Raw genomic sequence first — 57,671 nt, 5'->3', positions numbered from 1 at the left:
TTTTCCATTGCCCTCTTCGTTTTACCCCGGCTGTTTCAGGCGCTGATTACTTCAATTTGTACCAGCGGAATTTACGCCCTCGCACGGCGCTTGCTGGGTAAATCGATTGCTGGGGTGGCAATAATTCTCCTCATCTTAGACCCCTTTTTCCTGGCTTACCAGCGCTTCCTCACCACCGATGCGCTGCAAGCAAACTTCATGGTTTTGGCGTTGCTGCTGCTGCTGCTGTATTTGCGAGGCAATGGCAAAACCCCCCATCCCACGTTTCGCGATCGCTGGAAATTGCTGGTTTCTGGGGTTTTGATGGGACTGGCGACGGCGGCGAAAATTCCCGCCCTTTTCGTCCTGCCGGCCGTCATCACCTGGATCGTTTGCATCGAACGAGGAATGTGGTCGCCGGTGTTTCGTCCCCGAGGTTGGATCTGGCAAATTATCGATTTTGTTCTGTGGCTGGCGATCGTTCCCGCGACGATTTACGGCATCTGGCCGGTGCTGTGGGTGGCGCCCGAAACGGCCCTCACGCGCCTCTATGGGGGACTGCTCGAAGAATCGCAACGGGGCTTTTTCTTCTTTTGGGGACAGCTCACCGACTCTCCCAACATCCTCTTCTATCCCGTGGTATTGCTGTACCGTCTCTCTCCGGCAATTTTGCTGGGGGCGATCGTTTACGCCATCGCGCGGCTGCGTCCTCGCATCTATCGCGGGTTAGGGAAAAATCTCCCCATGGGCAAAACTGGATTTGCTCAAATTAATACCCGACCGGAACTCAACGCCCTGATTGTCGTGGTGGTCTGGGTGTTGGCGATCCTCTCACTGCTCGATAGTAAAATCGATCGCTACACGATCCCGATGGTTCCCTTCCTGGCCATGCTAGCGGCCACGGGTTGGCTGCACGTCGGGTACTGGCTGCGAGAACGACTCCCGATGCTGGGGAAAAAAAGGAAAGCCCAATTCAATCCGGCAGGAGTTTGTGCGGTCTTCCTAATTGCGGCGCAGTTGGCGGTACTCGTGCCCCACTTCCCCTACTACATCAGCTATTTCAATCCCCTGCTGGGAGGATCGCGAGTTGCCCAACACCTGTTGATGGTGGGACAAGGGGAAGGACTCGATCGCGCCGGACGATGGCTCAACGAATCGCCAAATGCCGATCGCACCTTTGTTGCCAGCGCCTACAGCAAAGCCCTCGAACCCTACTTCCTCGGCGAAACCACCAACATCAGTCGCAATCCCCCTACCCCCGAACGACTCCGGCGGTGGGCGGGCGCCCATCGCATTGTTTTGTACGCAAACCAGTTCCAGCGTCAGGTTCCCGATCCGGACTTTCTGGACTACTTCCAGGGGCAAGACCCTTTATATACCGTTAATGTCGACGGTCTCGATTACGTGCGGGTTTATCCGGGGCCGACGCTGCTACCGGAAGATTTGAACGGGATTGAGGTTTCTGTGAATGCCACCTTCACTCCGACCATTCGCCTTTTGGGATTCGATCTGAGTCGCGATCGATGGACTCCCGAAAAACCTGGCAAAATGACCTTGTATTGGCAATTTATCGATCGCATTTCTCCCAATATTGAAGTTGCAATTTCTTTAGTCAATGCCACCGACGAGGTGCAGCAACAGTGGCAAGCGCCTCTAGTCAATGGATATCTGGGCAAAACTGAGGCGATCGAGCTAGGAACTCTGCTGCGAGACTTCCATCAATTACCTCTGAGTTCGGAATTCGTTCCCGGACGCTACAAAGTCCGAGTTAAACTCATTTTTCCCGATCTCGATGGACAAGCGAGTGGGAATTTTTTGACGTTAGGTGAGGTAGAAATTGGGAAGGATTGATGGGAGTTATCCTACACCTGTTAGGGGTGTAGGTTTTTTAGATGGTGGTGGATGTAAGCTGGGGAAGAACTAACCCTACGCCACATTAGCAAAGCGAATCTTCAAATAATCCTCCTCCATCTTCGCCCCCGACGGTTGCAGTGCCGCCAAAGCCTGGGGTAAGACCAAATTGCGGCGATGGTTGCCGATGCGAACGTTCAACTCGTCGCCGGTTTTACTCAGTTGGATTTGGTCTTTGGGGGTTCCGGGCAGGTAAAGTTCTAGAGTGTAGTCGCCTTTTTCTTGAACCACTCGCAGGGTCGTTTCTTTGTAATAAACTTGGCTGGGATCTTCGTCGGCGTAGAGGGTTTCTTTGAGCCGTTCGAGGGCGGCGAGTCCGCACATTTCTTCAGAATACAGGGGTACTTCCTTCACCGGTAGCGGGCGGAAATTCTCGTGAATTTCTTGCTTGTATTGCTGCTGGTTTTCCTTCCAACGTTGGAAAAACGGATCGGTGACTTCTTCAGGAATAATTCGATTGGCAACCACCATATCTGTCGCCACGTTATACAAGCTCAAATAAGAGTGTGCCCGCAGGGACTCTTTGAGCACCATTTTTTCGGGATTCGTTACTAACCGAACGGAGGTTTGAGTATTGTCGGTGAGCACCTTCTCCAACGCCTCAATTTGCTCGTAAAACTCGTAAGGCGCATCCATCACCGCTTTATCCGGTAGGGAGAATCCGGCAATGGGTTTGAATAGCGGTTCGACGAGGGGGCGCAGGGCAACGGAAATCCCCTGTAGCGGTTTGTAGAAGCGTCTCATGTACCAGCCGCCGACTTCCGGGAGACTCAGCAGGCGCAATGCCGTTCCGGTTGGAGCAGAATCGACGATGAGGACATCGTAGTCCCCGTCATCGTAGTGGCGTTTCATCCGCACCAGCCCGAAAATCTCGTCCATACCGGGGAGAATGGCGAGTTCTTCAGCTTGTACCCCTTCGAGTCCCCGCGCTTGCAACACCTGGGTAATATAGCGCTGTACGGAACCCCAGTTATCGGCAAGTTCGACGAGGGCATCGAGTTCCGCACCCCAGAGATTTTCCCGGACTTTGCGCGGTTCGTGTCCCAACTCCATATCGAAGCTGTCGGCGAGGGAGTGGGCGGGGTCGGTACTCAATACTAAAGTTTTGTGACCTAACTCAGCGCAACGCAGTCCCGTTGCTGCCGCCACGGAGGTCTTTCCGACCCCGCCTTTGCCCGTCATTAGGATAATCCGCATCGCCTCGCCCTTTCTTTAACAAAGTTCACATTTATTTACTTTAGCGGGTTTTTGGGAAAAAATGTTGCTTGAGAACATCGAGGCGAGAACAATCCCAGTAATCGATGTGGGAGACGATCGCCTCTTGGTCATTCACTTTCAGTTCGCTGCGACCGGGGATGGAGATGCGGGGATTCCACGGTAAGGGCGTATTCCAGCTTAACGTCCAGCGCGTTTCGATCGTATCTTCGGTACGGCGAAGATCGTGGAGATCGAGCTGAATATTTTTAAACCAAGTCTGCATAAATCCTATCATTTTTTGGTATCGATCGATACCCCGAAATTCCGTCATCGGGTCTTTGAAATAAACATCTTTGGCATAGATTTGATAGGATTGGTTTTGGGGAAATTGTTGGTAGTCTTGTTTGAGAATTTCGAGAACATTCATGAGTTTAGATTGCGAGGGATAGTCTTGTTATCATACCTCGCTTATTTAATACTTAATAGGGTCTATAGATCGAGATTTTATATCACCATCCCCATCTTTTTATTAACGCTGTATAGCCGTCGCTAGATTCGTTAGGAAAATTATTAGTGCGTTCGCAAAGCCTGTGCGTCAGCACAAACATCTTGCTCGCGTTGTTAGTCTGTAAATTATTACAATGACTCTATGTCTTAAAAATCGTGGCGACTGCTATCACTTGCGATATTTCTGCTACGTGGTTTTAAAATGGGAATCAGATAAAATTTATCGTTCATCCCAATAGCACAATCGATATCGAGAGATGAGGAGGAAAAGACCGTGAGTGAATTTTATCGAGGAGGACAGCGGGCTTGGTTTCACGATGAGGGATACCCCGCCGGATTTTTTCATACCTACGATGCCCTCAATGTGGGAGGAGAAGCACGCAAAATACACGTTTTCCTCCCGAGAAATTACGAAGAAACTAACGATCGCTATCCCGTTCTATACACGAATGATGGCGATACAACGTTTTTTCCCGGTGGGGCGATCGGGCTATCCTGGCACATGGGAGAAACCCTCAGTCAACTCGTTGCATCCGGACGAATTCAGCAGCCGATCGTCGTCGCTGTTTATACTGTCGATCGGGAACGGGAATATACCCATGCCCCCTCAAAACCGCGCGTTTTTGGCAACGGTTCCTGTTGCGGAGTCGAAGATTATACGAACTACCTTGCCGATAATTTAAAGCCTTTTATCGATACTTACTATCGGACGAATTCCGAGGCAGAAAATACGACGATTATGGGGGCATCTCACGGGGGACTCGCAGCATTTTACACCGCCTGTCGCCGTTGCGATCGCTTCGGCAATGGGGCAGCCCTTTCGCCCTCATTTTGGGTGGGATTGGATACGGGAACGAATACCCTAACCCCCCTGGCAAAGTCGAGTTTGCTAGAACTCACAGCAGCCAAGTTGAGCGATCGCAGTACTCATCCCCGGCTGTGGATCGATTGGGGATTGGTGCGAAGTGGGGGGTATCAAAACTGGTTTATTGAAGGAAATACCACTCGTCGCAGTCGAGAGATGGTGACACTGTTGGAGAAGGAGTTCGGTTACGTGCGCGATCGCGATTTATTTACCTATGAAGACCCCGAGGGAGAGCATTCAGAAGCATCTTGGGCGCGGCGATTGCCGATGGTTTTGGAAGCGTTATTTTGATATTCACCCTTTCACGCCGCTGCTAATATTGGTGTCGATAATATAACGCTGGAGAAAGAGAAAAAGTAGAAAAACTGGGACGATCGAAATCACAGAACCCGCCGCCACCAATCGCCAATCGAGGGAAAACGTACCTTCTAAGGCGGCAACTCCTAGGGGAAGGGTATAGTATTCTGGCTTATCGAGAATCATCAGCGGCCACAAAAAGTCACTCCAAGAACCGATAAAGACAAAGATAGCGAGGGTTACCAAGGCAGGACGAATGGAGGGTAGCATGACGAACCACCATAATCCCAATTCCGAACAACCATCCATCCGAGCAGATTCCTCGAGTTCTTTGGGAACTTCGGCAAAGGCTTGACGGAGGAGAAAGATACCGAACGCACTGGCGAGAAAGGGGAAAATAATTCCGAGATAGGTATTTCGCAATCCCAAATTGACCGTCAGAATATACAGCGGAATCATGATGATTTGAAAAGGAATTATGAGGGTTGCTAAAATTCCCGCAAAAATCACTTTGCGTCCTTTAAAATTGAGTCGCGCGAGGGGGTAGGCGGCAAGGGAACAAAAGAGTAAGTTTAAAAAGACGGTTAGGATGGCAACCCAAGTACTGTTGATAAAATAGCGTCCGAAAGTTTGAGCTTGCCAGACTTTGATAAAATTCTCAAAAGTAGGACGATCGGGTAAAAGTTGCGGGGGAAATTGAAATAAGTTTTCGTCAGCAGACTTAAACGCCGTACTCACCAGCCAAAGCAAAGGAAATAGCATGGCGATCGCGATCGCCCCCAGTAATGCGTAAATACCAATGGTTTTCCAAGTCGATCGATTCATGGTCGGTTAAATCGGCACGAATAAAATTGATGATGTCATAAAATTACTGAGATTGCGAGTTCAGTTGCATCGCGATTTTTCACAATCGGCGCAGCATATTGCGGTGATTTTTGAGGCGTACCGACTTGATTCTTAACTAAATTTTTGAGTAACGCTTGATGTGTAATAAATGCTCAAACCTTTACTTAATCGTTACTTCTTGTCACCTGTTCCCCATTCCCCATTCCCCATTCCCTTCAGGTATGAGTTTTAATTTTTAACCACTCTCAAACCAGCTTCCGTACACACCGTACCTAAGGGTTTATCCCAGGATTCGATCGGCAGTTGGGGAACATCAGCAAATTCAAAAACGATGCCGATGGTGGGTTTAGACGACCATTCCGGTGCAGCGAGGAGGCGATCGTAGTAGCCGCCACCGTATCCTAACCGGTAGCCCCGCGAGTCGCACGCCACTGCCGGCACTAGGATTAAGTCTACGACTTCTGGAGATAGTGTCGGTGCGTTGGGATGGGGTTCGTTGATGCCATATGCGCCAGTTTGTAGGGAATTGCCCGGTTGCCAGGAATGCCAGACGAGATGGTTGCCGACGCATCGGGGAAAACCCCAGTTGGGGGAGAATTCGGAAATGCCAGAGGTGAAGAGTGGGGAAAGATCGGGTTCTTGGCGAAAACTGAAGTAGGCGAGGATCGTTTTTGCGGTGGTAAAGCGGGGAGAAGATTGCAGGTGAGTGCAGAGGCGATCGCTTTTTTGCCGCCATTCTTGGGGGGTTAAGGCTTGGCGTTGTTGAAGTAGCGATCGTCGGAGTTTTGCTTTATCTGCAATCATGAAGTTCGAGAGGGTGTGGGGTGTAGGGTATGGGGTGTGGGGAAAGGGAGTTCCAAGTTGCGACCCCATACCGGGGTTGATTCTCCCCGGTGTTGTTCGACCTCTTTCAACCCATTCAGGAAAGGGTGGGGAAAGGGGTTGGAGGGAATGGAGTATTTTTCTCCCCAGCCAGGTATCGACTCCAAGCACTCATTATTCCCCCCAACTCTACCCCCTACACCCCACACCCTACACCCTACCCCCACCTAATACTTTTTATCCCAAACTGACGTTAGGTAATCACCGTCGGCTTCTCCCGGCCGGTGAGAGTGCGGATTTGGGCGATTTCGTCGGCGAGGGCAATCAAATCTCCCAAGGCTTCCTGAGTTTCGATATCGTGTTTGGCGGCGTCGGGTTCGTAGCTTTCGAGGTACACCCGCAGCGTGGCCCCCTGGGTTCCCGTTCCCGAGAGGCGGAAGACGATGCGCGAACCGTCGGTGAAGCCGATGCGAATGCCTTGCTTGCTGCTAACGCTGCTATCGACGGGGTCGGTATAGCTGAAATCATCGGCGTAGGCGACTTCGTACTTGCCGAATTGCTTGCCTTTCATTTGCGATAGACCCGATCGCAAATTATCCATTAAGGTATTGGCATTGCCGCTATCGACTTCTTCGTAATCGTGGCGGGAGTAGTAGTTGCGGCCGTAGGTTTGCCAGTGTTCCCGGACGATGTCTTCCACCGACTGCTGCCGTGCCGCGAGGACATTCAACCAAAACAGAACCGCCCAGAGTCCGTCTTTTTCCCGGACGTGGTTGGAACCGGTACCGAAGCTTTCCTCGCCGCAGAGGGTGGCTTTATCCGCATCGAGGAGGTTGCCGAAGAACTTCCAGCCGGTGGGGGTTTCGTAGCAGTCGAGACCTAATTTTTCCGCAACCCGATCGACCGCTGCACTGGTGGGCATCGATCGCGCGACTCCCGCCAAACCGTCTTTGTAGCCGGGAACCAGCTTGGCATTGGCCGCTAGTACTGCGAGGCTGTCGCTGGGGGTGACGAAGAACTTGCGACCTAAAATCATGTTGCGATCGCCGTCTCCATCGGATGCGGCCCCGAAATCCGGGGGATTGTCGCCGTAGAGGACTTCCACCAAATCGTGGGCGTACACCAGGTTGGGGTCGGGATGACCGCCGCCGAAGTCTTCGAGGGGTTCGCCGTTCTGGACGGTTCCAGCGGCCGCACCTAGGCGTTTTTCTAGGATATCGCGAGCGTAAGGTCCGGTGACAGCGTGGAGGGAATCCATGCACATCCGAAATCCCGAACTCAGGAGTTGGCGAATGCTGTCGAAATCGAACAGGGATTCCATCAACTCGGCGTAGTCGGCGACGGAATCAATGACTTCTACGGTCATATCCCCGAGGGTCGTGGTTCCGAGGCGATCGAGATCCACATCGGCGGCTTCGAGGATTTTATAGCCTTCGATGGTTTTGGTGCGGGCAAAGATGGCTTCGGTGACCTTTTCCGGGGCCGGACCGCCGTTGCTGATATTGTATTTGATGCCAAAGTCCGCATCGGGGCCGCCGGGGTTGTGGCTGGCGGAGAGGATAATGCCCCCGAAGGCTTGATTCTTGCGAATGATACAGGAGGCGGCTGGGGTGGAGAGGATGCCCCCCTGACCGACGAGAACGCGACCGACACCATTGGCTGCCGCCATTTTAAGGATAATTTGAATGGCTTGGCGGTTGTAGTAACGACCGTCTCCCCCAAGGACTAAGGTTCCGCCTTGGTAGTCTTCCAAGCTATCGAAGGTGGATTGGACGAAGTTTTCTAAGTAGTTGCGCTGTTGAAAGACGGGAACGCGCTTGCGAAGTCCGGAAGTACCCGGCTTTTGGTCGGTAAACGGCTGGGAGGCTACGGTATGAATATTCATTTTTTGGGGTCTTGAGATCGTTCTAGCTTAATTTGAACGGTTTTGAGGATAATATTTTGTTAATAAAACGATCGGGATCGGTCGATCGCCGTCCTTTATCCGATCCAATGGTAGAGGTTCGCGGTCTGCGTGTAAACTATGACTCGATTAAGATGGAGAATGTTCGATCGCCTTTGAATTGAGGGTTCGAGGGTTGCTTTTTCAGAGTTGATGGGTTGGTGGAAAATCAGTCGATCGATACATTTTTGAGTCTCTATATTTTGTGTTAGCGAGCAGAGAGAGTTACCCGAGTTCAGTTAACTTCAATACATAAATTTAGAAAGGCGATCGATATATCGATATCGATCGGTATCGTATTTTCGATTGAAAAGAAGACTCGATCGAACTTCAGTTTGCTCGATTGATTAGAGGAATTCGCCACAAAAAAAGACAGTACTCCATTCCCCTTTCCGAATTCCGAATTCTCCCCGTCACCGCCTCCTCTCTTGATGACATTCCCCTTGCACGAATGCCGGATTCGATAGAGTGACTTTTGAAGCTTCGGCAACTAACACCACATTGCCATTTTCATCGAGTACCCAACCCGTGGCTTCAATCAGTTGGGATGGTGAATCTTGAGATGATGAATCTTGGGATGGCGAATTTTGAGGAATCCGACGCAATAAAGGCGTTGACGTTTGCGCGCGAGAATTCCCATCTCGCGTCGTCCACTCCAAAACGTTCGGTTCGGAAGTAAGTACATCTCCCGGATTTGGCGGCAACCCCCCGCGTCCGGTAATCACAAACTCGCTACCTTCCCCCTGGGAACAGAGGTCTTCTCCCACCAACGCCGTCACATCCACCGGACTTTCCGACAGCGTCACCAATCCCGATGCATCCACTTCCGGAGAGTTAATCGCAATCGTACCGCCAAGGGAAGGATTCGTTTGGGAAATCGCGGTGATATCGTTCCTCGATGTCAGTTGTTCCCGAACTGCTAGGCCAAAAATGCCATCTCCATTGATGGTGATTTCTCCACCCGCGCCTTCAAAAGCATTGGCGGTAATATCGCTATTGCCAGAACCAATCAGAAACTGAGAATTGACCCGAATTTGACCGCCGCTTCCCGGTTCTCGTTCCGTACCGGCATTGGTGGCAAGGCGGCTGCGATTGCGAAGTTGCGCCAAGTCTCGGGTGGTGACGGCGATCGTTCCCCCATTTCCCCCACTGGAATTGGCTTCGAGGGTGCTGTCGTTCAAGTCCAAGGTTTGCGATACCACTTCGATATCTCCGGCAATTCCAGAACCGAAATTGGTGGTACTGACCGTTACGTCGTCTAAATTCACCGCATCGGAGAACGATCGAATTGCGATATTTCCGACGACATCAGAATTGAGATTATTATCGCTTCTACTGGTAATCCGACTATCGGAAATCTCGATGGTATTGGGAGCCACAATCGAAATTCCACCGGCAATTCCGCCATTGCCAGATTCCTGGGAATTAAACGTATCGCTCAATAAATTACTGTTGTCAGACAGGGTAATCCGATCGTCGGCGTTTAAAGTAATCGACCCGGCTTCTCCGAAATTGACGTTTGTCGTACTTAAACTCGTATTTCGGATGTCGATATTCTGCGGTTTGATGTCCGGACCAATTACAAGTTGTCCCAGGACACCGTTACTACTTAAAGTGCTATCATTAATCGCGACCTCATCTCGAGCATCGACAAAAATATTACCCGCAAATCCCGCCCCAAAATTCGTCGTGCTAATTTTATTTTGTGGATCGGAATTCTGAGAGTTGAGATTAATATTAACCGAGCCTTCTGATGCGGTAATACTAATATTACTCAATCCCAACTCGCGACGATTACTGGCGCTTTCGCTAGAAATGGTACTATTTAAAACTTCGACACCATTGGGAGCATAAATATCGATCGAACCCGCCGTTCCCTCACCGGCAAATGTTTCTCCGAACCTCGAATCGCTAAACAAGTTGCTCCCACTAGAAATGGTAATGCGATCGCCCGCATTAACGAGAATATTCCCCGCTGTTCCCGAGTTCTGATTGGTGGTACTCAAAGTCGCATTTTGAATATCGATCGTATTTGGCGTTAACTGACTCCCAATTAAAATCTGCCCGATTTCACCGTTGCTGTTAATCTGGCTATTCGAAATCTTAACCTCATCTCGAGCATCGATCGAAACATCTCCGGCAAATCCCAGCCCAAAATTGCTAGTTGTAATTTGATTCGGGGGATTGGAGGTTTCGGAATTCAGATCGATATTCACCGAACCCGTTTCAGCCAGGATGCGAATTAAGCCGAACTGAAGATTATCGTTGCTGGCACTATTACTGGCGATCGTACTATTCAAAATTTCCACCCCATTGGGAGCAATAATCTCGATCGACCCGGCCGCTCCTCCAGCGCCAAAATCTTCCCCCATCATCGAATCGCTAAACAAGTTACTATTCTCGGAAATGGTAATGCGATCGCGAGCATTGACAAAAATATTTCCCGCCGTTCCCAAGTTCCGATTGGTGGTACTTAAAGTGGTATTTTGAATCTCAATTGAATTCGGGGCTAACTCGCTGCCGATCGAAATTTCTCCGATTTCACCGTTGCTATCTAAACGGCTATTGGAAATTATCACATTATCCCGCGCATCGATAAAAATATCCCCAGCAAATCCAGAGCCAAAATTGGTGGTACTAATCCGTTTTGGGGGGTCTGAAGTGTCGGAATTTAGAGTCACATTGACCGAACCTTCCGATGCGATGAGACTAATATTACCAACTTGGAGATCGTCGTTACTTTGGCTATCACTGGTGAGGGTACTATCGGTAATTGTGACTCCCGTATTTCCCACGAGATCGATCGACCCGGCAATTCCAGATGCGATCGCGTTGGGATTGAAGGCATCGCTACTAATGACGCTATTTTCAGTTATCGAGAGCGACCCATTCGCAGCGATAAAAATCTCTCCCGAATTTCCATCTTCCGAATTTCCCACTCCCGACGATGCATCGCTAAAGATTCTCGAATTTTGGACGGTCACGTTTTCCGTCACTTCAACGAAAATATTCCCCGCATTTCCCATACCCAAAACCTCCGCATCCAGGTCTGCATTATTGGTTAAAGAGAGGGAATTTGCCGTAATGTCGATATCGCCGCCATCTCCGATGGCATTGGTAGAAATATTGTTGCGAATGCGACTCCCATCCAGGCTCACCGCACCGGTTGCATTCACCACGATATCCCCAGCCACCGCACCGGGGAATCCCAAATCTTCGGCAATTCCGGCCGACAGAGTACTTTGTTCCGACAGGGCAATATTTGCGCCGTGAAGGGTAATACTTCCATCCCCATCATTGGCAACATCCACCGAACTACGATTCGCCAACGAGAGATTGCCGCGAACGACACCATCGGGGAACGAGAATCCACCCGCTTCATCCAGCGCGATTTCCCCGACTCCCAGGAGTCCCCCCAACTCGATGCGACCTCCCGGCGCGGATAGGATGGCATTGTCTAACATCACGTTTCCCCCCGCCAGCGCTAGGGTTTCACCGGCTTCAACGGTCAATCGCGCGTTGTTGAGTTGAATGTCTGCGGCATTGGTGCCATACTGCAAGCCGATCGGGACGTTCACCGTCAGGAGGGGGTTTTGGGGGTTTGTAGCGCTAAATTCCGTGCCGTCGTCAAAGTTAATCCCGCTGGCGGTACTGCCGAAAAACGATCCGCCAATCTCCAGTCGCGCATTCGGTCCAAAAACGATGCCATTGGGATTGATGAGGAAGAAACTCGCCGTCCCGTTGGCTTGAATCAGACCGTCGAGATTGGAAAGGCTGCCGCCGGTGACTCGGGAAATGATATTGTCGATATCTGCCGCATTATTGAAAAAAGCAGCGCTGTTCGTCGGGATAGAAAACGCTTCAAAACTGTGAAATAAGTTCCCCCCAGCGGCAGTTCCCCCGGTAATTTCAAAAAAGTCGCCATTCACGTCCACCACGGTATTCTCGGGGAGAGTGGCATCGGGAAGGATTTGCGCAGAGGCAGAAACGGCGACACCGATCGATCCGAGGATAACCAAGCTGCATCGGATAGACGCGGGGAGGATGAGGGGATGGGTCGAATCTCGAAGAAATACCGCTCTCCAAAATCTCTGAACCGCGAGGAGGAGAGGCCGTTTTTCTGAAAAGTGGGTGTGGGGAAACTGACTGCGAGGGATCGTACTCATAAGCTCTGTGGAAATTGTTTATCCTATCAGACCGGGGTCAACGGTTTCCGGATATTTAGGATTTTTGACGTTATAGCAGTAAGCATTCAGCTATCAGCATTCAGCCATCAGTCAAAACCTTGCTATTTATAGCTTGTAGATTTTGTAGATGTCCTAACACATTTGCGAAGCGCTAGTTTATTTACACAAATCGAAGAAATAGGTATTTTCCATTCCCCGTTCCCCATTCCCCATTCCCCATGACTGAAAATTTGTAATGATACCGGCACGAACTGCTATAGAATCCAACCGGGGTCTTTCTCCCCCAGTTCCCACCGCGATTGCCTGCTCACCTTCAAAGATGCCTCATGAAATTAAAGCCAATTCCCGACTAATACAAAAGCCGACCAAAAATAGGGATGGGAAAACTCTTCGCTGTTGAGCACTGCTTTTTGCGCTAGACGCAGCACTTCCGCTTTGGTATGGGTTCCCTTGGCCAACTCGATATAAAGCTGACTCATGAGAATGGCAGTGGCGGCATCACTGATATACCACAACGAAGCGACGGTACTGCGCGCGCCGGCGCGAACGGCGACCCCCGCTAACCCCAAGGCGGCGCGTTCGTCTCCGGCGGCAGTGCGGCAGGCGCTCAATACCAACAGTTCGATCGCTTTACCCCGTTGCGTTTGACTGGTTAAAAAGTCTTTCAGTTCGTTGGCATTGATGCGTTCGTCCCAGGTGAGAACGAAGGTATCTTCGGAACTCGAACTAAACTCGCCGTGGGTGGCTAGATGAACGATCGGGAACGATGCCGCGTTCAGAAACTCTTGAACCTTGGCTTCGGTAAAATCTCGATCGAGTACCCATTGTGTTGGGACTTGCGCTCGAATTCGTTCGAGTTCGCTTTCGACTCCCGGCAGCGCGGAGAATCCCTGGCGCGCTTCGCTCAATCCTCCTGCAAATACCTGCAATGGGGTTTCGACGATGGGTTGCGATTTGAGTAACTGCAAACCTGGGGTAAGTGCTACAGCATATTGCTCGATTAAATATTGGTTGCCGTCGTGGAGGGAACTGATGGGGAAGCGGCGCAACAAGCCATCCAAGACGAAGACCAGCGTCTCCACGGAACTATTGGCCAAATCGGTTTCGATGGGACGAATCAGCCAATCGTAGAGTTGTTGGGAGGGTTGCAAAAAATTGTTGAGGTTGTTTCGTTGGCGGCGACTCGATAGCGCGCGTAATGCTTTGACAATCGTCTCATCCACCTCGGATTTGGGAAATGCGGCGCTGTAGTGTTGCAGGGGTTCTCCAGGAATGGCGGCGATGACTTCGAGGCGATCGCTCAGAATAATCGGGTAGAGGACGGCTGCCTTGGGATCGACGCGATCGATTTGTGCCGGTTCTGCATCCAAACAGGCATCGCGGAAAAAGTTGTCGAGTTCTGCGAGTTGCAAGGCCTCAATGGTTTGCCGCGCCAGTACCAAGTCGTTTTGCGTCACCGCCACCCCAGGTTGCAGCAGCAGCGAGACCAACTCCCGGTAGACAGGTTCGACGCTTTTGCGAAAGGAAAACTGCACGTCGGAACTGATGGCCACCAAGTCACTGCGAATGGCTTTCAAACTCTCCGTGGCTTGGGAGTAGGCGGCGATCGCACCGGCGCGATCGTTTTGGTTTCGTAACACCCGTCCCAATTGCCACTGCCACTGATAGGCGATATCGGTCGCGTTCGTTGCTTGTGCCAGCAGCAGGGCTTGTTCCGTCAGTTCTTGCGCTTCCTGCCATTGTTGCCGCCGTTCGTAGAGCTGACCTAAATTGCCCAAGCCATAGGATTCGGTGCGGCGATCGCCTAAGGTTCGTGCTTGCCCGATTGCGGTGGCGAGTAATTCGGCAGCACGGCGCTCTCCTGAACGTTCTCCAAGTTCGAGCAGGTTTTTCGCTAAGTTTATCTTAGCATAAATTGTTGATTTTGAAAGGGAAAGTTGCGATAAATTTGACTCAATCTGCCCGACAAACTCGGCGGCTTCCTCTAAATTTTCAGCTGCGATTAACAAACTCAATCGATTCAGTTGTGCTTGGATTTTAATGGGGGTTGAAACGGCGGTCAGAATTGCTTGTTGGTAGTAATCGAGTGCCGTTTCTAACTTCTCGGGATGCGATCGGGCTGTATTTCCCAAACCCAGAAAAATAGACGCAATTTCTCCCGAAGCCGAAAGTTGCAGCGCAATCGACAAGCTTTGCTGTAAAAGTTCCTCCGACTTATCCAAATCTCCCACCACCCGCAGCGCATCCCCTAAGCTTTGAAGAACCCGCACTTTCAGCAGCGTATCCGGTTGCGTTTGTAAGTGGGTATTGGCATCATTTAAAGTATCGATCGCCTGTCGGTACAGTCCAAGGGATTTCAACCCGCGCGCTAGGCTAATTTGAGTGCGAGTTAAGCCGCGAATGTCGTCGAGATTTTGATAGATCGATTTTGCCCGTTTCCAAGTCTCGATCGCCCTTTCCGAATTTCCCGAGGTTTGTTCGATTTGTCCTCGAACTTCCAAAGATTCCGCCAAAATTCGCGGCTTTTCTCCATTCGATTCTAGGGATTCGAGTAACTCCAAGGTTTGCGAAATCGCCGTCGTTGCTGCTGAAATATTTCCGGCTTCTCCATACACCAGTGCCAAATTTCGCCGGGCGATCGCCTCCCCAAGAATATCCCCCGTTTCCGCCGCCGTTGCCGACACTTCTCGCAATACAGAAATCGCCTCCTCAAACCGTCCTAATTCGTAGAGTTGTCGCGCTCGGGATTCTAGATTAGAAGGGAGATTTAAACCTGAATTCAACGGAGTGATTTGGGTCAGGAGTTCAAGCTCAGAATGGGTGACTTCAGAATGAGCGAAGCTGCGATCGCCAATCCAGAAACTGGCAACGGAAATGACCAGCAGTCCCCGGAAAATCAAAGTGGACGACCGCCAAGATGGAAAAGATTTCCCGAACCGCTGCATCGATATCTCTAAAACTCGATCGAACTGCCATCCTGTCATCACTTTCATCCCATTATTTTCAGCCGATATTCGATCTATAGCAGTTTGCACTGCGATCGTTACACATTTTCAGTCATGGGAAACAGAGAAAGGGGTTGGCGGCAATGGAAAAGACCGATTTCTTCGCTCGTCTAAATCAGGGAAACGATCTTGTCGATCTCGATCGCATTGTTGAAAAAAGCAGCGCTATTTGTGGGGATAAGCGATGTGGGAGAAATGAAGATAATCGAGGCTCGCGTCGTCAAATTTTAGCTCAGTACCGATCTCCCAAAAATTGAGGGTAGTGCCACAGACACTACCCTATCAAACCCAAGTTAGGTTGTTCATGAATTATCGCGTTTCGATCGCAATTTCAACAGATACTGAAAACGATATGTCGACTTAAGTCTCGCAAGGTGCTCGAGGAGAACTCTGTCACTTCTGAGCGTTGCATCTCAAAATCCGTGTCAATCTAATCCTCGCAGCCTGAGTCGGAAATCGAGCCATCAGGCATTGTCGCACCGCAAAGATTCAAGCTATCCATATCAAATTCATTTAGGGTGGCTCTGCGCAAGTTCGCACCACTTAAATTGGTTTTCCCCAAGTTCGTCCACTCTAAATTGACGCTGCTGAGATTTGCGCCGCTTAAATTGGCACCTTCTAAATTAGCCCATTCGAGAATTACGCCTTTTAAGTTTGCGCCTTGTAAATTGGTTGAGTCTAAATGAGCGTCGGTTAAGTTCGCTCCCGATAGATCTACATCCTGAAGGTTCGCTTGGTATAAATCTGACCCACCTAAATTCGCTCCGCGCAAGTCTACTCCACTGAGATCGGCTTCTGAGAGATCGCATCCGATGCAGAATCGGGTTTCAATCAATTGGCGAACGTGTTCGGGATTGGCGGCATCACTTGGAACAGCCCACCCAGTAGGGATGAGAAACATAGCGATCGCGAGAATATTGCGTTTCATTTTTCCTCCGATGTCCTGAACTATTGCTTCTACTCATCCCGCTTTTTTTATCAGGGCTGCTAAAACTCCCTATTTCATTATTACTCGCTCGCAATCGGACTGTCTTCAGATATTATGCTGAACTTTAATGGAGTTCGTTTTAAAGGAAAAGTAAATTTATCCGTGAATCTCGTAAAAAGTACGTAAATATTCTTGAGGATAAAAAAAACAGTGATTTTCGAGCATCAAAAATGCGAGCGTCAAAGATTGCTCGATTCTAAGCAGTCGGCGATTTACAGAGCCAAGAATATGACCCCATACTGGAGTTCAAAACCTGTGTGTTTTCTTACGTATTTTTACCTGTATTAAGGTTTCAGTGAAACGATTTAAGTGAGATCGAATTGGGTTAGTTCGATCTCCCCCTATTTTTCTTTTGAAGATCGTGGGGAATATAGGAAACTTGTAATGACACTTCTCAAGAAAATTTTCAGAATCTTCTTTCCGAACGCATTATTTTTCCTAACCAAAGTTTAAGTTTTGTTCACAGCTGCTTAAACGTAAGTGGTTCGCAGAATTTATGAATTCCCTGCTCGATCGCGTATATAGCAACCGGTGTCGCGAGAATTGCCGGACAGACCTTCTGAGTCACTAAGTGACTCACGACTGGTGCTAATTGACCTTGTGCCAAGCTGTCTTGAAATTCATCTTGACAAATGGCGACTCGACACCGTTTGGCTAAACCATCTAGCCAATCGCTACGATCGGGTTGTTGTCCAACTTGAATTCCGAGAGAAATTGCCGCATCTTCTAAATCTCCCTCGCAATCTTCAATCGTATCAAGTGCTGATAGTGCTCCGGGACATTCTGCTAATTCGGATCGGTACCGAGCAATATCTTGGCTAGTCAGAACGGTCATTTTTTGTTTTAATCTCAGAGAGGTTTGCTAATTGTTCGATCGAGAAAAAGTTGGCTGCAAAAAAATTAATGTTATAAATTGAAAATTTCGGTTTGAACTTGATACTAACGCAGCCTAAACCTCAGGGATAGAATGGAGTCTTCCGTCATAAAAGAGCGATGATTTTAAAATTTTAAGGTGGGTAAAATAACTCAAAAAATTTGAGTTGTGAGAGAAGAGTTCTCGTGAATTTTATCTTCGATCGTTGCTTATTTTTGTCGCTCTTGGAGCTTGCGATAGACCGAGCGCACGTCTACTTGATGATAGGCAAGCGCCACCAACGTATGATACATCAAGTCTGCAACCTCTGAGGCGATCGCATCGGCATCATCATCCTTACAAGCCATGACGACTTCTGCCGCTTCTTCACCAATTTTTTTGAGAATTTTGTTGTCTCCACCCTGAATTAACTGACAGGTATAAGATTCGGATTGTGGGTTATCTCGACGATCGCAAATCGTTCCAAAGAGTTCCGAAAGGGTATCTGCGGGCGGCGGTACGATGGTTCCATCAACTTGATGAAAACAACTGCGTTCTCCGGTGTGGCAAGCGATATCGCCGATCTGCTCGACTCCAACGAGTAAGGCATCGCTGTCGCAATCGTATCGCAGCGATCGCACTTTCTGCAGGTGTCCCGACGTTGCGCCTTTGTGCCAGAATTCCTGACGGGAACGACTCCAAAACCAAGTTTCCCCGGTTTCGAGGGTCTTTTTCAGGGATTCCTGATTCATCCACGCCATCATCAGTACCGTACCATCGAGGTAGTCTTGCACGATCGCCGGCACTAATCCCCGATCGTCGTAGCGAATTTTTTCGACGGGAATCGAGTAGTCTGGGGTGGGAACTCGGGTTGTTGACATCGTTGATTTGCAGACACTTTTGATTTGCACGGGTTCGGGTTTCAGCTTTAGGTTTTGGTGGCTTTCGAAAACAGAGCTTGAAACCGATCCTTCACACTGTTCGCCAGATACCCAATCGCGAACCAACAGGAGCGATCGCACTTAAAATCTCAAGCTTCTCAATATTAAGATTACGGCTTTGTAGATGCCTCGCTCTTTCGAGCGGGTTGAGCCGCAATTTTTACTGAAACTAAACCCTGACTGAAAATTGCTTGTAGATCCATCTTTAACCATACCATCTTTGGTCGATCGCTGCGGCGATTGGGACCCAATCAGAACTTTACCCATTCCACAGTCTGTAGCGGGCGAGTGCTCTGGCAAACGCCCGATTCTAGCTGATTCTCACTCGGTACTGGGAGGAGAAGATTTCAAGATGGAATGGAGGTCGTCTCCAAGAGCGCCGCACCCGGGGAAAATTTCCTTTGAAGATGGGAGATTGGAGGATGGGCGATCGGGCGGCAGGTTTACATTAATTAAGGATTCATCTGGGTTGAGGAGTCCCCTATTTCGACTAATATAGTATCTCTCGATGCATAACTTGTAAAACCCTTATTGACAGACAACTTAAGGAGAATATTTTGGTTTACGCGGCTCTCAAAACCAGTCAATCGGAAAAAATTTTTACAGAGGCTCAAAAGCTGATGCCGGGGGGTGTGAGTTCTCCCGTGCGGGCATTTAAATCCGTCGGCGGACAACCGATCGTGTTCGATCGCGTCAAAGGCGCATATATTTGGGATGTCGATGAGAATCAGTATATCGACTACGTCGGCACCTGGGGACCGGCCATTTGCGGTCACGCTCATCCCGAAGTTCTCCAAGCTCTCCACGAAGTGCTTGAAAAAGGAACCAGCTTTGGTGCTCCCTGCTACCTGGAAAACGTCTTAGCGCAGATGGTGATCGATGCGGTTCCCAGTATCGAAATGGTCCGCTTCGTCAATTCCGGAACAGAAGCCTGTATGGCAGTCCTGCGGCTGATGCGAGCTTTTACCGGACGGGATAAGGTGATTAAGTTTGAAGGTTGCTATCACGGTCACGCCGATATGTTCCTGGTGAAGGCAGGATCTGGGGTCGCCACCCTCGGTCTGCCCGACTCTCCCGGCGTGCCCAAATCGACCACCAGCAATACCCTCACCGCCCCCTACAACGATCTAGAAGCAGTCAAAGCCCTGTTTGCCGAAAATCCCGGCGAAATTTCGGGCGTCATCCTCGAACCAGTGGTGGGCAACTCTGGGTTTATCCTGCCTGAAGCGGGTTTCCTGGAAGGGTTGCGGGAACTCACCCAAGAGAATGGTGCCCTACTGGTGTTTGACGAAGTCATGACCGGTTTCCGGATTTCTTACGGTGGCGCGCAAGCTAAATTTGGGATTACCCCGGATTTGACCACCTTGGGTAAAGTGATCGGCGGAGGGCTACCGGTAGGAGCCTACGGCGGTCGGCAAGATATTATGTCGATGGTTGCCCCGGCAGGTCCGATGTATCAAGCGGGAACTCTCTCGGGAAATCCTCTGGCGATGACAGCCGGGATTAAGACTTTGGAATTGTTGCAAAAGCCGGGGGCTTACGAGCAGCTCGATAAAATCACGGCCAAACTCTCTCAAGGATTGCTTGAAGTGGCACGCGAAACCGGTCACGAAGTGTGTGGCGGTCAACTCAGTGCCATGTTTGGGATGTTCTTTACCGGGGGTCCCGTTCGCAACTACGACGATGCGAAAAAGGCGGACTTGGATAAGTTCGGAAAGTTCCATCGCGCAATGCTCGAACGGGGGATTTATTTAGCGCCTTCTCAGTTTGAAGCTGGGTTTACTTCCCTCGCCCACACCGATGAAGATATCGATCGCACCATTGCTGCTGCCCGCGAGGTTTTGTCGAGTTTGTAAGCTGCGAGAGCTCATTGAATTTCAACCGCAAAAGGTGAAAATTGCGTCTCCCAAATCACCTTTTGCGGTTTTTTATTGTGGGTGGAAATGGTCAGAGATTCTCCCTTGCCACAAATCTGGTAAAAACACGAATAACTTTTGGCAAATTGTTCTCCAGATTTATGAAGAAATCACCATAAACCTTGCCAATCTTCCCCAGAATTAACTATAATCTGGGACAGTACCAATTTATCTTTACAGTAACTTTGAACAAAAGCGGTGGTACTCTTCAAAGTCTGGTGGTAGACTCATGCTTAGCTGCGGAAAATAAGCTAAACAACCAAAGCCTATCAAACTACTTATTGTTTTGACTGCTTGGGTTACACTTGCTACTCGACGATCGCGCGAGGGGAGTCAACAAACTTTTAGATATTCGATCCAATGGTCGATCGCTCCAGCTCCGCAGTGTCCTTTCATATCTGAATCTTATTACGCCGTGTCAAGTAGAGCAATCTCCATGAAAACTAAACACCTACTACAACTGACCTCCGCCGCTGCTCTCACTGTCGCCATGGGTATGGCAGGTGCCGCTCAAGCTGCGAGTATCACTCAAAGCTTTACAATCGACGAGCAAAATACCGACTTTACCGAAACCTTCGATGTCGAGCAGTTCGATAGCAGCCTCGGTACGCTTCAAGAAATTGTCGTCTCTTTAGAAGGAACGATTGGGGGAACTGTGTTTGCAGAAAATACGGGTCCTTCTCCTGCCGACGTAACCTTGGGTCTAGAAGGTGAGTTCGGATTAATGCTTGGAGGTTTAGATGCTGGTGCAACCATTGCCCTCGCTTCCCAGGAAGAATCCCTTGCCAGTTTTGATGGCTCATTCCCTCCTGATTTTGATGGACCTTCGGGTGTGACGATCTCCGGTTTGTCAGGAACGGAATCAGATCAGAACATTTTTACAAGCGGCGATGCAATTTTCGATCTGCTCTCGAGCGGTCCGGGAACTGTCAGTGGTGAGTTTAACGCCACGGGAATGTCTGCCTTCAGCGGACCGGGTAACGTCTTTAACGGTGCGGAGACTCTGGCTTCGGGAATCGTGAACATCGAGTACGTCTTCGAGCCGGCTCCCACTCCCGTCCCCGAACCTGGGACTGCCATTGGCGTTGGACTCGCCGCAGCGGCTGGATGGGTGATGAAGAAGAAAAAAGGTCAGAACGCCTAGGATTCGCCACATCCTAGCATCATCGATCTCGTAAATTTTCGAGGGACGACCCACGGGTCGTCCCTTATTTCGTTTGGGAAGATTTTTGCAACTTTAGCAACATTTTTGTTGTTAAACCTCGATCTGAATGTAAAATTACTCTTAAGATTATTAAATTAATTCAAGCTATATTGCGAGAGGATAAGCATTTGAGTACCATCGATATCGCTCCCAACACCACCCTCCCCGCATTTTGCGAAGGAATCCAATTTTTCAGCCAAAGCTTACCCGAGTTTGCCCAATACGGAAAAGAAGCCGCTATTGCCGAGGGCAAAACCGCGATCGCCTCAACCACGGATAAATCCGCCGTTTACCAAACCCTCCTCGCGGCTGATGCCCTGCGCTACCTGACGCTGCAAATTACTTCGAGCAAGGCGTCCGGGCACCCCGGTGGCTTTGCCAGTATCGCCGACGGCATAGCGGCATTGGTGATGCTCGGTTACAAAAATATCATCACCGAAGTGGGTCACCACGCCCCCGGATTTTATAGCAATATGTTTCTCGATCGCTCCCTAGAAGACATGGGTATCGAGACGGTACAACAAATGCGCGATCGCTTCCGGGAAACCCACGGCCTCCTCGGACACCTCTCCGGACAAATTCCCGGACTCCTCAATCCCGCCGGGCCCCTCGGACAAGGACAGCACTTCGCCATGGCCGGAGCGAAACTCCACCCCGACAAACTCTTCCCCGTCACCATCGGTGATGGCGGACTTGGGGAACCCTACATTATGAGTAGTTTCGGCCATTTCAACACCGCCTACCCCAAAGTCACCAACTTCCTGCCGATTTTGGTGTGGAACGGTTACAGCCAGGAACACCACAGCATGGTGTCCACCAAAACTAACGAAGAAACGATCGCCTACTGGAAAGGTAACGGATTCGCCGAAGTTATTCTCCTCGATGCCAAAGACTACGACGATACCAACCAACCCGGCGATTACGTCGATAGTACTAAATTCTCCTTTGAAGGGCGGATGGCATTTACCCAAGCCGTCCTCGAAGCCACCGATAAAGCCGCAAAATCGGCAATGGGCGGTACGCTGACAGTCCTGATTATCAAACAACTCAAAGGGGCGGGGGTTCACAAGCGCGGTGCCCAATCCCACAACCTCTATCCCGGCGATACCGTCGAAAAAGACTACATCCGTAATGCCCTCGAAACACGGGCGCTTACCCCCGAGGGATGGCAACTGGTGCGCGACAACTTCTCCCGTGCTGGGGGAGGTCCGGCCGCCAAAACCGTCGCCACGGAATTCGAGTATCCCGTCCCGGAACTGGGCACTCTGCCCTTGGAAGAATTCCCCGTGGGGGGCGATAAAACCGTTGCAACCACTGCGATGGGGGCGATCGCTGCCTACGTGGGCAAACAAGATCCCAACTTCGTCGTCACCAACGCCGACGGTAACGCTGCCTCCGGAATCAACAATATTAACGTGGCGCTGAAGATCGTTCACCCCACGACGGATGCAACCTACTACCAGCAACCCCAAGGTCAGGTTTACGAACCCCTCAGCGAAGATGCCTGCGCCGGATTGGCCGCAGCTCAAGCCTTGTTTGGGGCGCGGACGCTGTGGTGTTCCTACGAATCCTTTGCCATCAACGGGCTACCCATCTGGCAGACAGTGACGCAAGCCATGGCCGAGTTGCGCCGTCCGACCCCCTCTACCGTGACGCTCTTTACCGCTGGGGCGCTAGAACAGGGACGCAACGGCTGGACGCACCAGCGCCCGGAAATCGAGAACTACTTCGCCGCCATGATGCGCAACGGCAACGTGTTTCCCCTATTTCCCTGCGATGCCAATAGCATCCAAGCCTGTTACGAGTGGGCCTTGGGAACCCAGAATAAGGGGGTGACGATTACCGCCAGCAAATCGCCCCTACCGGTGCGGACGACTTTGGCGCAGACTCGGCAAGCCCTAGAAGATGGGGCGGTGGTGCTGCAAGAAATCTCTGGGGATAAGACGGTAGTATTTGCCGTTATCGGTGATATGACGCTGATTCCGGCTTACGAGGCGGCTGCCCAACTGCAAGAACGGGGTATCGGTTCGAGGATCGTGTCGATTATCAATCCCCGTCGCCTGTACCGTCCGAGCGATACGGCCTGGGACACCTGCGCCCAAGCGGATGGGGGCTTCTTAGATGATGCCGGATTCGAGACGCTGTTTGGTGGCGATGCGCTGATTGGTGTCACCGGAGGATCGAGTGCCATGCTCGAACCGGTGATGTTGCGCAGTACCGTGAAGCGGGATACCTTTGCTTGGAAGCGAGGGGATACGGCGGCGAGTGCAGCCCTGGTGATGGAAATGAACGGGATTACGGCACAGAATTTGGTGAGTCGGGGGATGGAATTGTTGGGTTAATTGCAGCTTGATGTCGATTCCCGAGTCGGGTGTTTGGGTGGCGATTGCAATGCGATCGTAATTCAACACTCAATAACCGAACTGAAGTCTGATGGGGTCGTGTCTGTAGCACGACCCTCTAGCCTGGATAATTCACCAAATCCTCAAAACCCAATCGCGAACGAACCTCAAAAAACAGACTGTTTTTCAGGTAAATTACCAGCTAGTTTGTCAGTCAAGGCTTTGAGTGATGTTTGTCGAACCTCATGAATAATCCAGGCTAGTTTTTGGATTCCACGAACCAGAATAGAAATTGTCGGAGTCAACCGCCGCTAACCCCGACAACTTCCAGACTGATTCTAACGGTGAATTTGAATCCTCTTAGCCGTTAACCGACAATGCTAAATTGGCTGGCATCGAGTGCGGGGGAACCTTCGAGAGTCGCAATCTCTACCGCCTCTTGAGGGCCGACGCCATCGAGGTCGAAGCTCAGGGTACCGCTATCGTAGAGGAAGTTCGCACTGGTGCCGATGGGGGTCGAACCGCTGACAAATACGCCAGTCTCCGAGACCGTTCCATCGGCCAGGTCAACACCAGCAACCAATCCCCCACCGAATCCGGAAGCAGAAATTTGCAGGATATCATCCCCGCCGAAGTCCGTAATCGAATCCGCGCGATCGCGATGGGAGTTGTAGACGAAGGTATCTGCACCACCGCCACCGGTGAGGACGTCGCTTCCGTAGTTCCCCACCAAGGTGTTATCGGTGGCATCTCCCACCAGTTCGTCGATCGCATCGGTTCCGATGAGGCTGCTACTGTCAACTTCTCTGAGGCTGCTGCTGCCGGCTCCCCGACGGGAGACAACGAAAATCCAGTCCTGACCGTCTGGAGGGGTTAGGGTGACCGAACCGTTGCCGGTATAGTCGTTGAGTTCCGTATAAGTTCCCGTCCTGGGGTTGAAACGCTGGACGCGGTAGGTGGCAGATGGCACGTTACCCAGAGACAGCGTCCGGGTATTCGTACTTTCGCGCGTGTAAGCCACGTAATGCTCTCCGGGTTCCGCTAAAGCGTACTTGATTCCACCATTACCGTTAATCAGATTGTCGGCCGGTTCTAACTCCCACCATTCCCGGTTGGTAAAGAACTCCCGAACGTATTGGACATCTTCTTCCCACACGTCGTTGCGCGGATCGTCGGTGTTGAAGCGTCCGGGATCGCGCTTCCCACCCAGGTAAGTGGTTCCCCAGCCGGTGACGAAGTAACCCCCGGCCATCACGATATCCCAACTGGCATGGCGGATATCTTCTAAAGTTTCGCTGTTGGGTTTATCCACCCGACCGTCGCCGTTCGAATCCCGCAGGTAGTAGGCGTATTCGGAATTGACAACGGGTTTGTTGTTGTCTCGTACCTCTAAAATACTGTCGTGCAGGTTTGTATACTGTTGTTGATAGTCGCCGAAGGTCGCCCACGGATCGTTGGCAAACACCTCTGCGCTTCCGTCGGGGTGCACGGCAATGGCGCGATCGTGGGGGTCGCTTGCGGCTAGGGTTTCCCCCAGACCCCGGTAGATGGACTCGTTGAGGGTTTCGTTGAACTCTCCAGCGACGATGAACGATACGTTATAGCCACTGTAGCGGGCGGCGACGTACTCGGTATAGCGTTCCCGTTCGGCTGGGGTGTAGTCGTCCCAACCTTGAGCCCAGTCGAGCATGTACCCAACGGTAATCCCTTTAGAGTTGGCGTACTCGATGCGATTGTCTAGTTCTTGGAAATAGCCGGGATTGATTTTATCTCCCAAACCGCCAGACCAGAGAGAACCGCCTTCGTTGGGTGCGTTACCGGTGACCGTCCCGTTACCGAAGTTAGCGTGAATGTAATTGAAACCCTGGTCGGCGCGCTGGTCGATATAGTCGAAAACGCTGGCGCGATCGAGATTTTCCGAGGCATCGGTTTTCCCCAGCCGCCAATTGGTATCGCCAAACCAGTAGAACGGCGTACCGTCTTGGTACTGGAAGTGGTAAGGATGGTCGGGGTCGGCTTGAATGCTACCTCGGTTAGTCGAGGGAACCACATCCAGGCTTCCCGATTGTCCGTTGAGTCCGGCATCGTTCGAACTAATCGACCAACTCCAACTTCCGACCGTATCTGGAGAGTATCGCAACTTCCAAGAATCGCCGCCATCCCAGAAGAGGGGAATCGTTTTCGTTTGACCGCTGGGATGGGTGAGAGTTGCCGTAGCGGTAACCTGGGCGTAAGGGTTGTTGTAACTTCCCGTATCGCTAAACGAGCGCTCGAAAATGCCCAACTGTGCCACTTCGTTCACGTTGTTGACATTGACGTTGAAGCTGCCAATCTGTCCGCTGGGGACGGATTTGTCGCTGGTATCTTTCACCTGATTGGGTTGCAAACTCACGGTATAAGTGCCGTTGTCGTTGGCATCCCAAACGCTACCCGGCGCGCTCAGTTGATAGGTGGCCGTGCGCGGCGTACCGTTGGTGTTCTCGGAAATACCCACCAGGGTTGCCCTTGCGTCAAAACCGTTGACCCCGGTCACTCGCACATCGTTGCTATCTAAGGTGGCCACATCCACGGCTACATCATCAGTGTAGGTCACCGTGAAGGTATGGCTAGAACTGCCGCCACTGTTAATATTGCCGCCGCTAAAGTTTGCCGTCGGTGCCGCGATATCTTCGATGTGGTCTTCTTCAATATCGATGGCGAAGTTCCCCAAAGTCGTTCCCACGGCAGTATTACCGTTTGTATCGCTCACTTGATTCGATCGCAACACCACCGCATAGGTTCCGTTGTCATCCGCACTCCAACTGCCATCGGGGGCATCGATTTGATAGGTGGCCGTCCGAGGGCTTCCGTTATCGTTCTCATCCACTAATAGCAGCGTTGCTTCTGCATCTAAGCCATTCGGTCCGAGAACGCTTAAATCGCTCGAATCGAGGGAACTCAAGTCGATGCCAACATCGTCGGTGTAGGTAACGGTGAAGGTATGGATGCTGCCGCCACCTTCGGTGAGGTCATCTGCACTCAGACTCGCTGTCGGTGGCGTGTCATCCACCGGGGTCACTTCGTAAAGGCGGATATTGGCAAACTGACTCTGGGCGTTGGGGTTGGCAACGTCGTGGTCGTTCAGTAGGGTCAGGAAACTGAAATCCCCGGTGAAGAAATCTCCTACGTTGATTTGATAGGACTCCCATCCCGCAGATAAGTCGTAGTTGCGGAAGTTTTGCCGACCGTTTCGTTCCGTACCGAACAGTTGAAAGCGATTGGCACCTGAACCGAATAGAATCTCGTCGTTATCGAAACCGATGGCATGAATATCCCCTTCAGCAGTACTTTGGAAGTCGAATTCGAGAACGGTGTTTTCAGTAATGGTATAACCGTCACCGAGTGCGAGTTTTTTCCAGCTATTTCCCGTGAGAGTGACTTCGTTTTTATCTGGGGAAATACTGAAGTGAGGGTCTAGATCTTGACCGCTATAGCGAGTGAGTTCAGCATCAACGATCGTATCTCCAAAAGTTACAGCTACTTCCGGTTCGTAGAGGCGAATATTAGCAAACTGACTCTGGGCGGTGGGGTCGTCTACATCATGGTCGTTGAGTAGGGTCAGGAAACTAAAATCACCGGTGAAAAAGCGTCCCACGTCAATTTGATAGGATTGCCATCCCGCAGAAGAGTCGTAGTTGCGGAAGTTTTGCCGACCGTTTCGTTCCGTGCCGAACAGTTGAAAGCGATTGGCACCTGAACCGAATAGAATCTCGTCGTTATCGAAGCCGATGGCGTGAATCTCCCCTTCGGCAGTGCTTTGGAAATCGAATTCGAGAACGGTATTTTCGGTAATGGTGTAGTTGCCGCCGAGATCGAGTTTTTTCCAGCTATTTCCGGTCAAGGTCACCTCATTTTTATCAGAGGAAATGCTGAAGTAGGGGTCTTTATCCTGACCGCTATAGCGAGTGAGGTCGGTATTGATGGTGGTGTCTCCGAGGGTGACGGCGACTTCCGGTTCGTAGAGGCGGATATTGGCAAACTGACTCTGAGCGGTGGGGTTGAAAACGTCGTGGTCGTTGACTAAAGTTAGATAGCTAAAATCCCCGGTGAAAAACCGTCCCACATTGATTTGATAGGATTGCCGACCTTGGGAAGAGTCGTAGTGGCGGAAGTTCTGCCGGCCACCATTTTGAGTACCGAACAGTTGAAAGCGATTTGGACCAGAACCGGTCAGAACATCGTCGTTCTCGAAGCCGATGGCGTGAATTTCACCCTCAGCCGTACTTTGGAAGTCGAATTCGAGAAGGGTATTTTCGGCAATAGTATAACCGTCGCCGAGGGCAAGTTTTTTCCAGCTATTGCCGGCAATCGTTACTTCTGTCCCATCGCCCGAAATGGTGGTATTCGGGACTCTATCCTGATTGCTGTATGCTTCTAGCGCAGAGGTAATAATTGTGTTGTTGAGAGAAACTTTAACGCTCATAGTTGTTCTTCAAATCTACTGTTGATGTGTCGAACGATCGAGTAACTAAAAGTGCTTTTTTAGTTCGGCGATCGTAGATAAAATTTAAACTTGAAGTGGACTTCTACAAGTTATGTAAACTCCAGTAAATAGAAGAAGATGGAGAATTAAGCGACATTCTCGTCGTTAAATCAAAGCGGAGCGAATTTTGGGACTTGCTGTGAGTGTGAATGTGAGAGGATTCCATGATTCGGCAAAGTGAGGATGCTGACGTTGAATTGCGCGATGTTTTCCCAATTCCGGGTTTAAATATCCAGCTTGAGAAGAGTTCGCAATATTTTGCGAAAAAATGTAAATGGCATCAATTTTGCCAAACAGTCTGGAACTTGTTAGGTCGCAGCGACTACAAGCGATTTGGAGTTGATTTAGTGAAAATTAAAATCTGAAGCTCAAGGATTCGAGGCAAAATGAAAGTTAGAGGTCAGGGATCGTTCAATCGATCGAAGACTCGTTTTGAATCGATTTAAAAAACTCAATTTAGAATTTAATCTCGATTTTCTCGAATGTTCGTAAGTTGGATTAGTGATGGACCCTATTTTGAGCTTTTATGAGGTTTTCATTTTGACGTTACTTCTACCAATTTCGATGCATTCGGTCTCGATTTAAATTTATAAACCGATTGCATTCCACAGTGTTTACTGTATTAATTGCTTGCTCGAGATTCAAACTCAATAAATATTAACACTCTAGGAATCAAGTGCCTGAATCGATATAAATTCTGAATCAAAAATCAGAAAAAATTTATTGAGTCTTTGCATTCACTTTAAATTTAACAATAGAAATTCAGAATTTGCAAGTTATATTAGATCGGTATTTTTTTGCAATTTATTGATAACAAAAAATGCCAATATCCGTATAAACATGCATCGAACCACAAAGAATATTCGATAGACTCTGAGTTACTGACTAAAAGTTTCGATTGCCATGGCTAACTTGTCTCTAAAAACCGTATTTTTTTGGAGGGGTACACCGAAACTGGCGGGAATCGATCGCATCTCATCTCGCCAAAAATAAGTCACTCATGAATCACTCAACAGCTACGATCGCGACGATTTGACCGATCGAGGGGAATTTCGATCGCGAACTCAGTTCCCACATCCGGTGGTGAAGTACAGCGCAACTGGCCGCCATGGCGTTCGACAACGATTTGATAGGCGATCGACAACCCCAATCCGATCCCACAACCGACGGGTTTGGTGGTAAAAAAGGGATCGAAAGCGCGCTGTTGAATTTCGGGAGACATCCGCACCCCGTTATTCGCAATCCGAATCACCGCGCGATCGCCTTGGCATTCGGTGGTAATCCAAATCGTTGGGGTAATTTCGGGAACCTCACGAACCCGCAACTCCAGAGCATCGATCGCATTTTCAAGTAAATTGAGCAAGGCGCGATCGAGTTGTTTGGGATAGCAGGAGATGGTCGAAAACTCTCCGTAGTCTTTCATGACGCGCACCGGACGATCGCATTCCTCCAACTCGAAGCGATTCTCGAGCAAGTACAGAAGACTCTCGAGTTCTTCGTGCAAATTCACCCATTGGAGTTCGGAATCATCGGGACGGGCAAAAATTTGCAGGGAACGAACGATATTCCGAATCCGTTGGGCCCCCCGTTCCATCGATCGAGTGAGTTTGAAAAAGTCCGTTTTCAGAAACTCCAAATCCATCTGTGCGGTGAAATCGACAATTTCTGCTGCCGGGTCGTCGTAATATTGCTGATATAACTCCACCAGATGCAACAAATCGGCCCCGTACTGCGACGCATAGGCGAGATTTCCATAAATAAAACTGACGGGATTATTGATTTCATGGGCGACTCCCCCCACCAATCGTCCCAAACTCGCCATTTTTTCCCGTTGAATGCTGTCGAGTCGATCGCGCTGGAGTTGTTCGAGTTCTCCTTCGAGGCGATCGATTTTCGCTTCCAGGTGCGCTTGTACCCTTGCCTGTTGCCGCGCGGTCTGGCGTTCGGTTTCCACCCAGGCGGCTAAATCCCGCACGATCTGCATTTGACGATCGTTCAATTGCCGAGGTTGAGTATCCATCCCGTAGAGCATTCCCACCCGATTTCCCTTTGAATCCTTGAGGGGATATCCCAGCAAAAACCGAATTGGCAGGCGATCGAGAGTTTCTGGAGTCACGCACTCCCAATCCTGGGGAATCTCCAATTCCACCCAGGAATCGTTTCGAGTCAGTGCCTCTCGATATAACGCTTCGATGCCATCGAGATTCAGTGCCATTTCGCTGTAGCTAGACTCGATCCAAAAGCGATTCCCTTCAATAAACCCGATGGCGGCAATTGGCATTTGCAAGGCAGCTGCAACAATACGGGCAATGGGATTGGCGGGATGGGTCGCGATCGAGTTAGCGGTCGTTACGCCAATTCGATCGCCGACTGGTGAGTCAGATGTCAAAATTTGGGAGGCAACGAGAGGTTGTTCGGTCATCGATTAGGGTGGGGTGTGGAGAATTTTAGATTTTGGATTGCGGATTTTGGATTTTAATGTCAGTGCGGGTTCAGCATGTTTGAAAGTCCGGCGAGGCGATGTGGATTCGAGTCATGGATAAAAGAACCTCGAACCCTTCGATTTCTGCCCGCGAGCGATCGCCACTTCCCGAAAAATAGGTCACGAGAAGCAAAATATCGACAGTCAAAGATAGAAAAACACCCTTCGCACCCGATCCCACCTCAATTGAGTCTTAGAGGTCGATCGCAAGTGGGTACGGTTTGTATCTTGAAGACGGAATATCGATCGCGCTTTATTCAGTAGCTGAGTTACACCCGGTATCGCCCACTGAATGAAGATATTGATGAAGTTGCAATGGTGGGAGTAGAAGGAAGAGACCCCGGTAGAATCGCCCCGGTAGATTGCATGAGTATTTGCACCGTCACGGGCAACTGCGAGCGAAGATCGGACTCCCGCGCGATCGTTGCTCGATCGATTTTAGTTTCTTTTCGCGATCGAGCTGTCTCCACAATTCGATCGCAAGTTAGTCTATCACGATGTTCGGAAAAAGGTTGGCAGTCGGTCCTCGATTTGCAGAAACGTTAAAAAAACGTGAACTCGGGATAAGCTGAAACCCTGATTTTGCCGTTACTGATTTTCAGCATTTGTCGGTCTCAAACCTGCATTCTCTCCTTGAGCCAGTGAAAAATCGACTCTTAACCCGAACTGAGGTTAAAAAACGTCAGGAATTTTTAGGGCTAGGAAATAGCGGGTGTTAGGGAAATCATACCGAAGGGCGTTAGCGAAGCCATGCCGAAGGCTATAGCATTTGGATTGGTCAGATGTCGTGTCTCCGACGATTTATCGCCCAAATGCTTTGCCTCTACCGTTCCCAACAGACTTCCAATCCTCCCAAGAATTATTGAAAATCGACATATTGGGAAACGCCGTTTGATTTTGGTTGCGCCGCAATTGTCCTTGCAACTTCTCCAACGCCGGTTCTTGCGAGGGGAGGTCGTCCACCAGTTGGTAGGGAAGGATGCCGTTTTCCAAGGCAAACACTGCCGTGGTTCCCGCAGCGGCCCCGGACGACCATTCAAAGGAATGCACCCGATAGGCGGCGGCAGCAACGTGGCTGGTGGCGATACTCTTGCCGGCGACCAACATATTATCCAGTTCCTGGGGAATCATCGCCCGCAGGGGAATTTGGAACGGGTAAGCGGCCCCCTGTCCGAGGCGTTCCCCCTCCCGTTCCGTGTTGCCGGGGGCTTCTGGGGGAGAGAGGGTCATGCAGGGGTGGAAGTCGATGGCGTAGTGACCGATGCCCACGGAGTCCGGAAACAGCGTCGCCCGCGATCGCCTTTCGACTTCGTCGATCGATCGCGTCCCTTCGATCGCATCCCAAGCCTCGAACCCGGAAATTGCCAACCACAACTTACGATACTCATCGGACATCAAATTCGCCGTATAGTCTTCGCTACGAAAATCCGCCCGCGTAATATCAATTTCCCACACCGCAAACCCATCGGGATGGTTCCAACCGGGACGGCCGATAATCCGCCGACCTTCGCGCATATAGGGATACTTCGACAGTCCGTGTGCCGTTCCCATGGGGGAGTCGAGTCCGGATAAATAGCGCTGGTTGGGGTGGGGTTCTTTCACGCCGTCTCCCAGTTGGGAATCGGTGGTTCCGGTCACCAGCCAGTAGAAAAAGCCGATCGCATTTTCTTCCCCCCGCGCCAGAGTTTCCGTCCGCAATCCCCCCATCCAGCCGCCGGAGTCGAGTTGACCGAGTTCCTGCAATTGGTCGCGGGTGTAAATCAGGTTATCCTCGGGGTTCCCGGGGCGGTAATCGTTCCCCCACGTCCAGTTCTGCATCGAGATATCCCCCTCAAAAATGGGATTGTCGCGGGGGTTGGGACGCAGTGCGTCGTCGGGGTCTTCACTCCAGATGCGACGGTAGGTGTAGACCAACTCGAAACTCGCCAGCCTCTCCAATTCGTAGCTGTAGTAGGGGGCGTAGCGATCGTAAAAACTGGGGAGTTCGTGTTCCTGGGGTTCCTCGGTGGCTTCCATGGCGAAGGTGTAGGTAAACCCTTGAGTGCAGTAAGGATTTCCCTCGATGCTGGAGGAGGAGGGTTCGCGGTAGGAACGGGGATCGACCCCCAGGCGATAGGGAATGTCGGCCAGTCCGATGAGTTCGCCGGTTTCCGTGGCTTCGATGACGTACCAGGCAGGGGTGTTAGCGCCGCCAGAAGGGGCCTGAGCCGGGGGCACGAAGCGAACGATCGTTTTGGTCAAATTCTCCGAATCGGCGTAGGTATAGGCATCCTCGATCGTCTCGGAGAGAGTTTGGGTATTCAGGGGCGGCGCGTCCGGGGCGCTTTGGTGTTGAATGGCAACTGCGCTGTCGATCAGATTCCCGGCGGCGTTGCGTTCGATATCTTTAATGACGGTGTTGGGATACCACTTCAACTTCCCCTTGCCCCGATCTGCCGCATCTTCTAGAATCTCGAAGAGCAACTCGTGACCGTCGTAGGGGAGAAAGCAGGATTCGCTCACCCAGCAGGCACCGGGGTTAAGGCGATCGTACCGGTCTTCAATAGCCGATCGCAACTCCAGATAGCCGCGGGGATAGTACAGCAGTTCCCGTTGGGTGGGCCGTTCGTCGAGGGCAGAGGTTCCCTGGGCGGAAATTTGCCCCCCCACCCAGTCGGTAATCTCCGTCAAACAAACGGTTTTCCCGGCGAGTAATGCTTCGTAGGCGGCCGCACTTCCCGCCAGTCCACCACCGGCGACTAAAACATCACAGGTTTCCTCAATATCGGCCGTTCGAGGGGGAGAGGCGATGGCGAGGGGGGAAGCCCAGGATAAGGAGAGGGCGGCGAGAAGGAACGATCGAATCTCGAATTTGAGTGGGAATTTGCCCGATTGCGCGCGTTGAAGTGATGGGGTCATTCTGTTCGTTTGCAGGTTACCAAAGGTGGAAGTCTCCAGTGCGATCCGATCGCTTTTTACAGCTCGCAGCCACTCAAACCCGGATGTTTAGAGTTCGATCGCAGATAAACCAGCAATTATCTTAGCCTGGATTCTTGAATTTTTCTCGCACTCTGGGTGAGCTGAGGGAAAATTATAGCGGTGAGTAAATGAATTTCGATGGAAAAAACGATCGTGACATTTGATTTTGACGATACCTTAACCCGTCCGAATTGGAATCCAAAATATCGGCTTTTCGAACCGTCCTATCGCCCCAACTACGAAACCTTCGATCGAGTCAGAGACTTTCACGCTCGAGGGCTTAAAATCCACATCGTCACAGCAAGATTTCGGCCGCAAGAGGTGTGGGACTTTGTCATACAGCATCATCTCCCCATTTATGAGGTTCATTGTACTGAAGGAGAATTGAAGGGAAAAACCCTGTTGGAAATCGGTTCGGCGTTACATTTTGACGATTCGGAGGAGGAATTACGATACAATCGACTCTTAAGCATTCCCACTATTCTCGTTCGCTATCGATTTGACTCCAGCCAGAATCGAGATATTTGTGAATTTGAAGCGTTTCGGGAAGAAACCCTGTAAGGATTTAGCCGTCAGCTATCCGCTATCAGCTTTAGCCCCTTAAAATCAGCCCATATTTTAGGATTTTTCCCTTGAAATAAGTTCAAATTGAAAGCACGAATAGAGTTTTAAGCGGATGACTGAAAACTGATAGCTGAATGGTTCCTAAACCCTGAATCAGATACAGGGCGATCCGTTCGCTCTTCAGAGTCAAAGTGAAATATCCGAGTGCAGCACTAGGAATTCAGAATCCTGCTAAAAATTGATTCGCTAAATATTATCTAATCCCGAACGAATACATTCAATTAGATGTCGATCGTCCCAAGGCTTGGCAATATATTGATGTAAATTTGCCTGAGTTTTCGCTCGTTCGATCGCTTCTTCATCAGCTTGTCCGGTTAGTAATATTTTGACCACATTGGGATGTTTTTTGTTGATTTGTACCAGAAACTCATCCCCTTTCATTCCCGGCATTAACCAATCGGAGATAATGACAATGACATTAATCTCATCTTCCTCTAACTCCTCAATCACTTCTAAAGCTTCATCGGCACTTTCAGCCGTTTCATAGAGATACTCATCATCGAAGGCTTGATAGAGCAATCTTTTCAAGCTTTTTAAGATTGTGGGTTCATCATCCACGCAAAGTATGACGGGTTTAGCCATGACTGTAGAACCGTAATTGATAGTTGGGTTGAAAACGTCGAATTAAGCACTTCATAAAGCAGAGCATTCATGTAAAATGCTCTTTTATTGAAATTGACCAATCACTCAAACTCGACTCATCCAAATTTAGGATCGTTGAGAGGGTAAAATCTCCCGTTGAGTCAGATGAGAAATTAGGCGATAGAAATATAAAAGTGAGGAAAGATCGCGATCGAAATATTTCTGAAAGGCTGCGAAAGAACGATCGCTCTGGAAAAATTGTCGAGCGACGAGGGCGAACGGCAAAAACTAAATTCCGAAAAAAGAACGGCAGACTCGAAACTTGACTTCGAGAGAACCTAGGTTAGCGACCGCAGCGCTCGAGGTTTTAGAACGACCCGAAACAATACCCATTAACGCGGTGTGCAACTTTAAGCCAAGCCATATGGTGAGCGAGTCGAAAAATCCCCCATTCCCCATTCCCCATTCCCCATTCCCCCGTATTGTTAGGTTTTGGATAAACAAGTTGCATATGACGTCATTAGTATTTATCTTGCCATGAAATCAAATCTCGATCGAAGCAATTTTGGGAGATCGAACCATTAGCAACCAGAAATAAGAATGCGATCGTCAAGTCTCGGGTTCTTCTGTGGGGAGATGCTTCGAGATCGAAACCGAAAACTCCGTCTTTCCCGGAACCGATCGAACGTCGATCGAACCCTGATGTTTGGCGACAATTTTCTTGACGATATCCAAACCCAAACCGCTGCCTTCTCCAGGAGGTTTGGTGGTAAAAAATGGGTGAAAGATTTTGGCTTGAATCTCTTCGGGAATGCCCGGTCCGTCATCGGTTACCCTGACGCGGATCGTATCCGCCTCTTCCTCCACATCAATGACGATCGTCCCCCGATTGCCCATGGCTTGCAAGGCATTGTGAATCAAATTCGTCCAGACTTGATTGAGTTCGTCGGGATAACCTTGAATCTGGGATAAGGATTGGGGATAGTGGCGAATCACCTCCACTCCTTGCTTGATTTGGTTGTGATAGAGCGTCAAAATCGTTTCGATCCCTTCGACTACATTCACCGGCATCGTTTTACCGCTGCGATCGTAACGAGCGTAGGTTTTGAGGGCAAACACCACTTTCGCCGCCCGATCGGAGGCAATAATGATATTTTTGGTACTATCGTGCAAACTGGCAAACTGATAGGCCATTTTCAAAACCCGCTCGCACTCGGCATCTTTCAACAGGGGAAAGAACCGTTCGAGATTTTCGTACACCCCCAAATCCATCAAGATATCAGCGGTGGAATCGGCATTCTCGATATTCTCCTCCCGCAGTTTCCCCATCACCCCTCGCCTCAATTTACGGCGTTCCCGACTCGATAGGGTCATGACCTGTTGACTCGATCGCTCCAGCAAACTCAAAAAATCCCGTTGGCGCACGGGGGAAAGTCCTTGGAAAAACTCTGGCAGGTTAGCGAGGTTGGCGTTGAGGAAATTATGAATGTACTGCACCGACGAGCGAATCGCACCCAGGGGGGTATTGATTTCGTGAGCCACCCCCGCAATCAGCTGCCCGAGAACGGCTAACTTTTCCGAATCCACCAGTTGCTGCTGGGTGTCTTGCAACTCCTGCAACGTGCGAGCGAGTTCCTCGTTTTTTTGGCGCAGGGCTTCTTCGGCTTTCTTCTGCTGGACGACGGTTCCCAACTGGGCGGCTACTGCAGAAATAAGTTGCACCAAACGCTCGTCCTCGTCGCGAGATTGAGATTCGGGAATCAAGAAAATCAACACCGCCAGAACTTCATCTAAATCCCCCGCATCCAGAGCACGGGCCGTCATCGGACTGATGATGGGAACGCCCAACGCCCCGTTGAGACCGCATTTGCGCGCCAGCTCCGATCGAACGAAGGTTCGATCGGCATCGAGCTCGAAATTGGGAATCCACTCCAGTTGCTTGGACTTCCAAACTCGCCCCGGCAACCCTTCGCGCAACTGAAACTTAAGGTGGGCGGTCTGTTGGCGAAAGGCCTGAAGGGCGGCAATTTCCGAGGGGGTTTTCTGGGCATCGTCAAAAAACCAAATCGGACTGCATTCGATCGCCGATTTATCCGGTTCCGGAACCCACAGTTCGCCATAAGACCAGCCCGTGGTTTGACACACCCGCCGCAGGGCCAACTCCAACGCCGCATCAAAACTGGGGGCGGAACTCACCACCTGGCTGATATCGAACAGCAGCCGCGCTTCTTCCTCCGCCCGCTTGCGTTCGAGAATTTCTGCAGTGCGATCGCTCACGGCCTGTTCGAGTTCCGCATTCACCTCGGCCAGTTCGCGGGCTTTAATTTCCACCGCATCCATCACTTGATTGTAGCGATAGGCGATTTTTCCGGCTTCGGTGAATGGCTCTTCGGGGGCGCGCAGGCTGAAGTTCTGGGTTTGCGCCTGTTTGTCCATCACCTCGAACACCTCGTACACCTCCGTTTTGGCCTGGTGTTCGGAAACGTTGAGTCCCAAATCTTCTTCTTTTGGGGACACCCGCAGGGGAAAGAAAGCGTTAATCAGGCGCAATGCCAGATAACTCAAACCAAATGCCCACACCACGGCTACGGCAATGCCAGCAAACTGAATCCCCAACTGCGCGTAACGGCTCATCCCCGTTCCCACCACATCCGCTCGCCCGAAGAGAGCCACCGCTAGGGTTCCCCAAGCACCGGCAATCCCGTGAACGGCAATGGCATCTACGCCATCATCAACCCGCAACCGCTCCATGCAGTATAGCCCCAACAGCATCGCTGCTCCCCCAGTCGCCCCGATAATTGCCGCGATGGGGGTGGTAACGGCGTGACATCCTGCGGTAATCGCCACTAATCCTGCCAGGGAGCCATTGATCGCCAATTCCACTTCCGGGACTTTCCGCTGCAGCCAACCAATGGTCGTTGCTGCGAGCATTCCCGTGGCACCAGCAACGATCGTATTGGCAATAATGCCCGGAACGCTTTCGTCGAAAGCGAGGGTACTACCCCCGTTAAAGCCCAGCCAGCCAAACCACAGCAGCATCGCCCCTAAAACAGATAGGGGTAAGTTCGACCCGCGCATTTTCCGAGACCGACCGTCAAAGGTAAACCGACCGTTTCGAGGGCCGATGACCAGTAAAGCCGCCAGAGAAACCCAGCCGCCGATGCTATGAACTACCGTCGAACCGGCAAAATCGATAAAACCCAGGGTTCCCAGCCAGCCTGCGGTTTCCCCGGACTCGGCTCCCCCCCACACCCAATGGCCGAAGATGGGGTAAACCAGACCGGAAATCAGAATCACGATAATTAAGTAGGCCACAAATCGCAGGCGTTCGGCGACGGCCCCGGAAACAATCGTGGTTGCCGTGCCGCAAAACATCGCCTGGAAAATAAAAAAGGAGGCGACTTTCGGCTGAGTCGTCAGTTCGAGGAGAAAGTTGGACGAACCGATCCATCCCATCACCGACGCACCGAACATCAGGGCATAACCGAACATCCAGAAGAGGATGACGGAAATGGCAAAATCGGCAAGGTTTTTAACCGCAACGTTGATACTATTTTTCGATCGGGTCAGCCCGCACTCGAGACACATAAATCCGGGTTGCATCAGAAAAACTAAACCCGCACTTACAATAATCCAGGCGATATTCAGATCGAGCATTTGTAATATATGAGAAGGTCAAAGTCGAAAACACAGCACCCCATCGTGGAGGTCAAAACGGAAATCGCACCGGATGTTACGCACAATTGCGATCGGCGATCGTCTCTGAATCGCACGATACATCTGTGACACCTAATGCACTCATCTATGTTCCCAGGATAACTGAGAGACAAAAATTCTCAGTCTGTTTCTTTCGGCATTCCCGACCCACTCAAGCCTGTGTCCGCATCTTCGGATTCGTTTCTGTCGGATTGGATTTGTCTCAGGTTCAGGACGCGCAACGCCTCGATCGAGCCGGGTGGGACAACTTGCATCTCATTTACCCAAACCACGCCCAAAGTCTATCGGGATCTGGGGTCAGGGAAATCGATGAAGTCTAAAATCGAACTCGATCGCAAAATTGGGAAGATCGGACAAGACGATCGCCCGATGAACTTTCTAAAATTAAAACTTCAATTCAAATCTGCACGATACGCTCAAATTAGGAGATTCGATCGTGGAACACACAAACTTAACAAAGAAACTTGCCGTTCGCGGTTGGAAGATCGTCGGTTGGTCGGCATTGGTTATCGGTGCGATCTTCGCTTTAATTTTACTCATTTATGGCATCAACGAACCGAGCTGGCGGATGGCAGTGCGGGCAACAGCTCGAACCTCATTTATTTTATTTCTGGCAGCGTTCCTTGCTTTTTCCCTGCGTCAACTGCACTCAAATCCACTCACGCAATGGCTAGTGGCTAACTACCGCTATCTCGCAATTTCCATGGCCGTTTCCTATGGCTTCCATGCCCTAGCAATTGGAGGTTTGGCAATTACGATCGGTCAAACAAATTTTCTCTACGATCCCGGTGGAATTTTAGGGTATATTTTTATTTTGGCGATCGCTACCACTTCATTCGAACGAATTTATTCATGGCTCGATCGTCGATTCGTAAAAGTCTTGCACGGCGTGGGAATGTACTATCTATGGCTCGCGTTTACCTATACATTTATCAAGCAACTTAGCGTGTCGATGCCTTTTTATTTACCGTTTGTCATCATGCTCGGTTTAGCGATCGTACTGCGTTTTCTGGCTTGGCAGGAATGGCGAAATTCTCGATCGACATAGTTTTTGCTGCAAACGAATTATCAAAACGACGCATCATCTGTATTTAGAAAAAAGAGCTGGTGTTTGACCGATGCCAGCCCTTTTTCTTGAAGCTAATTTACAATAAAATTGCAAAATTTGGCGATCGACTATGCCCCGACAACTCCCACGGGACAAGCCACGTTCGTTCCCCCCAAACCGCAATACCCGTTAGGGTTTTTGGCGAGGTACTGCTGGTGGTAATCCTCTGCGTAGTAATATTCAGGGGCTTCGAGAATTTCGGTGGTAATCTCGCCGTATCCAGCTTGGCTTAAGGCTTGTTGGTAGGCATCGCGGGAGGCTTCGGCGAGTTGGCGCTGACTATCAGAATAGGCGTAAATGCCCGATCGATATTGGGTTCCCGTATCGTTCCCCTGGCGCATTCCTTGGGTGGGGTTGTGGCTTTCCCAAAAGACTTTCAACAAGTCCCCGTAGCTGATAGCGTTGGGATCGAAGACGACGAATACGACTTCGTTATGCCCGGTTTTCCCCGTACAGACTTCCTGATAGGTGGGGTTGGGGGTCAATCCGGCTGCATAGCCAACAGAAGTTGAGAAGACCCCCTCTTGCTGCCAGAAGCGGCGTTCTGCACCCCAAAAGCAGCCCATCCCGAACATTGCCATCTCGAAGCCTTCGGGAAAGGGGGGCTTGAGGGGGTTACCGTTAACGAAGTGCTTGGCAGGGACGGGCATAGACTGGGCGCGTCCAGGTAAGGCTTCTTCGGGTGTGGGGAGGGTTAGTTTTTTACCGAATCCAAAAAGTACCATTGATGTTCGTTTGATTTTTTTGTTAACAATTAATTTTAATATTATTTAATATTTTTTTACGCTTGGGCGGGAATGTCCGTACTGAAAATGGCGACTGCGATGTGTGGACAGAATGTGGTAGAACAATTGATAAACCCCGATCGACAAATCAGTCCGCTCCTCGTTTCTCCAGGGTAAAGCTTCAAACAATCGAGCCATCGATCGGGGTAAAGTTTGTTCGGTCGGGGTACAACTCGACATTGTTAACCAAAGTATTGTTCGCCAGGGTGCGGCAAAACGAAAGTTCGATTGCTGTTTGACAACGACTCGATCGTCGTAAATCGAGGGGCGATCGCCTTAAACCTCGAATCTGACTCCTGCGGCTTTTCCTTCCCATGTCTAACTCCAGTTCGATGCGTTTCTTCTTCGTACTGCTGTTACCGGTGTGCGTTCTCATTGCCTCACATTCTGTTGGGGTATCTTCTCCCATACCCCAAGTCACCCTCGAAACCTCTTCCGAACCGTCCCCCCAACGACAGATCGAGCTGGGCAAACAACTCTACGATGCGGGTCAGTTCGATCGAGCCGCCCGGGTTTGGCAGGAAATTATCAGTGAAGATGTCGTCCAACAAGCCCAGATCTTGACTTATCTCGCCCGCGTCTATCAAGCTCTGGGAGAGTGGGATAAAGCCCAAGAGGCGATCGCAGAAAGTCTCGATTTGCTGCAAGCTGACTCCGATCTCGATTCTTGGGGATTGATGGTTTTGGGGCAAACCTTAAGTACTCAAGGGGCGTTGTATCTCGAACGATCGCATGCGACCACCGCTCTGGAAACTTGGCAGCAAGCTGAATCTATTTACGAGCTTGCCAACGACGACCTCGGTCAGTGGGGCAGTCGCATCAATCAAGCTCAAGCTTGGCAAAATTTGGGACTCTACTCGCAAGCCCAACGAATCTTAGAGCAAGTGAACGATCGCCTCCAAACCTACGGGAATTTGCCCCTTCAGGCCATGGGATTGAGAAGTTTGGGGGTGGCGCTGCAAGGATTTGGCGATCTAGCCGGCGCGCGTCGGGTTTTAGAACGCAGTTTGGCGATTTCCGAAACTCTAGAAGATCCGGCGGGGATGTCAGCGAGCCTATTTCACTTAGGTAATGCCCTAGCAAGAAGCGACCCGGAAGCTGCCCTGGAATTCTACGAGCGATCGCTCGATCTTGCCCCCAAAGCGATCGACCGCCTGCAAGCTCAGCTAGGCCAACTGCGCCTCCTCAAACAGCTCGATCGATGGGATGACACCCTCGCCGACACCATCGCATCGGGTCTCGACGGGCTGCCAGTGAGTCGTTCGGCTCTCTACGTACGGGTTAATTTTGCCCAAACCCTGCTATCGGCATCAGAGGAAACGATGCCCAACGAGCTTCAAATTGCCCAACTGCTGGCCGTGGCGATCGCGATCGCCCAACAACTCGGAGATATCCAAGGGCGATCGCATGCGCTGGGCACCTTGGGGCGGGTATACGAACGCGCGGGGCAATGGCAAGAGGCGCGGCAACTTACCGAACACGCGCTGAATCTGGCTCAATCGGTGAAGGCGGAGGAAATTGCTTACCTCTGGGAATGGCAGTTGGGTCGAATTCTCGATCGGGTGGGCGATCGCCGGGGGGCACTCGTCGCTTATCGCGAATCGATCGCAACCCTCGCTGTACTGCGTGAGGATTTCGTTGCCCATTCAAGAGAACAGGTGGTGTTCCAGGAGCAAATCGAACCGGTTTACCGAGAAGCGATCGCCTTGTTACTTACCCCCGAACCGGGTGAGAGCGAGCCTTCTCAAACTCACCTCCAGCAAGCTCGCGACTATATCGAAGCCCTACAACTGGCCGAACTCGATAACTTCTTTCATCAAGCGTGTCTCGACGTTCAACCTCAAGATATCGATCGCATCGATCCGACAGCTGCCGTTTTCTATCCCATTGTCCTGAACGATCGCCTCGCGGTGATTCTCTCTGTGCCGGGTCAACCCTTGCACTACTACCAAACCCAACTTCCCCAAGCGGAAATCGAAGCCGCTTTCGCTCAAATGCGCCAGTCGATGAATCGGGTCTTTCCCAGGGGAATGCGCTTACAGGTCTCCGAACAAGCCTATAACTGGCTAGTGCGTCCGGCCGAAGTCCAGTTGGAACGACACGGCATAGAAACCCTCGTCTTCGTCCTGGACAGTTCGATGCGAAACCTACCCATGGCCGCCCTGTACGATGGAGAGCGGTATTTGGTGGAAAAGTATGCAGTATCGCGCAATTCCGGCTTGCAACTACTCGCCCCCAAATCGATTGCGTCCGAAGAACTCAAGCTGCTGGCAGGGGGATTGACGGAAGCGCGCCAAGGATTTTCCGAACTGCCCGGCGTTGAGGAAGAACTGGCACAAATTGCCCAAATCCTTCCGACTCAAATTCTCTTAAATCAAGAGTTTACCGAGGAAACCCTCGAAGAACCCATTGAGGATCTCCCCATTCCCGTCGTACATCTGGCCACCCACGGTAAGTTTAGTTCCACCACTGAAGAGACATTTATTCTCACCTGGGATGGTCAACTCGATGCCCGAGGATTAGAACGCTTGCTCGCGGCTCGAGATACGAATCGATTAAGTCCGATCGAACTGTTGATTTTGAGTGCTTGTCAGACGGCATCGGGCGATCGACGGGCAGCGTTGGGATTGGCGGGGGTTGCAGTGCGATCGGGTGCCCGCAGTACGATCGCCTCTTTGTGGCGGGTGAACGATCGCTCGACGGCTCAGTTGATGGTGGCGTTATATCGCTCCCTCGCTCAACCCGGTACGAGCAAAGCTCAAGCTCTACGCAACGCTCAACTCACTCTTCTCGAAAATCCTCAAACCGAGCACCCTTTCTTTTGGGGCGCGTTTGTTTTATCGGGAAATTGGCTGTAACTATTTCTGCAAGCGGGTAATAAAGTGCAGGTTACTATCGAAAATATAGCTAGCGGGACGGGGATAGAGATGAAGTTGAGTTAGGGTTTTTTCGGCCACTAATTTTTCTCGATCAAATAAATTTTTCCATTGGTGAGTTGATTGATAGTTATAGGGCAACGCCACGCCATAGCTTCGATTTCCTACCCAGTCCATAAATCGCAAGCGCAAGTCATCCCACCATTTATTGCAGTAATGGTCTTTGATTAAAATAAATTGGCGACTCACTCTCGCACATTCTGCTAGCAATCGATCGGGATTCTCGGTATGATGCAGCACATCGACTAACATGATAAAGTCAACAGAGCCATCGGCAAATGGCAACGTTAATCCATCAAACTGTTGTACTTGAATGTGCGTTTGAGAACGGACCAGAACATCAACGCCTTGCAAACTAATATTCGATCGCTTTTGGGTTAGCCAATAAGCCACTTCGCCGCTACCGCATCCGACATCGAGTCCTTGCAAGGGTTGATATTCTGGAATCAAGCTAGAAAGTCGCTCGACGAGAACGTTGACTCGCCGATTCATCACGAAGTTTTGATGTAAGTTTTGGATGATTGTCACGAATTAAATCTGGGTATGATGATATCGGGGTAATGTCAGGATTCAGCTGTTTCAGACAATCCCCCTAAATCTCGCTCTTCAAGGGGGACTTGAGATTAAATCTCGTATCTCACTGACTTGAAAACGGCTAGATTGTCGTTGAAATATTGAGCGGTCGGCAAAATAACGATGAGTGCGAATTTTTAATTTACTTTAAGTGGGAAGATTCTCGAGATATTGCTACGGGTTGTTTCTGTTTAGAATTTTCAAATTTTAGTTTCGTTCGATGTTGGTATTTATCAGATAGAATTGCGTAAAATAAGCCGCTAAATAGAGTTTGCGTACTCATTAAAATTAGTATCATTCCCGTCACCGCCGGACGAATGGCATTCATCGGTCCAAATTCACCCTCAACCCAAGCATCAATCACGGAAAACTCAAAGCCAATCCCAATAGCTAAAGTGACTAAAGAAAATAATATAATCTGCTCAATTTTAAGGGTTTTAACTAAAAAGTCCATCCAGGGCGATCGTCGTCTAATTCGATGGGTGAGGGTATATAAATGAGCGAGGAATCCAGTCAGTAGCAGTTCGTAGCCTAACAAACAACATAACGCCGCAACGACAATCCAATGGTCGTTAAACCAGAAACTTCCGATATATACAGATTCACCCCCCGGCGTTAAGTTTAAAAGCGAGGCGAGGATAATGCCGATCGCGAGTAAGATTCCCCCCGGCAAACCGTAAATAAATCGCGGGGCAAATAGCAGGATATATTTGAGATGTCGCCAGCCATCGGACCAAGGTTGCAAGTGAGGCGGGCGATCGCGTCCGTCGGGATATAAGGTAATGGGAACTTCTGTCGTTTTGAGTCGCAATACAGATGCTTTGACTAACATCTCCGAAGCAAATTCCATCCCCGAAGATTCGACGTGCATATCGAGAAAAGCTTGTTTGGAAAACGCCCGCATTCCGCAGTTAACATCGGAAAAAGAAGCGCCATATAAAAGATTTACAATTTGGGTGAGAATTGGCGTGCCGATATATCGATTTTTCCACGGCATCGCCCCGGGAAAAATTCTTCCTCTCAAGCGAGTTCCCATCACTAAGTGGTAGCCCAGCATCAGTTTTTCTACCATCGGAACGGCTTCGCGAAAATCGTAAGAATCGTCCGCATCACCGATAACAATATATTTACCTCTGGCATAGCGAATGCCCCAAGTCAGGGCTGCACCGTATCCGCGAATGGGGACGGGTATGACTCTTGCCCCCAAAGCTGTAGCAAGTTCTGGGGAACCATCCGTCGAACCGTTATCGGCGACAATAATTTCGCCTTTTAAGTGCAGCTTGGCGATCGCTTCTCTGGCTTTTTGAATGCAAATGGGTAGGGTTTGAACTTCATTCAGGCAAGGGAGAACGATCGATAGTTCGATCGCGTCATTTGGAGATTGCGCCATATCCTCATTCACCACTTCATTGCCCGAACTGTATCATATTACGCTCGGAGATTATGAGATGATGTGACGTGACGCAATCGCCTACCCAGACTCGTTCGTTGGAGTCTCCCATTTGAGTTCGGGGGAAGGTTCGAGAGGGCGATCGAAAAGCCCGTTATTTTAAGACTATTATTTTAAAACCGTTGTTTATAGTATCTCTTGGCGCGCGATCGTGAATCAACCAACCTCAACGCCTCCGACTGTGGATGCGCTACTTGCCCTGCGAGGCGCAGCTTGCCTGGTGGTAATCGTCGCCCATTGTAACGCACCGAGGGAATCTTTAATTGTCGGGAATTACGATTTCAGTTGGTTGTTTTTTGCGGCGGGAGGTGTTGCCGTTCGCGTATTCTTTTGCCTGTCTGGATATTTGATGGGCAAAGTCTTTTACACTCAACGCTATACAACAGATTTTAAAGGGATTTTTCGATTTTGGCGCAATCGGGCGTTGCGAATTTTTCCGTTATATTATTTTGCGATTCTCATTTTAAGTGTATTTGTATACCCGGATATTTTAAGACCCGAAAACTGGATATATTTGCTGCGACTGTGTACATTTACATACCATCAAGTTTTACCGATCGGGTTTAATGGGGCGTTATGGTCGCTTTCGACAGAAGTTCAGTTTTATTTGTTGGTTCCGTTTCTCTTTACTTATCTAAAATCTCGTTTGGGCGATCGCACAAATCTATTTCGATTGGCTGCAATTTTAATTGTGGGTTCACTTCTGCTTCGATACAGTCTTTGGCAAATCGTTCAAGCTCAATTTCCACCTCCTGAAGATGCGATCGCCTTTGTGAAATATATCTACGTTCCGGTGACGTTGAATCTAGATGTCTTTCTGTGTGGATTTATTCTCAATTTTTGGATTTCCGATCGAGATATTTTCGAAAACCAAAAGCCGATCTCTCAAAAAACGGCAAAAAAGCTAGGGATTTGGGTAGCGATCGCTATTTATTTTATAACGGCTTATATAAAATATTATAATAAACGACTTTTATGGCAAATTGCACCGACGATATCGTTACTGGCAACTTGCTTTTTTATCATTGCCTTTGAATCGGGAACGGCGTATCGTAGCTTTAGAAAAACTAGCATTCACTGGCAATGGGGAATGTATTTAAAGCATCCTGTTAAAGTTTTTGAGATATTCGGAATCCTCTCCTATGGCATGTATGTCTGGCATTGGCCAATTATTTCTAGAGTTCAGAGTATTTTTACATCTGAGATTCCGATTGAGACGTATTTAAAACAATTGGCGATCGCTTTGATTTTATCAACCTTACTCGCCGGGGTGACGTATTACTATATTGAAATACCCAAAATGATTAAAAAATAATCTCAATTTTATCTTCCCAGACCCCATTCCGAGTATAAATTGGGTGGTTAGGCGTTACGGTAATTTCCCCATCAGCCACCCCATCGCCGTCCTCAATTTAGACGCTCATCGAGTGTTATTCATACTCAAGATCTTCCCACTCACCATAGACATCTTGACACCATCCCACATAATGCCAATAACCACGACCATTAGCCGCTTTTTTAAAAATAAACTCTATAATGCTTTCACCAGTGTTCAGTCTCAAATGTTTTTTTGTCGTCTCATCAAATAAAAATAGCGTCACACTTACATCAAAATAATCTTGAATTTTTCCCTCCTGCTCATATCCTACTACTTCTCCGCCCATGACTGCTAACCATGCTGTAGAAATGAAATGATTTTCTTGGTTTTTGCTCCATAACCACACGCAAAATTATGGAGAATGAGGACGCTCGATATTTAAACTAATTTCAGACTCTTGCCCAAAATTATCACCGATTAGTTTTTTAAAGTCATTAATCATATCCTCAATGATTAAATTCCATGTCTCTTTTGGGTATTGAATTACTTTTTTGCCGACACTCCAAAGTTTTGATTCTAGCTCTAACTTAATATTTAGATATTAAAATAATTCGGATCTTGGCTCTACTTGTCTAGGCTAACAGGCTTCCCTAGATTAACTTTTCCTCCTATTCTCTTCTCTCTGATAAATCCCAGGATATTATTACCGATGGGTGATGCGATGGCGATTCAATATGGGTTCAAGATAGGAAATTCCGATGGCGATCGCGAATAATAGGAAAGGAATACCCGGCCACAGGTAGCGAAATCCTTTCACAGGCATACTAACAGTTCTAATATAAGCAATCAGCAAAAGACGGGCTATCGAACAAGAAATAACTAAGCTAAAAATTGAAACTGGAATTAATGGAGTTTTTTGCCAACAAAACATTTGATAGCTAGCAAATACGATTCCGATAACTGCTACTCCTAGTAATATGGGTAGTAATAATTCATACAGCTTTGTCAATTCCTGAATCATTTGAATTTCTAGACTCGTTTCTGAAGTGTTATTTCTAAACGCTAAAGGTTCTCGAGTTATTATTTGATAGTGAAGTTTATATAGCTCGTCATTCTGATATCCAGAGGTGAGATTTAAATCGAGTGCCGAACCGATCGAGTTCTGAGTGAGGATACCTAAACTCTCGAAAAACTGACTGATGTATTGAGGTTGAAACTGAGGGGAAAAGCTAGAAATAGCAAAGGGCAATCGATGACATTTTAATTTATTTTCATTACAGGCTGTTTCAATCTCACTTGCCATTTTTTGATAAAAAATTTCGGTTTTAATAGCAGATCGATAATAGCCAACATCGGCAACGGCATCTCGCAATGCCCAGATCAAAACACCGCCAATATAATCATCACAAATATTCACTCGTTCGTTACAGGTGATAGCAAACCAGGCTTGTCCTTTTTCGGATTCTAAAAAATTCGAGAGTTTCTGAAAACTTGGACTGACAGCATAAATTTGTTGGCGAGTTTCTGCGGGAACGGGAACCCATCTGCGCCATCGTTCCGGGTTGACGCGAATCATTTGAGAATAAGCCGCTTTAAAACCCGGCGCGGTTAGGTCATTCGTGAGATATAAGCCGTAATTGAAAAAATTTAAAAGGCAAATTGAAGAGGTTACCAGAATCGTTGGCGTGACAACAAAAAAGAGAGAACCCAATAGCGTTTTAAAAAAAACTATAAAAAAAGTGCGATCGAACTGAGATTTTACGAACTTTTGAAAGATAATCAGACCGTAGGCAAAAGCAATCGTGGGAATTATCCACACCCCTTCTGGTCGGGTATTCCAAAACCACGCCAATACCAATCCTAAAATCGCCGACCATTTCCAGAAAGGCCTTTGCTCTTCACCACAAACTAAACGGAGGAGACAGCTCAAAATTAACGCCGTCAGCGGTACGTACAGTGCTTCCGGCATAATTAATCGATTCCAATGAAACGAGCCGGGATTGAAGATGTACAGGGCGGAAAATAGCCAAATCGCCCATCGATTGGGGTAGTATTTATAGACCGATCGCCCCAAAAATAACCCCGACCCGAGATACAATAACTCCTGGGAAAAACGCAACGAAAATCCCAGCCAGTAGCTCAGAGCAATATATGCCGGATATCCCGGTTGCCGCATCAAGGTATAGCCATCGTAAGGCGGCACCTCGAAGTTCACCAAAGAATTAGCCATGACGATATATCTGAGGTCGTCATGGCCGCCGAAATAGGTAATCAGAGGTAAATCGCGAGTTAGCCAGAGCTTAATCGCTACTAGTACGAGGGGAAAGAACCAAACGGAGGATAGGATGTTGGCGATGGTTTTCGATCGCCATTGCCAGCCGGATTCTTTCATATTTGAGAGACGAGATGCAATCGAAGTTCTCGCTTCCGAAGCGATTACCTGAGGTTTTCTAGGATTTCTTTTTGATTTGCGAATCGAGCCAAGAAGATGCTCAACACCGTCCGTTCGCGAACCTTAATATTCGATCGTACCGACATCCCCGACTGAAGGGGAATATTCTTTGAGCCAACTTCCATGTACTGTTGGTCTAACTCCACCGTTACCGGGAAGCGCCAGTACTGGTAGTTTTGGTCCGGGGGTAGCGCATCTTCCCCAATGGACACCAATTTACCAGGAATCGTCCCGAATTCGTTAGCAGGGAAGGCATCGATTTGAATTTCCACGTCCATCCCTTCTGTAAGGAAACCAATATCTTGGTTGGTGACATCCCCTGCGGCAATCAGCTTTCCATCCGGGAGGATAGTGACCACCGGTTCGGTGCCGCTACTGCCCTGTCCGATCACGTCGCCGATGGCATTGGGGATCACTTCAAAGACCGTTCCATCCACCGGAGAGCGTAACTCCCGATAGGCAAGCGTCTGCTCGGCACGGGTCAACTGCGAACTCACTTCAGCCAGTTGGCGTTGGTTGTCGAGATTCGCCCGAGCCAGTTGGTCGTCGATTTGGGCGATTTGGCGCTGGTTTTGGGCAATCCGCGATAGGATGTCCCTATTGGTAGTATCGACACTATTTTTCGATCGGGCTTCTGCTTGGTCGATCGCCGCCAGGAGTCGCTGTTCTTCCTCTGCCAGCCTCAGAATTTCGCTATCGATATCGGCAATTTGGGCGCGACGAGAAGCAATATCGCCCTGAAGAGCGGCAATTTCTTCCCGCGTTTGAGCCATTTCACCGCCAATTCGGTTAATTTCATCATCGGCGGAGGAAATTTCCGATTGCAGACCGAGGACCGTATTTTGAGAGGATAGCACCTGCTGCTCCTGTCGGTTCAGTTGCAACTCGGCCACCGCCCCCTGTTCTACCACCGGTTTGATGCGATCGAGAATTTCTTGTTCTTTCTTGAGTTGTTCTTGCGCCGTTCGCTCTCGGTCTTGAGCGTTGCGCCGCCGGTCTCTGGCACCGTCCTGGCGTTCCTGAGCACCAATCAGCCGCTGTTCGGCGCTGGCCACCCGTTCTAGGGCACTTTGCAAACCCAATTGCTCTAAAGGTCGCCGAGATTCCGCTGCTTGCTTTTGGATGCGAGCTTGACTCACCTGTTCTTCGAGGGTTCTAATTTCTGCATTCGCTGCCCGCTTGCGAGATTCGAGTTCCTCTCGACTCACTTCCAAAAGTTGGCGTTGGTTGGCATCGAAAGATCCCCCCACCAGTCCGCCGGGGTCGCCGCCATTGACTTGAGCTTGCAGAAACTGATTTTCCGAAGCCAGTGCCGTGCGCGTTTGAATCAAAGAGTCCAGATTTGCCGATCCCTCGCCGATGCCCGTACTGCCAGGACTGGTGATGGCTTGGCTTTGTTGCTCTAAAATCTCCTGAGATTCTCTGAGCGCCGCTACCTCAGCTTCTGAGGTGGTGGGGTCGAGGGTCACGAGCAAGTCCCCTTTTTTGACCTCCTCGCCCCCTTCGACGTGGATTTCTCGAACGACCCCGCCCACGGGTGCTTTGATTTCTTTGAGGGCACCATCGGGTTCTAACTTACCTTGGGCGGGAATGGAATGGTCGATTTTCGCGACCGCCGCCCAAATGAGAGTCGATGCGGTCATCACCACAATCAACCAGATAAACGCCCGAGTCCAAATCGCTGGCTGTTCGAGAATTACCGGTTGGTCTTCGATGGTATCAATTTTCTGGATGCTGGTCGTCATATGCGATCGGGGGGTCAATGCTCAACGTCTGGTGCTTGAATGGGCGATCTTGCGTCGCACCTTAGCCGCTCGTGAGGACGATCGGACTCGCTAATCTAGTCTTACCTCAAGTCTTAACTCATGGGATGTATAGTTCTATCATCACCTCAGTACACTTCAATTCGGGAAACCCAGACCGAAAGCTTGAAGATCTCCCGTGTTACTCTGGCTTTCTCAAATAGCAGATAACTGGCAACATCATCTAGAGTTGGGACTCCTGTTGTTGGAACAGACAGTAGTAGCGCCCTTGAAGTGCCATCAACTCATCGTGCTTGCCTTGTTCTACCACAGCCCCTTTATCCATCATGATAATCGTATCGGCATTTTGAACGGTGGGCAGCCGGTGGGTGATGAAGAACACCGTACGATCTTTAAATTCTTCGACTAAGTTGCGACAGACCAAACTTTCTAAGTTGTAATCCAGGGCGCTGGTGGCTTCATCGAGAATCAACAATCGGGGACTTTGGAGAACCGTGCGGGCGATGGCAATCCGCTGGCGCTGTCCCCCCGATAGGGACGAACCGCGCTCCCCAACCACCGTATTGTAGCCATTGGGCAGGGTCATAATGAAGTCGTGAGCCGCTGCCACCTTCGCCGCGCGAATGATTTCCTCATCGGAGGCTTCGGGATTGTTCAGGGCAATATTGGAGCGAACCGTATTGTTAAACAGCAGGGTATCTTGCAGCACCACCCCAATCTGCCGCCGGAGGGAGTACAGTTCCACCTTGGAGATATCGTAGCCATCCACTTGAATCCGACCGGAGTTGGGAGGATACAGACGCTGCAAGAGTTTCATCGTCGTACTCTTTCCAGATCCGCTTTCTCCGACGATGCCGACAAAAGTCCCGGCGGGAAACTCCAGATTCACATTCGCCACTTGCAGCGGACCGTTAGCAGTAAATCGGAAGCAGACCTCATCGTATTTCACCGCCCCTTCAACATTGGGCAGGGGAATATTCAGTCGGTCTTCGTCGCCACTTTCCGGCTCGGAGTTGAGGATATCCCGCAAACGCTCGACAGACATTCCCACTTCTTGGAAGCTCTGCCACACCTGCACGAACCGCAACAGCGACCCGGTGACGTTCCCTGCCAGAATTCGGAAGGCGATGAGCTGTCCCAGGGAGAGTTGGTTATCGAGTACCAGGTAAGCTCCCACCCACAGCAGCAGCAGACCGGAAAGCTTGTTCAAAAATCCAGCAACAGAACTGGCAGCCGTGTTGGTGAGGGTGGTACGGAAACCGGCGTTCATAAATCGGGCGTAGCGCTCGTACCAATTCCACCGGGAGGTGGTTTCGATATTTTGCGCTTTCACCGTTTGAATGCCGTTGAGGGTTTCCACCAAATAAGATTGGGCGTCGGCGTAGCGTTCTGCTCGTTTGCGCAGCAGTCGCCGGACGATGGGTGACACCAACAGAATTTGCACCGTAAAGAACGGTACCGTTGCCAGGGCCACAAATGTCAAGACGACGCTGTAGTTGGCTAGAACCGCGATATAAATCACCGAGAAGACGGCATCGAGCACCACTGTCAGGGCCGTCCCGGTGACGAATTGGCGAATATTGGCTAGCTCGTTTACCCGTCCGGCGATATCCCCCACCCGGCGCATATCGAAGTACTTCAGCGGCAACCGGAATAGGTGGTCGATCACCTGAGAACCGAGGGTGAGGTCGATGCGGTTGGTGGTATCGACAAACAGGTACGTTCGCAAACTGGTGAGCAATCCCTCGAAGATTGCCACCATGATCATGAAGACCCCCAACACGTTCAGGGTTTCGATACTCCGCTGTCCGAGGACTTTATCGATCACCACCTGCGTCAGGAGGGGATTGGCCAAACCGAAGAGCTGGACGAAGAAGGAGGCGACGAAAACCTCCGTCAGGACTTTCTTGTACCGTCCCAGGGAGGGGAGGAACCACCAGATGCTGAAGGTTTCTTTGGGATCGGAGGAGGGCGGTTGGAGAATGAGGATTTCCACCACTTCCCCGACCGTTTCTGCCACCTGGGCGGGGGACTGGTGCAGGATGCCCACTTCCGGCACGGCAAGGACGATTTCCCGCTCGGTAATCCGGTAAACCACCGCAAAGCTTTCTTGCCACTTAATCATTGCCGGGGCTTTGAGGCGACCGACGGCGGAGGAGGGCACTTTGGCGAGTTGGGCGTTGAGTCCCAGGGCGGGCATAATCGTACCGCAGCCGTAGAGGGAAATTTCTCCTTTGCTTTTGAGCTGCTGGTCGAGGAGCTTGCGAATGGCATCCTTACGGAAGTTAATCCGCAGGTGTTTGCTGAGCATGTGGAAACACGCCAGGGCCGATCCGAGCTGACCTTTTCCGCGAACGAAGGGATATTTGGGGGGTGGGGCGAGAGGGTCGCGTTCGGGGGTTGGGGGTTCGGGGGGAGCGTCTTGAATTGCACCGTCGCCCCATGGGTCTGGAACGAGCAGCACACCGTCTTCTTCCGTCGCCGGATCTTCGGTTTTGGTAATGGCTTTGTGTTCGGGCCACATCACCCCCAGCAGCCGGACCGCTTGTCGAAGGGAGGAGGGGAGGTACGGGGAGGGGAGCCGAGAACCGGTGGGATGTTCGCCGACGGAACCGCTACTAACGAGCCAGGTGCGGTTGGTATCGAGTTGCGTCTGGCTGACGGCTCCGGGGGGAATGTTGAGGACTCGGGCATCCTCCAACATTTGCAAGGTTAGATCTTTGAGGTTCGAGCCGGCATCGGCGCGACGTTCGAGTTCCAAGCTCAACAGCTCGAACAGTTCGGCAATCTCAACGCGCTCTTTGAGGGCACTGGCAAAATTGGGCTTGGTTTTGAGCAAGTCCAAAAACTCCATCGCCGGGATCGTCAGGCAGATGGTTTCGGTGGAGGCGATCGCCGTTTCGCACGAAACCCCGCGGACTAAGCCGATCCAGCCGACAATTTCCCCAGGTCCGACAGTTTTCAAGCTCGCCGATTTTTGCGATCGATGGTCGAATCCGAGCAATCGGACTTGACCTTCGTAGATGATCGATACTTGGGCGGGGAGTTTATCTCGCACCAGGACTTGTTGGCCGATGCGATAGCGCAAAAGCTGACATTTAGCCGCCAACCCTTCGATCGCCTTTTTCCCCAATCGATCGAACGGGGATACTTGGGCCAGAAAGGTCGCAATTTGAGGCTGGGGGACGGTTTGAGTCATGAGTTAGAGCTTTGGAGAGTCACTGAGTCTGGGTCAAGTCAACGTTCTGGGTTTGTTCTTTGAGCCACGCTTGAAACATTTCATCGACTAAGTGTTGGCGCATGGGTTCGTCGAGTTGGGCCGGTCGGAACTCTTCGAGGCGCACGATGATAAACCACTCCGCTAGGGGTCTCGGGGCCCAGAGTTGACCGGGTTGAGACACGGAGAGGAGTTTGCCAATGGCCGGATGGGGTTGAATCAGAGGTACCGGACCGAGCAATCCGCCCGATCGCGCTTCGGGACCTTGAGAGTACTCGCTGGCGCATTCGGCGAAGGTCTGCTCTCCTTCGAGGATGCGATAGTACAATTCGTGAGCTAACCCTTCATCTTGGGTGCGCAGTAGGGAGTAAATCACGCGATCGAGTCCGGATTTTCGCTCCATGAAGTGAGTTTTGACTTTTTTCGACCACTTGTCTTGCTTGAATTTTTCGACCAGGACGGGTCGCTCCGCCAGTTGGACGAGATCTGCGTCGGTGATATTTTGATTTTTCAGCCAAGCTTCCTTCGCTTCGGGGGAAGTGAGCTGGTGCTTTTGGCAAAATTGCTGCACGGCGGTTTTTTGCTCTTCTTCCGTACAAGAATAATCGGCAATCGCTCGATCCAAAACCACTTCCCGCAAAAACGGCTGCATCAGTTGGTAGCGCTTGAGCAGCGCTGGTATTTCCTGAGTTCGGATTGCCCGATCTCCAATTTGGAAAAGGTCTGCCATCCTCAATACTGTACGTGCTGTTGTTGACTCGCGACTAATGTTCGACCCTCAATGGAGGTGAGGAAATTTAGGGGAACCGATAAGTTTTCATCCCATTGTGGGAGGTTTTTGCGTAAAAATTCTCCATATAAAGCCATAATAGTTTAACTTAAGATTTCTTCCACCGAAGATAGGGGTCCGTCTCTCCTGAAAACGCCCTCCTATCTTCGGTTTGATGAAATTTCACAAGAAGCCGATGGGATTGGAGCTGCCTCCAACGGCCCGGACAACACTTTAATAATACGGTGGTGTTTCGATGGCATCCGGCAACATGACCGCGAATCAGGGGATTTTTCCAGGAACGCTCGCCCGCTCGACCTCAGCATGGGAAAGAATATCCAGCGAGGATGGGTGAGGTTTTTTCGTTGGGTTGACCTCCTCGGATGGGGGCATTTCCAGCTAAGTCGATCTCAGAACGCAATAGCTGCGATGACGGGTGGGTCGAATCTCAAGTTCCGAATCTGGACGCGCGCTTCACCCCAATGGACGATCGTTCTGAGTGCGGAAACATTTTCGCCGAGACTGCGCGTCTAATTGTTAGTATCTTATCGTATTGGTCAAAGGTTGGCAGAATCGACTGTCGAGGGATGCCGACGTTCGCACGAAATCAATGCTGCACGAAGGGAATGCAACGCTCAAATATCGCGCAACGCTGTTGCAACTGATTGAGGCAGATGCGAGCCGGGTTTTAGAAGTGGGTTGCGCTGATGGTGCTCTAGGTCGCCTCTACAAACAGATCGCTCCAGATTGTGACTATGTCGGCATGGAGGAAAACTGGGAAATGGCCCGCCGTGCCGATGGCGTTCTCGATCGAGTGGTGGTGGGTTCGGTGGAGTCGTTGGATTTGCAGCAGTTGGGGTTAGAACCGGAAACCCTCGACTGCATCATCTACAATCGAGTTCTCGAATTCACTGCCGATCCTGAAGGGCTGCTCCAACGTCATCGGGCTTGGCTCAAACCGGGGGGGACGATCGTGGCGGGCTTTCCCAACGCCCAGTACTGGCAAACTCTTCTAGAGTTACTGCGGGGACGGTGGGACGATAACAGTGCTTTGGCTCGGGGATATCGGCAGTGGTTTAGTCTCGATCGCATTCGCTCGATGTTGACCGGGGCGGGTTTGCACTTGTGCGATGTGGTGAAACTCGAGCGTGGCGATCGATCGGGGTTACAAGAGAAGCTCGCTCCTCTCCTAGAAGCCCTACAACTCGATAGCCGTTGCGATGCGGAGGATACAGTAGCTGCGGACTATGTCGTGCGAGCTGTACGTTCTTCGACTCCCCCCCGGCGATTGCTGATTCAAACCCTGCTGATTTCGACGATTGCCTCCGATCGAGTGCGAATTTACCAGCCCGATCGCTTGAGCCGCACGATTCCGGGGGTGAGAACGATTTCCCAAGTTAAAGCGGCCGATTTGAACGTGGGACGATCGGATGAAGACAAAGTGTTTATCTGGCAGCGCGATCGTTGGACGCTATCTGAGGCTCTCGAACGTCAGCCACCCCTATTAAGGCAAGGATACTTAACGGTGGTGGACATTGACGACGATCCGAGATTTTGGCCCAAGCACGCTCAAAATCACTTTATCTTCTTTCGCATTTGCCACTGCATTCAAACGTCTACAGAACCGCTCGCGGCGTTCTTGCGCCAACTGAATCCTTACGTGAAGGTCTTTCCCAACCAGTTACCGGTTTTGCCGCCCCCTCGCGTCTATCGCGATGATGCGCCGGTGACGCTCTTTTTTGGGGCCTTCAACCGAGAGGCAGATTGGGTCGAGATCGTGCCAGCTCTCAACCGGATTCTGAGCCAGTTCGATCGCCGCGTTTGCGTCCGCGTTATCTACGATCGCACCTTTTTCGAGGCCTTGTCGACCCCCCATAAAACCTTCGAACCGCTGTGTTCTTACGAGCGCTACCAGCAAATTCTCCATCAATGCGACGTGGCGATTTTGCCCCTGTTGCCAACCCAGTTCAACCACATGAAATCGGATTTAAAGTGGCTTGAATGTGCCGGTCACGGGGTGGCGGTTCTCGCCAGTCCGACGGTCTACGAACGGTCGATTATTAACGGGAAAACGGGGTTAATTTACCGCAGCGTTGCAGAATTTGAAGCCCAGCTACACCAACTGCTCGATCGCGCCGATTTCCGACGCTCGATCGCCGCCAATGCTTACCGATGGGTGAAAGAAAATCGCCTGTTGTACCGGCACTACCGCCAGCGATATCAGTGGTATCTCGAAATGCGCGATCGACTTCCCGAATTGAATGCGGCCTTGCGCGATCGCGTTCCCGAACTGAAAGTCTGGGTGTAACGTCAGTTTTGGATATGAAATATCCGGTGAGGGTGGGGAATGGGGAATGGGGAATGGAGTATTTTTCTCCCTAGCCAGGTGTTGTACCCAGTGTTGTCATCTGGCTTTCAAGAGGCTTACCGAACGCCTGAACCTCACCCATAGTCGGCATCCCGGCGATCTCGCCGCATCAAAACTGACGTTAAATAACGTCAGTTTTGGTTAAGTTGTCTCACCCCAATGCTGACTCCGAGCGATGTTCGGGCAGGCTAGAAATTCGAGAGCAAGTCGATCGCACTGGGATGAATTTCCTTGCTAGTGAGCTG

The 57,671-nt window shown here is 50.3% G+C and carries 34 protein-coding genes (1 of these 34 running past the window's edge); 10 read left to right on the top strand and 24 right to left on the bottom strand.

All coding sequences use genetic code 11. From position 1 onward, the window contains the following. Window positions 1-1,830: the 3' portion of an ArnT family glycosyltransferase gene (locus AC2215_RS09470; RefSeq protein WP_486809737.1), read on the top strand. It extends 345 nt beyond the left edge of the window; the window shows 1,830 of its 2,175 coding nt (coding positions 346-2,175); its start codon lies off the left edge, out of view; it ends in the stop codon at window positions 1,828-1,830. 75 nt (window positions 1,831-1,905) lie between these two features. Here the strand turns inward: AC2215_RS09470 and AC2215_RS09465 are convergent, their stop codons facing one another. Both AC2215_RS09465 and AC2215_RS09460 read right to left on the bottom strand, forming a co-directional pair. Beyond that, complete coding sequence (locus AC2215_RS09465) at window positions 1,906-3,087, bottom strand: TRC40/GET3/ArsA family transport-energizing ATPase (protein WP_486809736.1); 1,182 nt, start codon at window positions 3,085-3,087, stop codon at window positions 1,906-1,908. A gap of 40 nt (window positions 3,088-3,127) precedes the next feature. Further along, window positions 3,128-3,514 (bottom strand): C6orf136 family protein, encoded by a 387-nt coding sequence (locus tag AC2215_RS09460; RefSeq protein WP_486809735.1) that lies wholly within the window; start codon window positions 3,512-3,514, stop codon window positions 3,128-3,130. A 354-nt stretch (window positions 3,515-3,868) separates the two neighbouring features. On the opposite strand from AC2215_RS09460, the gene AC2215_RS09455 reads away from it, so the two are divergent. Further along, on the top strand, window positions 3,869-4,750 hold the full coding sequence (locus AC2215_RS09455) for an alpha/beta hydrolase (protein WP_486809734.1): 882 nt from the start codon (window positions 3,869-3,871) through the stop codon (window positions 4,748-4,750). A 3-nt stretch (window positions 4,751-4,753) separates the two neighbouring features. Here AC2215_RS09455 and AC2215_RS09450 read toward each other — a convergent pair whose 3' ends face one another. From AC2215_RS09450 to hisIE, 8 genes are all read right to left on the bottom strand, one after another. Beyond that, window positions 4,754-5,581 (bottom strand): carbohydrate ABC transporter permease, encoded by an 828-nt coding sequence (locus tag AC2215_RS09450; RefSeq protein WP_486809733.1) that lies wholly within the window; start codon window positions 5,579-5,581, stop codon window positions 4,754-4,756. 249 nt (window positions 5,582-5,830) lie between these two features. After that, entirely contained in the window at window positions 5,831-6,406 is a 576-nt protein-coding gene (locus AC2215_RS09445) for a 5-formyltetrahydrofolate cyclo-ligase (protein ID WP_486809732.1), read from the bottom strand. A gap of 271 nt (window positions 6,407-6,677) precedes the next feature. Continuing rightward, the gene (locus AC2215_RS09440; protein WP_486809731.1) at window positions 6,678-8,309 is read right to left on the bottom strand and encodes an alpha-D-glucose phosphate-specific phosphoglucomutase; all 1,632 of its coding nucleotides are present in this window, start codon (window positions 8,307-8,309) and stop codon (window positions 6,678-6,680) included. A 470-nt stretch (window positions 8,310-8,779) separates the two neighbouring features. Beyond that, entirely contained in the window at window positions 8,780-12,532 is a 3,753-nt protein-coding gene (locus AC2215_RS09435) for a two-partner secretion domain-containing protein (RefSeq protein WP_486809730.1), read from the bottom strand. Window positions 12,533-12,885: 353 nt separating this feature from the next. Then, window positions 12,886-15,588: a CHAT domain-containing protein gene (locus AC2215_RS09430; RefSeq protein ID WP_486809729.1), complete on the bottom strand. Its 2,703-nt coding sequence runs from the start codon at window positions 15,586-15,588 to the stop codon at window positions 12,886-12,888. Window positions 15,589-15,988: 400 nt separating this feature from the next. Beyond that, a complete protein-coding gene (locus tag AC2215_RS09425; protein ID WP_486809728.1) occupies window positions 15,989-16,486 on the bottom strand; it encodes a pentapeptide repeat-containing protein in 498 nt (165 codons plus the stop codon). Between the two features lie 520 nt (window positions 16,487-17,006). After that, entirely contained in the window at window positions 17,007-17,381 is a 375-nt protein-coding gene (locus AC2215_RS09420) for a hypothetical protein (protein ID WP_486809727.1), read from the bottom strand. A 248-nt stretch (window positions 17,382-17,629) separates the two neighbouring features. Beyond that, window positions 17,630-18,280: a bifunctional phosphoribosyl-AMP cyclohydrolase/phosphoribosyl-ATP diphosphatase HisIE gene (hisIE, locus tag AC2215_RS09415; protein ID WP_486809726.1), complete on the bottom strand. Its 651-nt coding sequence runs from the start codon at window positions 18,278-18,280 to the stop codon at window positions 17,630-17,632. Window positions 18,281-18,897: 617 nt separating this feature from the next. Here hisIE and hemL point away from each other — a divergent pair. From hemL to AC2215_RS09400, 3 genes are all read left to right on the top strand, one after another. Next, window positions 18,898-20,196 carry a glutamate-1-semialdehyde 2,1-aminomutase gene (gene hemL, locus AC2215_RS09410; protein ID WP_486809725.1) on the top strand — a complete coding sequence of 433 codons (1,299 nt, stop codon included), beginning with the start codon at window positions 18,898-18,900 and terminating at the stop codon, window positions 20,194-20,196. 496 nt (window positions 20,197-20,692) lie between these two features. Next, complete coding sequence (locus AC2215_RS09405) at window positions 20,693-21,400, top strand: choice-of-anchor E domain-containing protein (RefSeq protein WP_486809724.1); 708 nt, start codon at window positions 20,693-20,695, stop codon at window positions 21,398-21,400. Between the two features lie 188 nt (window positions 21,401-21,588). Next, window positions 21,589-23,802: a phosphoketolase family protein gene (locus tag AC2215_RS09400; protein WP_486809723.1), complete on the top strand. Its 2,214-nt coding sequence runs from the start codon at window positions 21,589-21,591 to the stop codon at window positions 23,800-23,802. Between the two features lie 367 nt (window positions 23,803-24,169). Here the strand turns inward: AC2215_RS09400 and AC2215_RS09395 are convergent, their stop codons facing one another. The 3 genes from AC2215_RS09395 to AC2215_RS09385 form a co-directional block, all read right to left on the bottom strand. Then, window positions 24,170-28,264 carry an apiosidase-like domain-containing protein gene (locus AC2215_RS09395; protein WP_486809722.1) on the bottom strand — a complete coding sequence of 1,365 codons (4,095 nt, stop codon included), beginning with the start codon at window positions 28,262-28,264 and terminating at the stop codon, window positions 24,170-24,172. Window positions 28,265-29,333: 1,069 nt separating this feature from the next. Next, window positions 29,334-30,746 carry a sensor histidine kinase gene (locus tag AC2215_RS09390; RefSeq protein WP_486809721.1) on the bottom strand — a complete coding sequence of 471 codons (1,413 nt, stop codon included), beginning with the start codon at window positions 30,744-30,746 and terminating at the stop codon, window positions 29,334-29,336. 861 nt (window positions 30,747-31,607) lie between these two features. After that, window positions 31,608-33,704, bottom strand: coding sequence for an FAD-dependent oxidoreductase (locus AC2215_RS09385; RefSeq protein ID WP_486809720.1), 2,097 nt, complete (start codon window positions 33,702-33,704; stop codon window positions 31,608-31,610). 213 nt (window positions 33,705-33,917) lie between these two features. Between AC2215_RS09385 and AC2215_RS09380 the strand changes: the two genes are divergently transcribed. After that, window positions 33,918-34,325 (top strand): hypothetical protein, encoded by a 408-nt coding sequence (locus AC2215_RS09380; protein WP_486809719.1) that lies wholly within the window; start codon window positions 33,918-33,920, stop codon window positions 34,323-34,325. Between the two features lie 249 nt (window positions 34,326-34,574). Here AC2215_RS09380 and AC2215_RS09375 read toward each other — a convergent pair whose 3' ends face one another. From AC2215_RS09375 to AC2215_RS09365, 3 genes are all read right to left on the bottom strand, one after another. After that, the gene (locus AC2215_RS09375; protein WP_486809718.1) at window positions 34,575-34,970 is read right to left on the bottom strand and encodes a response regulator; all 396 of its coding nucleotides are present in this window, start codon (window positions 34,968-34,970) and stop codon (window positions 34,575-34,577) included. A gap of 609 nt (window positions 34,971-35,579) precedes the next feature. Continuing rightward, entirely contained in the window at window positions 35,580-38,627 is a 3,048-nt protein-coding gene (gene amt, locus AC2215_RS09370; protein WP_486809717.1) for an ammonium transporter, read from the bottom strand. Window positions 38,628-38,806: 179 nt separating this feature from the next. Beyond that, on the bottom strand, window positions 38,807-38,941 hold the full coding sequence (locus AC2215_RS09365; RefSeq protein WP_486809716.1) for a hypothetical protein: 135 nt from the start codon (window positions 38,939-38,941) through the stop codon (window positions 38,807-38,809). Window positions 38,942-39,123: 182 nt separating this feature from the next. On the opposite strand from AC2215_RS09365, the gene AC2215_RS09360 reads away from it, so the two are divergent. After that, entirely contained in the window at window positions 39,124-39,735 is a 612-nt protein-coding gene (locus AC2215_RS09360; RefSeq protein ID WP_486809715.1) for a hypothetical protein, read from the top strand. 128 nt (window positions 39,736-39,863) lie between these two features. Here the strand turns inward: AC2215_RS09360 and msrA are convergent, their stop codons facing one another. Next, window positions 39,864-40,520: a peptide-methionine (S)-S-oxide reductase MsrA gene (msrA, locus tag AC2215_RS09355; RefSeq protein ID WP_486809714.1), complete on the bottom strand. Its 657-nt coding sequence runs from the start codon at window positions 40,518-40,520 to the stop codon at window positions 39,864-39,866. Window positions 40,521-40,894: 374 nt separating this feature from the next. Between msrA and AC2215_RS09350 the strand changes: the two genes are divergently transcribed. Then, entirely contained in the window at window positions 40,895-43,438 is a 2,544-nt protein-coding gene (locus tag AC2215_RS09350) for a CHAT domain-containing protein (RefSeq protein ID WP_486809713.1), read from the top strand. Here the strand turns inward: AC2215_RS09350 and AC2215_RS09345 are convergent, their stop codons facing one another. After that, window positions 43,439-44,044, bottom strand: coding sequence for a class I SAM-dependent methyltransferase (locus AC2215_RS09345; protein ID WP_486809712.1), 606 nt, complete (start codon window positions 44,042-44,044; stop codon window positions 43,439-43,441). 187 nt (window positions 44,045-44,231) lie between these two features. Further along, on the bottom strand, window positions 44,232-45,479 hold the full coding sequence (locus tag AC2215_RS09340; RefSeq protein ID WP_486809711.1) for a glycosyltransferase family 2 protein: 1,248 nt from the start codon (window positions 45,477-45,479) through the stop codon (window positions 44,232-44,234). Window positions 45,480-45,690: 211 nt separating this feature from the next. Here AC2215_RS09340 and AC2215_RS09335 point away from each other — a divergent pair, with 211 nt between their 5' ends. Further along, window positions 45,691-46,854: an acyltransferase family protein gene (locus AC2215_RS09335; RefSeq protein WP_486809710.1), complete on the top strand. Its 1,164-nt coding sequence runs from the start codon at window positions 45,691-45,693 to the stop codon at window positions 46,852-46,854. 115 nt (window positions 46,855-46,969) lie between these two features. Here AC2215_RS09335 and AC2215_RS09330 read toward each other — a convergent pair whose 3' ends face one another. From AC2215_RS09330 to AC2215_RS09310, 5 genes are all read right to left on the bottom strand, one after another. Next, window positions 46,970-47,203, bottom strand: a complete 234-nt coding sequence (locus AC2215_RS09330) for a hypothetical protein (RefSeq protein ID WP_486809709.1) — start codon at window positions 47,201-47,203, stop codon at window positions 46,970-46,972. 357 nt (window positions 47,204-47,560) lie between these two features. Continuing rightward, window positions 47,561-49,249: an ArnT family glycosyltransferase gene (locus AC2215_RS09325; protein ID WP_486809708.1), complete on the bottom strand. Its 1,689-nt coding sequence runs from the start codon at window positions 49,247-49,249 to the stop codon at window positions 47,561-47,563. Between the two features lie 44 nt (window positions 49,250-49,293). Then, entirely contained in the window at window positions 49,294-51,054 is a 1,761-nt protein-coding gene (locus tag AC2215_RS09320) for a beta-barrel domain-containing protein (protein WP_486809707.1), read from the bottom strand. Window positions 51,055-51,295: 241 nt separating this feature from the next. Next, on the bottom strand, window positions 51,296-54,271 hold the full coding sequence (locus tag AC2215_RS09315; RefSeq protein ID WP_486809706.1) for a peptidase domain-containing ABC transporter: 2,976 nt from the start codon (window positions 54,269-54,271) through the stop codon (window positions 51,296-51,298). Window positions 54,272-54,290: 19 nt separating this feature from the next. Beyond that, window positions 54,291-55,019, bottom strand: coding sequence for a peptidylprolyl isomerase (locus tag AC2215_RS09310; RefSeq protein WP_486809705.1), 729 nt, complete (start codon window positions 55,017-55,019; stop codon window positions 54,291-54,293). A gap of 592 nt (window positions 55,020-55,611) precedes the next feature. Here AC2215_RS09310 and AC2215_RS09305 point away from each other — a divergent pair. Further along, on the top strand, window positions 55,612-57,366 hold the full coding sequence (locus AC2215_RS09305) for a methyltransferase domain-containing protein (RefSeq protein WP_486809704.1): 1,755 nt from the start codon (window positions 55,612-55,614) through the stop codon (window positions 57,364-57,366). The last annotated feature ends 305 nt before the right edge of the window (window positions 57,367-57,671 follow it).

The sequence above is a fragment of the Zarconia sp. genome (assembly GCF_057467645.1).
This window is presented reverse-complemented; position numbering and strand designations above follow the sequence as displayed.

Excerpts from the sequence above, each read along its gene's own strand:
- AC2215_RS09465 (WP_486809736.1), bottom strand. The coding sequence starts at position 3,087 with ATGCGGATTATCCTAATGACGGGCAAAGGCGGGGTCGGAAAGACCTCC.
- AC2215_RS09460 (WP_486809735.1), bottom strand. The coding sequence starts at position 3,514 with ATGAATGTTCTCGAAATTCTCAAACAAGACTACCAACAATTTCCCCAA.
- AC2215_RS09450 (WP_486809733.1), bottom strand. The coding sequence starts at position 5,581 with ATGAATCGATCGACTTGGAAAACCATTGGTATTTACGCATTACTGGGG.
- AC2215_RS09445 (WP_486809732.1), bottom strand. The coding sequence starts at position 6,406 with ATGATTGCAGATAAAGCAAAACTCCGACGATCGCTACTTCAACAACGC.
- AC2215_RS09440 (WP_486809731.1), bottom strand. The coding sequence starts at position 8,309 with ATGAATATTCATACCGTAGCCTCCCAGCCGTTTACCGACCAAAAGCCG.
- AC2215_RS09435 (WP_486809730.1), bottom strand. The coding sequence starts at position 12,532 with ATGAGTACGATCCCTCGCAGTCAGTTTCCCCACACCCACTTTTCAGAA.
- AC2215_RS09425 (WP_486809728.1), bottom strand. The coding sequence starts at position 16,486 with ATGAAACGCAATATTCTCGCGATCGCTATGTTTCTCATCCCTACTGGG.
- AC2215_RS09420 (WP_486809727.1), bottom strand. The coding sequence starts at position 17,381 with ATGACCGTTCTGACTAGCCAAGATATTGCTCGGTACCGATCCGAATTA.
- hisIE (WP_486809726.1), bottom strand. The coding sequence starts at position 18,280 with ATGTCAACAACCCGAGTTCCCACCCCAGACTACTCGATTCCCGTCGAA.
- AC2215_RS09405 (WP_486809724.1), top strand. The coding sequence starts at position 20,693 with ATGAAAACTAAACACCTACTACAACTGACCTCCGCCGCTGCTCTCACT.
- AC2215_RS09395 (WP_486809722.1), bottom strand. The coding sequence starts at position 28,264 with ATGAGCGTTAAAGTTTCTCTCAACAACACAATTATTACCTCTGCGCTA.
- AC2215_RS09390 (WP_486809721.1), bottom strand. The coding sequence starts at position 30,746 with ATGACCGAACAACCTCTCGTTGCCTCCCAAATTTTGACATCTGACTCA.
- AC2215_RS09385 (WP_486809720.1), bottom strand. The coding sequence starts at position 33,704 with ATGACCCCATCACTTCAACGCGCGCAATCGGGCAAATTCCCACTCAAA.
- AC2215_RS09375 (WP_486809718.1), bottom strand. The coding sequence starts at position 34,970 with ATGGCTAAACCCGTCATACTTTGCGTGGATGATGAACCCACAATCTTA.
- amt (WP_486809717.1), bottom strand. The coding sequence starts at position 38,627 with ATGCTCGATCTGAATATCGCCTGGATTATTGTAAGTGCGGGTTTAGTT.
- AC2215_RS09365 (WP_486809716.1), bottom strand. The coding sequence starts at position 38,941 with ATGCAAGTTGTCCCACCCGGCTCGATCGAGGCGTTGCGCGTCCTGAAC.
- msrA (WP_486809714.1), bottom strand. The coding sequence starts at position 40,520 with ATGGTACTTTTTGGATTCGGTAAAAAACTAACCCTCCCCACACCCGAA.
- AC2215_RS09350 (WP_486809713.1), top strand. The coding sequence starts at position 40,895 with ATGTCTAACTCCAGTTCGATGCGTTTCTTCTTCGTACTGCTGTTACCG.
- AC2215_RS09340 (WP_486809711.1), bottom strand. The coding sequence starts at position 45,479 with ATGGCGCAATCTCCAAATGACGCGATCGAACTATCGATCGTTCTCCCT.
- AC2215_RS09330 (WP_486809709.1), bottom strand. The coding sequence starts at position 47,203 with ATGGGCGGAGAAGTAGTAGGATATGAGCAGGAGGGAAAAATTCAAGAT.
- AC2215_RS09325 (WP_486809708.1), bottom strand. The coding sequence starts at position 49,249 with ATGAAAGAATCCGGCTGGCAATGGCGATCGAAAACCATCGCCAACATC.
- AC2215_RS09320 (WP_486809707.1), bottom strand. The coding sequence starts at position 51,054 with ATGACGACCAGCATCCAGAAAATTGATACCATCGAAGACCAACCGGTA.
- AC2215_RS09315 (WP_486809706.1), bottom strand. The coding sequence starts at position 54,271 with ATGACTCAAACCGTCCCCCAGCCTCAAATTGCGACCTTTCTGGCCCAA.
- AC2215_RS09310 (WP_486809705.1), bottom strand. The coding sequence starts at position 55,019 with ATGGCAGACCTTTTCCAAATTGGAGATCGGGCAATCCGAACTCAGGAA.